The sequence below is a fragment of the Streptomyces sp. NPDC059957 genome, assembly GCF_042730015.1.
GTDB lineage: Bacteria > Actinomycetota > Actinomycetes > Streptomycetales > Streptomycetaceae > Streptomyces.
This window is the reverse complement of record NZ_JBHWMB010000052.1, coordinates 1-55986: the sequence shown is the minus strand read 5'-3', so window position 1 is coordinate 55986 and position 55986 is coordinate 1. Positions and strand designations below refer to the sequence as shown.

Sequence of the window (55986 nt, the reverse complement as noted above, 5' to 3'; positions counted from 1 at the left end):
TCGGGTGCTCCCAGGGCACCGTCAAGAGCCAGGCCTCCAAGGCACTGGCGAAACTGCGCGCCTGGCCCGGACTGGGCAGGATCGCGACGAGGGGCGAGGGGGCGGTCCTGTGAAGGGGCGGGACAACGACGGACAGGGCGAAGAGTTCGAGCTGGACCTGCGGGACTGGATGGCCCGGGGCGCCGAGGCCGTGCGGCCCGCCGCCGTGCCGTATCCGGAGATCGTCCGGCAGGGCCGCGCGGAGCGGCGCCACCGCAGGCTCGCGGCGGCGGGGGCGGCCCTGGTCGCGCTGGCCGTCGTCCCGGTGACGGCCCTGGTCCTCGTGGGGAACGGCTCCGGCGGCGGTCCGGCGGTCGTGCCGGTGGCGGGCGGCGGCCCCACGCCAAGCACGGCGCCGCCCACCCCCCAGGTGCCCCCGGGACCGGACGCACCCGAGACGCGCGGGCAGATCGCCGACGGGATCACCTTCCGGGAGGCGGCCGCCGGGCTCGGGCTGTGCCTCGCCTACGACCGGGAGCACGCCGATCCGTCGGGACTCCCGCGGACCGACCTGGGCAAGGCCTCCGACTACCGGATCCTGCTCGCGCACCGGAGCACCGGGAACGACAACTCCCCCGGGGACGGCCGGTACATCGTCGCCGTCAAGGAGGCTCCGCGGCAGATCCGGCTCATCTGCCTCATCAAGGACGGCAGGGCCGAGGGCATCAACATCTCCGGCGGCGGGGGCGCGGACCCCGGGAGCGGATCCGTTCGCCCCGACATCAACGGGGGCAAGCTCTACCTCCAGAAGCTGAGGTCCGAGGGCCCCTGGAAGCTGCCCTACCGCTGGGGCAGCATCGGCACGGTCGACCCCGGTGTCACCCGGGTCACCGTCGGCTACGGCGGCGCCACCTTCGAAGGCGCCGTGGACCACGGCTGGTTCGCCGCCACCGGGATCCTGGAGCGGCCCGTCACCAAGGCCCCGCGGATCAAGGGCTACGACGCCCGGGGCAAGCAGGTCTACGACTCCGACCAGGACAAGACGTACGAGAAGTCCCTCCCCTAGGGCCTGTCATCACATTCCCGTCGGCGCCCGCAGAGGCAGACTGGGGAATTTGACGACAGGCCCTAGCCGGGCAGGGAGCCCGGAAGCGTGGCACCCCGCCGCCGCACAGGGGTCGGCGGCGGGGTCCCGCGGTCGCTCAGCCCGCGTAAAACAGCTCGTCCACGACGCCCCGTGCACGGCGGGTGATGCGGCGGTAGTCCTCCAGCATGTCGCCGACCGTGCCCTCCGCGTAGCCGAGGTAGCGGCCGACCGCCGCCAGTTCGCGGGTTTCCGAGGGGAAGGTGTCGCCCGCGCGGCCGCGGACCAGCATCACGGCGTTGCGGACCCGGGTGGCCAGGACCCAGGCCTCGTCCAGGATCTGCGCCTCCTCGGTCGGGATCAGGCCGGCCGCGTGGGCGGCGGCCAGGGCCTCGCGGGTGCGGGTCGTGCGCAGGCCCGGTTCCGCCCAGGCGTGCCGCATCTGGATCAGCTGGACGGTCCACTCGACGTCGCTGAGGCCGCCGCGGCCGAGTTTGGTGTGCAGGGTCGGGTCGGCGCCCCTGGGCATGCGTTCGGATTCCATCCGGGCCTTCAGCCGCCGGATCTCGCGGACGGCGTCCTCGCCGAGGCCTTCCATCGGGTAGCGCAGCGGGTCGATCAGGTCGATGAATCGCTGACCGAGCTCGAGGTCGCCGGCCACCGGTTCGGCGCGCAGCAGGGCCTGGGACTCCCAGGTCAGGGACCAGCGCCGGTAGTAGGCGGCGTAGGAGGGCAGCGTGCGGACCAGGGGGCCGGAGCGGCCTTCGGGGCGCAGGTCCGCGTCGATGAGCAGCGGCGGGTCGGCGGTGGGGAGCTGGAGGAGCCTGCGCATCTCGGAGACGACGTGCTGGGCGGCCTTGGCGGCTTCCTGTTCGTCGACGCCCTCGCGCGGCTCGTGGACGAACAGGACGTCGGCGTCGGATCCGTAGCCGAGCTCGTGACCACCGAAACGGCCGACGCCGATGATCGCGAAGCGGGTGGGGAGGGTGTCTCCCCAGTGCGCCTGCACGGCGGCGCGCAGGGCTCCGGCGACGGTGGCGGCGGTGAGTTCGGAGACGGCTCGGCCGACCCGGTCGACCAGGGCTCCGTGGTCCTCCTCGGCCGGGCTGTCCTCCGTACCGTAGGAGCCGATGATGTCGGCGGCGGTGGTGCGGAACAGCTCGCGGCGCCGGACTCCGCGGGCGGCGGCCACCCCGGCCTCCGGGTTCTCGGCGCGGCCGACGGCGGCGAGCACCTCCTGTTCCAGGGCCTCGTGGGTACGGGGAACCAGGCCTTCGGGGTCGCCCAGCAGGGCCACCGCCTCGGGGGCGCGCAGGAGGAGGTCGGGGGCGAGGCGTCCGGCGGAGAGCACGCGGGCGAGGTTCTCCGCGGCGGCGCCCTCGTCGCGCAGGAGGCGCAGGTACCAGGGGGTCTTGCCGAGGGCGTCGGAGACCTTGCGGAAGTTGAGGAGGCCCGCGTCCGGGTCGGCGGAGTCCGCGAACCAGCCGAGGAGCACGGGCAGCAGGGTGCGCTGGATGGCGGCGGCGCGGGTGACGCCGGAGGCGAGGGCTTCGAGGTGGCGCAGGGCGGCGGCCGGATCGGCGTACCCGAGGGCTTCGAGGCGCTGGCCGGCGGCGCGCGGGGAGAGCCGGGTCTCGCCGGGGGCGAGCTGGGCCACGGCGTCGAGGAGCGGCCGGTAGAAGATCTTCTCGTGCAGGCGGCGGACCACGGAGGCGTGCCGGCGCCAGGCCTTGTTGAGCTCGGCGACCGGTTCGGTGCGCAGGCCGAGCGAGCGGCCCAGGCGCCGCAGGTCGGCCTCGTCCTCGGGGACGAGGTGGGTGCGGCGCAGGCGGTAGAGCTGGATGCGGTGCTCCATGGCCCGCAGGAAGCGGTACGCGTCGTGCAGCTGGGCGGCGTCGGCGCGCCCGACGTAGCCGCCGGCGGCGAGGGCGGTGAGTGCGTCGAGGGTGGTGCCGGAGTGCAGGGTGGCGTCGGAGCGGCCGTGGACGAGCTGGAGGAGCTGGACGGCGAACTCGACGTCGCGCAGGCCGCCGGGGCCGAGCTTGAGCTCGCGCTCGACCTGGGCGGCGGGGATGTTGTCGACGACGCGGCGGCGCATCTTCTGGACGTCGGGGACGAAGTTCTCGCGTTCGGCGGCCTGCCAGACGAGGGGAGTTATGGCGGCGATGTACTCGGCGCCGAGCGCCTCGTCGCCCGCGACGGCGCGGGCCTTGAGGAGGGCCTGGAACTCCCAGGTCTTGGCCCAGCGCTGGTAGTAGGCGAGGTGGGAGGCGAGGGTGCGGACGAGCGGACCGTTTCTGCCCTCGGGCCGGAGGTTGGCGTCGACGGGCCAGATGGTGCCTTCGACGGTGGTCTCGGAGCAGATCCGCATGAGGTGGGAGGCGAGGCGGGCGGCGGCCTGGACGGCCTTGCCCTCGTCCGCTCCGGGGGCCGCGTCGCCGACGAAGATGACGTCGACGTCGGAGACGTAGTTCAGCTCGTTGCCGCCGCACTTGCCCATGGCGATGACGGCGAGCCGGCAGACGGCCGCGTCCTCGGGGGCGGCGGCGGTCGCGATGCGCAGGGCCGCGCGGAGGGTGGCGGTGGCCAGGTCGGCGAGTTCGGCGGCGGTCTGGGCTACGTCTATGGTCCCGCAGACGTCGCGGGCGGCGATGGAGAGCAGGCAGCGGCGGTAGGCGACGCGCAGGGTGACGGGGTCGTCCGCGCCGGCCAGCCCGTTCTCGAACTCGGGCAGTCCGGGGTGCAGATCGGCGGCCTCGTAGGTGACGAGGGCCTGCCAGTCCCGGGGGTGGCGGGCGAGGTGGTCGCCGAGGGCCTCGGAGGCGCCGAGCACGCCGAGGAGGCGGTCGCGCAGGGGTTTGGCGCTGACGAGGGTGTCGAGGAGGACGGGCAGTTCCTCGGGGGCCTGCGCCTCGGCGATCCGGACCAGCCCGAGGAGGGCGAGGTCGGGGTCGGCGGTGGCCCCGAGGGCGTCGAGGAGCACCGGATCGGTGCGTACGGCGGCCAGCGCGTCGGTGTCGAGCAGCCTGGCGGCGGCCGAGGGGTCGGTGAACCCGCTGCGCAGCAGCCGGCTGAAGGTACTGCTCCTGCGTCCCGGGACTGTCATCCCGCCGCCTCCCGCGTACGTCGGCCTGCCCTTGCCTCTGCCCTGGCCGGGCGGTCGCGGGGGGTGTCGCCTCCGGCGGGTGTCGCCGGTGGCAGCGCCCGCGCTTCCGCCCGGGGAGAGCCTAGCCGGAGCAGGCGTTCTCCTCACCGCGAGCGCGAGGGGGCGGAATGTCCTTTTGTCCTGAGGCCTGTGATGCAGGGGGCGCTCCCCCGCCCGTGACGAAGGACACGTACGAAACGCCGACACGGGCCGCGCGCGGGCGCCCTTTGCCACGAATCGGAAGTCATCGGCGATTCGGGTGAACCAACTTGCCCGGATCGGACTCTCAGTGACTGACCGACAGCTTCACGCGGTTCTTCCTGCCGGAACGACCCCAAGGCGTAGCCGATGCCCGTGTCCCGCCGACGTTTCCTCCTCGCGACCGTGGTCCCGATGCTGACCATCGGGGTCACCGGTGCGCTCGCCGTCGCCTCCGGCCAGCAGACCGCGGCCGAGACCGTCCCGGGAACCGACTCCCCGGCCGCTCTCCCTGTGAGCGCCACCGCCGGTTCGGTCGTCCAGATCGTCGCCCACCCGGACGACGACCTGTTCTTCATGAACCCGGACGTCAGCCGCTCCATCGCGTCCGGCACCCCGCTCACCACCCTGTACCTCACCTCGGGCGAGGCCGACGGCCGCAACCAGGCCGAAGGCCCGGCGACCAAGGACCCCGCGCAGCCCAGCGACCGGAGCCACTACGCGGAAGCCCGCCAGAACGGCATACGCGCCGCCTACGCGCAGATGGCCACCGGCGACCGCACCAGCCCGTGGCGCCGTACGGTCATACCCGCCGCGGGCGGCGGCCACGCCGAGCTCGACGTCCTCGTGGCGAAGCCCCACGTCAACCTGGTCTGGCTGCAGTTGCGCGAGGCCCGTGCCGCCGTCTCCGACAGCCCGCACAGCATGCGCGGCCTGTGGAACGGCCGGATACCGGCGCTCGTCCCGCAGCTCGCCGCCGGCACTCCGGTCACGCAGCAGCCCACCTTCACCAAGGATCAGGTGATAGCGGCGATAGCGGGGGTCCTGGAGCGGTACAAGCCGACGACGATACGGATGCAGGACCCGACGCCGGGCCGGCACGTCGACTCGGGACGGCTCACCGACCATCAGGACCACATGTACGGGGCACGGTTCGCGCAGGCCGGGGCCGCTTCGTACGCCGCGCGGGTCCCGTTCGGGCAGCGGCCGCACTTCACGGTCCAGAGCTACCTGGGCTACCTCAACGGCAAGCTTCCGCACACCCTGGACCCGCAGACGGCCGCGACGAAGATCGGCTACCTGAAGACGTACGGCTGGCACGACAGGCGGAACCACTGCGGCTCGCCCTCCGGCTGCGGCGACCGCAAGGTGGGGGGCTACCCGACCGGCCCCAACTGGGCCCAGTCGCTGCGCTACGCACGCGGCGACCACTCCTCCTGGCTGGTGCAGGGGCCGCCCGGCCGGCTGTACGCCTTCGCCGTCCTCGACGGCCAGATGGCCGTGTGGAACCGCGGGGCCGGCACCGGCACCGGGCCCGGCGCCGCCTGGCAGGGCCCGGTGCTGCTGCCGGGCACCGGCATCGACCCGGGCGCGACGACCACCCGCCTCCCCGACGGGCGCGTCGCCGTCCTCGCCACCCGTACCGTCTTCGGCGACCGGCCGGGGGACTACCGGCGCGAGATCGTGTACGCCGCCCAGTCCGTGCCCGGCGGTCCGTTCGGGGCGTGGGTCCCGCTCGGCACCCCGGAGACCGGGGACGGGCCCGGCACCTCCCTGATCAGCGCGCCCTCGGCCGTCTCCGGCCCGGACGGGCGGCTGACGGTGTACGTCCGCGACTCCCGGCGCACCCTGCTCGCCCGTACCCAGGAGCCCTCGGGCGTCTTCGGCGGCTGGCAGCACCTGGGGGGCGCCGACCTCCAGTCCGACCCGGTGACGGCCACCGACTCCGCCGGGCGCCGTCACGTCTACGCCGCCACCACCCAGTCGGTGGTGGTCTGGATCCAGCCCGCCCCGGGCGCCCCGCTGGCCGGCCCCTTTCCGACCGGGCTGCCGGCCACCACCGTCCCCCTCACCGCCGCCCCGGAGGCGGCGGGCGTCCGCCTCTACTTCCGGCGCCCCGATTCGGGGGTCGTACGCACCGCCGTGGTCACGGCCGGGGCCGGGGCGGCGAAGCCGGCGGTCTCCAGCGTCACGGAGGCCGGCGGCCGGTCGGGCTACGGCGCGGTGGGCGTGGCGGGCCGCCTCATAGCGGGCCGCGCCGGCTCGGGCACGATCGGCACCACGGGCCTCGGCGGCCCGCCGGCGTGGACGGAGTCCCAGATGCTCTACGCGGGCGCCCCGGCGGGCATCGAGGAACCGGGCGGCGCCTTGACGACGGCGGTCCTGGGCCTGGACGCCCAACTCCACGTGGCCACCTCCCTCCCGACCCCCACCCGCACCGTCTGGCACCGCGCGGTGCCGCAGGCGTAGCCGCTCCCCTGCCTGGAACCGGGCGGACGCCCCGGTGCGAGGATGGGCCTGCGACTGCTCGCACACGACCACGTGCGGGTACGAGTACGAGTACGGATACGGATACGGGTACGTCAAGGAGAGAGCGCCCATGTCGGCAGACCAGCAGGACGCCTGCGAACGGGACCAGGGTTCCCGCGGCGGGCACCAGCCGGCCCGGCCGCACACGTCGCCGCTCCGCCGGCCGGCGGCGGCCCCGCTCGCCTCGCTCGCGGTGCTGGGTGCGGGAGCCGCGTACCTCTGGGGCACCGATCCGCACGAGCCCGGCCACTGGCTCCCCCGCTGCCCCTTCAACTGGCTGACGGGGCTGCTCTGCCCGGCCTGCGGTGCGACCCGGATGTGTTACGACATCCTGCACGGCGACTTCGCCGCGGCCTTCCACGACAACGCGGTGCTGTTCCTACTGGGGCTGCCGCTCGCCCTCTTCCTCTACGCCCGCTGGGTCACCGAAGGCCTCCGCGGACGGAAGTACCACCCGGTGATCGGGATCCGGGGACAGGCTGCGATCGTGGGGGTCGCCCTGACCTGGGCAGTTGTTCGAAATGCGGTCACGTGATCACGGGTTGATCACGTTGTGGGCCGCAGGGCAACCATGCACAGCCGTCGCAGGTCAGAACTTCCGCCACGACCCGCGGTCCTGGCACACGTCCCCGCTGAACAGCAGTTTCACTAGGAGCTTTTGCATGTCCCAGAACATCGCCCCGAACGGCCAGCCGTACTCCGACAAGTCCAAGCTGGTGGCCGGTCTGCTGCAGATCTTCCTCGGCGGCCTCGGCATCGGCCGCTTCTACACCGGCCACACCGGCATGGCCATCGCCCAGCTGCTCACCTGCGGCGGCCTCGGCATCTGGGCCCTGATCGACGGCATCCTGTTCCTCGTCAAGGACGACCGCACCGACAAGGCGGGCCGCGTGCTGCGCGCCTGACGTGCCCGGTAACGCCGTACGGCCGGCCCCCTCATGGCTGAGGGGGCCGGCCGTACCCGTATGCGCGCTGCCGACCCGGCCCTACAGGACCGGCATCATCTTGCGGAGCTCGAAGGCCGTGACCTCGCTGCGGTACTCCTCCCACTCCTGCTTCTTGTTGCGCAGGAAGAAGTCGAAGACGTGCTCGCCGAGGGTCTCGGCGACCAGTTCGCTGCGCTCCATGAGGGCGATGGCCTCGCCGAGGTTCTGCGGGAGGGGTTCGATGCCCATCGCGCGGCGTTCCGCGTCGGAGAGGGCCCAGACGTCGTCGTCGGCGCCGGCCGGGAGTTCGTAGCCCTCCTCGATGCCCTTGAGGCCCGCCGCCAGGAGGACGGCGTACGTCAGGTAGGGGTTGGCGCCCGAGTCGATCGAGCGGACCTCCACGCGGGAGGAGCCCGTCTTGCCCGGCTTGTACATCGGGACGCGGATCAGGGCCGAACGGTTGTTGTGGCCCCAGCAGATGTACGAGGGGGCCTCGCCGCCCGAGCCGGCGGTGCGCGAGGAGCCGCCCCAGATGCGCTTGTAGGAGTTGACCCACTGGTTGGTCACGGCGGCCGTTTCCGCCGCGTGCTTGAGCAGGCCCGCGATGAAGGAGCGGCCGACCTTGGAGAGCTGGTACTCGGCGCCCGACTCGTAGAAGGCGTTGCGGTCGCCCTCGAAGAGGGAGAGGTGGGTGTGCATGCCCGAACCGGGGTACTCCGAGAACGGCTTCGGCATGAAGGTGGCCTGAACGCCCTGTTCCAGGGCGACCTGCTTCATGACCAGGCGGAAGGTCATGATGTTGTCGGCCGTCGAGAGGGCGTCGGCGTAGCGCAGGTCGATCTCCTGCTGGCCGGGGGCGCCCTCGTGGTGGCTGAACTCGACCGAGATGCCCATGGATTCGAGCATCGTGATCGCCTGGCGGCGGAAGTCCATGCCGACGTTCTGCGGGGTGTGGTCGAAATAGCCCGAGTTGTCGGCCGGGGTGGGCCGGGTGCCGTCCAGCGGCTTGTCCTTCAGCAGGAAGAACTCGATCTCCGGGTGGGTGTAGAAGGTGAAGCCCAGGTCGGAGGTCTTGTTCAGGATGCGCTTGAGGACGTACCGGGGGTCCGCGTAGGAGGGCGAGCCGTCCGGCATCAGGATGTCGCAGAACATCCGCGCCGTTCCGGGGGCCTCCGCGCGCCACGGCAGTATCTGGAAGGTGCTCGGGTCCGGCTTGGCGATCATGTCGGACTCGTAGACCCGCGCGAACCCCTCGATCGCCGAGCCGTCGAATCCGATGCCCTCGTCAAAGGCCTGTTCCAGCTCCGCCGGCGCGACCGCTACGGACTTCAGGAAGCCCAGTACGTCGGTGAACCACAGGCGCACGAAGCGGATGTCGCGCTCCTCGAGCGTCCGGAGGACGAATTCCTGCTGCTTGTCCATGGCTTCATCCTCGCAGTTCAGGCGGCCTGTGCACCACTGCCGCGAGGGCACGGGCACAGTCGGGCCGGCCCAGTATCGCCAGCGGTGGTTTCCGCCAGATTACGCACCCCGGAAAGCCGGTGGCACCCCCGCACTGACCTTGGGCCGGTCATGAGCATTACCATCGGCGCCCATGGGGGGCCATGCGCGGGACGAGCAGGGACGTCGGAGACGTCCGCTGCTCAGGCATGCCGTCCTCCTGATGGCCTTCGGGGTGCTGGCCGGCGCGGCGTTCCTGTGCCGGACGGCCGGAGTGGGCGCCGGGGCCGGGCAACCGGCCGCCGCGGGGACGGTCGCACGGGCCGGACACCCCGCCCACGCCCCGGGCGCGCCGCACGTCGCCTGCGCGGCGCCGTACGACAGGCCCGGCTGCTCCCCGCTCTCGCACGTTCTCCCCGGCCTGCTGCCCCCGGCGCCGCCCGCAGCCCTGGTGGCCGGCGGGACGCCCGTGCCCGCGGCCGTCCACCCCGCGCCCGCGGCGTGGATCCGGCCCCCCTCGGCGGTCGCGCGCGGCCCCGACCTGTACGCCCTCCAAGTGCTGCGGACCTGACGGGTCCCGGTTCGGCGGCGCTCAGGTAGCGCGTTCTCCACTCCACCCCCCTCAGCAAAAAGGATTCAGGGCCATGGCCAGCAGGAACTCCGAAACCAACAGCTCCCGCCAGGCGCGGATAGCCGCGATGCGCCGCGCCGACCAGTCGCGCGACCGGCGCAACAAGGCCATCGCGATCACCGCGTCGGCCGCGATCGTCACCGCGCTCATCGGCTTCGGCGCGTGGGTGATGATCGACCAGCAGAACGACAAGGAAGCCAAGGAGGCCGCCCGCAAGGCTCCGGTCGCCGGCGAGCAGACCTGGGACGCCAAGAAGCTCGGCAACAAGCACGTCGACACCCCGGTGAAGTACGAAATGACGCCGCCGGTCGGCGGGGACCACAACCCTCGCTGGATGAACTGCGACGGCGACGTCTACAAGAACCCGATTCCCGAGATCAACGCCGTCCACTCGTTGGAGCACGGCGCCGTGTGGGTGACGTACAACGAGAAGGCCGCCCCGGCCGAGGTGGAGAAGCTCGCCGCCAAGGTGGCCAAGACCCCGTTCACGCTGATGAGCCCCGTCAAGGAGCAGTCCGGCGCGATCATGCTCAGCGCGTGGGGCAAGCAGCTGACCGTGGACAAGGCGGACGACGCCCGGGTCGCGCAGTTCTTCACCAAGTACATTCACGGCCCGCAGACCCCTGAGCCGGCGGCCCCCTGCACGAACGGGCTGGCCGACAAGTGACCCGTACGACCGGTCGCGGCTCCGTGACCCGAACGTACTGGGCCGCGGGCACGGCCGCCGGCCTGGCACTGCTCTTCGCGGTGGGGGCTACGGTCGCCACCGCGGGGGGAGCCGATTCCGCTCCTGCGGCCTCCCGTACGCCCGGGCTCTACTCCGCCGACGCGGGCTTCGCCCGGGACATGTCGGTGCACCACCAGCAGGCGGTGGAGATGTCCTTCATCGTGCGCGACCGCACGCAGGACGAGCCGGTGCGCACCCTCGCCTACGACATCGCCAACACCCAGGCCAACCAGCGCGGCATGATGCTGGGCTGGCTGGACATGTGGGGCCTGCCGAAGGTGGTGGCGGACGAGCCGCCGATGTCCTGGATGGGGGCCGACGGCGCCGCGCACGGCATGGAGGGCCATGCCATGGGCGGGGTCGTCACCAAGCCCGGCGCGCTGATGCCCGGCATGGCCACCAAGGAGGATCTGGCGCAGCTCGGCTCCGCCGAGGGCCGGGACGCCGAGATCCTCTACCTGCGGCTGATGACCGACCACCACAAGGGCGGCGTCGCGATGGCTCAGGGGTGCGCCACTCAGTGCGAGAACCCGGCCGAGCGGGCGCTTGCCCAGGGCATGGTGAACGCCCAGCAGTCGGAACTCCAGCTGATGGCCGACATGCTCAAGCAGCGCGGCTCGGAGCCCCCGACCACGGGGTGAATGTGGCCGCCGGCGAGGCTGGAAAATCCAGCCCCGCCGGCGTTTGAGGCGCGGCGTCCGGGGCGGAGCCCCAGGGGGTCCGGGCGCAGCCGGGGGCCCCTTCCCGCCCCGTCGGGCGTGTGGGGCGCGGGGTCTGGGGCGGAGCCCCAGGGTGGTCCGGGCACAGCCGGGCACCCCTCCCAGCCCCGCCGGCGTTTGAGGCGCGGCGTCCGGGGCGGAGCCCCAGGGAGTCCGGGCGCAGACCCCTCCAGCCCGTCCGGCGTTTGAGGACCGGGGTCCGGGCAGCGCCCGGGGAACGGTGGAAGGGCGGGTCGGGGACAGCCCCGCAGGGCCCCCGCACCGCATGGCCGCACCCGCGCGGGGTCACCCGAACGGCCCCCTCCGGCCCCTGCCGGCTCGCGGGGGCCGAACGGGCGAATGAGGATGAGGACGCCGAGGCGGGCGCACCCGCGCCCGGCCGCTACGGCGTGCTCAGGAGGTTTACGCGATGACCACCGCCGGAGAGATCATGCACCCCGGGGCCCAGTGGATCCCCGCCACCGAGACCCTGGACCGGGCCGCTCAGCTGATGAGCCGCCTCAATGTGGGTGCGCTGCCCATCAGCGATTCCAACGAACGCCTCTGCGGCATCCTGACCGACCGCGACATCGTCATCGGCTGTGTGGCCAAGGGGCACGACCCGTCGAAGATCACGGCCGGCGACATGGCCCAGGGCACCCCGCGCTGGATCGACGCGGGCGCCGACGTCTCCGAGGTGCTGGAGGAGATGCAGAGCCACCAGATCCGCCGGCTCCCCGTCATCGACAACAAGCGGCTGGTCGGGATGATCAGCGAGGCCGACCTGGCCAAGCACCTGTCGGACCAGCAGATAGCCGGCTGGGCCGAGAAGGTCTACGCCCGGAGCTAGACCCCCGCGTACAGGACCGCCCGCGCCACTTGGTGCGGGCGGTCCAGCATGACCAGGTGTCCGGACGGCTCCGCGACCTCGAAGCGGGCTCCCAGCGCGTCGGCCAGCGCCGCCTGGCGGCCCAGCCAGCCCAGGTCCGGGCGGCGCGCGCCGGGGTCGTGGCCGGCCAGCACGATGGCGGGCACGGTCAGCGGGAACTCCGCGCGCAGCGCCAGTAGCTCGGCCGCCGTGTCGAGGTAGCGGGAGTTCTCCAGCAGGGCTCCGCGCCAGACCCTGCCGGTCCGGTAGCAGCGGCGTACGAGGTCCCGCGCGGCCGGGTCCGCGCCACCCGCCCGGGATGCCCGTACGGCGGTCCGCCGGGCCCACGGCCCCAGTGCGGCCGGCAGCCCGGCGGCGGTCACGGCCCGGCCCAGCACCCGGGCGGCGCCGGTGCGCAGCCCGGCGGGCAGGGCCGTACGGGGCCGCTCCTCCACGCTGCTGTCGACCAGTACCAGGGCCGCGGTGCGCCCGGGGTACAGCCGGGCGAAGGCCTCGGCGTGGAACCCGGCGAGGGAGTGCCCGGCCACGGTGACGCGCTCGGTGCCCAGACCCAGCGCGTCCAGCAGCCCGGCGATCCGGTGCGCCTCCCCGGCCGCGGACGGCGGACGCACGGCGGGGGCGCTCAGCCCGTGCCCGGGCCGGTCGAAGCGGACGACGGTACGGCCGGCGGCGACGAGCAGCTCCGCCACGGGATCCCAGTCGAACCAGGCCATGGCGAGCCCGGCGCTGAGGACGACCGGGGGGCCGGAGCCCTCCACGAGGACGTGCAGCGGCACCCCGTCCACGACGGGGCGTGCAGGGCCGGTCAGGCCGGCTGGGCTTGCAGGGCCGGCCGGGAGGCGCACGAACCTTCCGGGAGCCGCCCCGGCCCCGGGTGCGCTCACGTACGGCGTTCGCGGTGGACGGAGTACGCGAGCAGGCCCAGCCAGACCGCCACGAACAGCACCTGGAGCCGCTGGCCGGCGCCGAGCGCCCAGGTGCCGCGCCCGGCGGTGAACAGGGCGATGGAGACCAGGGTCCAGGCGGTGGCGAGCAGTTCGAGCACGACGAGCACGGGCCCGAACCGCGCGAGCGGGGCGAGGCGGCCGTAGCGGCGGGCGGCGAGCGTGAGGGCCACGATCCCGACGATCGCTCCCGTCATGGCCAGACTGCTGCTGACGGCGTGCGCCTGATGGGTGGCCGGGACGAGCCCGGCGGTCTCCCGCGCCGCGCATTCGGGGTCCACGGTCGGCGTGCAGCTCAGCGGCAGCCAGGCGTCCGCCGCGGTGGCGGCGCCGAAGAGGGTGATCCCGGACCAGCCGGCGACGGACCAGAGGCGGCGGGGTTCGACGCGGGTGGCGAGGCGGAGCAGGGCGAGGAGGCCGCCGAACAGGACGAGGACGCCGGCGGTGAAGTCGGTGGCCCGGAACAGGCCGCCGAGCGGCTGGTCCTGGGCCGCGAGCTCGCTGACGTACGTCTCGATGGGGTTGAGGCCCGTGGAGAGGACGACTTCGAGGACCCACGCGGTGTAGGCGGCGGCGCCGAGCCCGATGAGGAGGGCCACGCAACGGGCACCGGCCCCGGCCGTGGCCGCGGGACCCGTCGCGGTCGAGGGGCTGTTCACGGACTTCCAGGATCTCCGGGACTCGACGGGCCTCAAGCGCTTGAGGGGGTCCCCGGGATCCCGGGGACCCCGGGGATTCGGCGACGGCGGAGGCGGCGGGAACGGCGTGCCTTGTGTGGACATAATGTGACTAATCCTAAACGCGGCCGGGCCCGGTCCTCCGATCGGATACCCACCCCGGGTAGGGTTCGCCCATGACCCGCCCAGCCTCGCGCACGCAGCGACCAGCAGTCCGGTGGCCCCGGCTGCTGCTGTTCGCCGTGCTGCTGCTCGGCATCGCGGGCATGCACACGCTGGGCCATCCGACTCCGGCCCACGCCATGGAGGACGTGTCTTCGGCCCGTTTCGTTCCCCAGGGCGGCCATGGGCCGTCCGGGGCGGCGCACGGCGGCCGACCGGCCGGGGCGCCGGATCCGGCGGCTCCGGCGGCCCCGTCGGACATGGCGGACTCGTCGGACATGGCGGCCGCTGCCGCCACCGCCGCCGTCTCCACCACCGCCGTCTCCACCGCCACCATCGGGGCCCCGCGCCCACAGCACACCGGCATGGACCCCATGTCCGTGTGTCTCGCCGTGCTCGGCGCCCTCACCCTGCTCGTCCTCGGAGCCGGACTGGCCGGCCCGCGCCGTACCGCGCCGCTCGGGGGCGCAGCACGCGCGCCGGGCCGGTCCGGCGGTCCGGACCCTCCGCCACCCCGCGAACTCCTCACCCTGCTGACGGTGCTGCGCGTATAGGCCGGGCTCCGTCGTCGCCCCCGCATGCCTGCGGGGCGGCGGCAGACGGTGCCCACCTGCCTGCCTCACACCATCACGAGGTGTTCCACCATGCGCTCTTCCGTTCCCTCGCCCTCCCCGTCCGACTCCCCCTCCCCGTCCTCCTTCCCCTCCGCGCCCTCCCGCCGCGCCGTCCTCGGGGCCGGCGCGGCCCTCGCCGGCTCCGGGCTGCTCGCCGCCTGCTCGGGATCCGGCATGGCCGGCATGGACCACGGCGCCGGCTCCACGGGCAAGGGGTCCGCCTCCCCCGCCCCCGGCGGCTACGTCGACCCGGCCGGCGCCGAGGTACGGGCCGCCGAAGCCGCCCGCAAGGCCACCGGTCCGCGCACCGAGGTCCGGCTGACGGCGACCGCCACCCCGCTCGACCTCGGCGCCGGCCGCTCCGTCCGCTCGTGGGCGTACGGGGACCGGCTCCCGGGCCAGGAGGTACGGGCCACCGCGGGCGGCACCCTCGCCCTGACCCTGGCCAACAACCTCCCCGAGGCCACCTCCCTGCACTGGCACGGCCTGGCGCTGCGCAACGACATGGACGGGGTACCGGGGCTGACCCAGCGGGACATCGCCCCGGGCGGGTCGTTCGCGTACGAGTTCGCCGTCCCGCACCCCGGGACGTACTGGTTCCACCCGCACTCCGGGGTCCAGCAGGACCGCGGCCTGTACGCGCCGCTGATCGTCGAGGACCCCAAGGAGCCCCTCTCCTACGACAAGGAGTGGGTGGTCGTACTCGACGACTGGCTCGACGGCGTGGACGGCTCCACCCCCGAAGCCGTGCTCGCCGAACTCCGCAAGGGCATGGACATGAGCTCGAGCGGCGGCGGCCATTCGGGCCACGGGTCCGGATCCGGGTCCGGGTCCGGCGCCATGAGCACTCCCGCGCCCGCCGCGAGCGGCGGCCCGTCCCGGGTCCTCATGGGCGGAGTCAGCGAGGTCCTCGGCAAGGACCCGGGCGATGTCGCGTACCCGCACTACCTGGTCAACGGCCGCACCCCGGAGGACCCTTCGGTCTTCACCGCCCGCCCCGGCGACCGCATCCGGCTCCGGATCATCAACGCGGGCGGGGACACCGCCTTCCGGATCGCCCTGGGCGGCCACGAGTTCACGGTCACCCACACCGACGGCTTCCCCGTCGGGCACACGGCCGCCCGCTCACTGCTGCTGGGCATGGGCGAGCGCTACGACGTCCTGGTGACGGCGGGCGACGGGGTGTTCCCGCTGACCGCGCTCGCCGAGGGCAAGGGGGACTCCGCGTCGGCGCTCGCGGTGCTGCGCACGGGTGCGGGGGCGGCGCCGACCGCCGCGACCCGGCCCGCCGAGCTGTCCGGGCGACCGCTGACGGCGGACGTCCTGAAGGCCGCGGAGCCGGTGGCGCTGGCCGCGCGCGAACCGGACCGCACCGTGCGGATCAAGCTGACCGGCGGGATGGCCAAGTACGACTGGGCCTTCGACGGCAAGCCGTACGCGCCGGACCAGCGGCACCCGGTGAAGGCCGGGGAACGGGTCCGGCTGGAGTTCGACAACTCCACGACGATGTGGCACCCGCTCCATCTGCACGGGCACACCTTCGCCCTCGGCGGCCGGCCGGGCGGGGCCCGCAAGGACACGGCGGTGGTCCTTCCGAACGGGAGGCTGACGGTGGACTTCGACGCCGACAATCCCGGTCTGTGGATGGTGCATTGCCACAACGTCTTCCACTCGGAGGCCGGGATGATGACCGTCCTCGGCTACCTGCGCTAGCCGGCCCCCGCCCCGGACCGGGCCCGCGGCGCGCCCCCCTCCGCGCGCCGCAGGTCCGGCCGCGGGCGGTCGCGGGGGCCCGTAGGGCGGTCACAGGGGGCCGAAATGCCCGACGGCGAAGCCGAACTCCATGACAGGCTGGTGATCGTCACGCGCCGATTGCGACCTGAAGGACTCCCCGCCGGTATGAGCACCCCGCCGAACCCGCCCAGCACCCCGTCCGGCCCGCCGACGGAGCCCGCGGGGACCCCCATATCCGAGGCGACTCCCATACCGGCGCCCGCGCAGCCCCTGTCCCTCGAGAAGCTCCCGGCCCTCGCACCGCCCCAGCCCCTGACCCCGCCCCCGGCCCTGACCGAGCCCCCGGCCCAGCCTGCGGACGCGGCTCAGGCGCAGCCCACGGACGCCGTTCCGGCCCAGCCCGCGGACGCGGTTGCGGCACAGCCCGCGGACGCGGTCCCGGCGCAGCCCTCGGACGCCGCCCCCGCCCAGCCCGCGGACGCGGTTGCGGCGCAGCCCTCGGACTCGGCGCCGATGGGCGCCCCCGCCGTCCCCGGTTCCTTCGCTCCGGTCAACCCCGCCCCGGTGGCCGCCGCCGCTCCCCCGGCGCCCGCGTGGGGAGCCCCGTACGGCGCCCCCGGCGCCCCCGCACCCGGCAATCCCTGGGCCACGCCCTCCGGCGGATACGCCGGCGGCTACCCCGGTTACCCCGGCGGCCCGCAGGGGCCCGGCTTCCCGCCGCCCCCGGCCGCCACGAACGGCCTGGCCGTGGCCGCGCTGCTCCTCGGCCTGTTCGGCATCTTCGTCGGCCTCGTCCCGTTCTTCTTCTGGGCCGGCGCCCTCCTCGCCCTCACCGGCGTCGGCATCGGCATCGCGGCCGTAGTCAGGGCCCGCCGCGGCGCCCCCCGCGCCACGCTGGCCGCGGTCGGCACCGCCCTCAGCCTCCTCGGTCTCGGCGCTTCCGCCGGCGGCTGGTTCATCACCACGAGCGTCATCGACAAGATCGACCGGAACCTCGCCGACAGCCGCGACTACGAGTACAACTACGACGACTACGACCTGCCCACCCCCGACGCCCCGGCGAGCCCGACGCCCAAGGCCTCGCCCTCTCCCTCGCCCTCCGACATCCCGGGCGTGACCTCGGCCCTGGCCTGGGGCGTGCCCTACACCTACGAGGACGGCGTCGAGGTCACCGTGCAGCGCGCGGTCGCGTACAAGCCGTCCTCGACGGCCTACCCGCCCAAGGCCCGCAACGGCAACGCGGTCAAGGTGACGGTGAAGATCGTCAACAACTCGGGGGCCGCGCTCGACGTCAACCTGGCCCTGCCGAACGCCCGCGACGATCAGGGCACCGAGGCCGAGATGGCCTTCGACGCCTCCGTGCCGAAGATGTTCAAGGGCTCGGTCATGGCCGGCGAGTCGATGACCGGCACCTTCGCCTTCGTCGTGCCCAAGGGCACCAAGAGCCTGCACTTCGAGATCGCGCCCGGCGTCGATTACGACGATGCGATCTGGAGCGGCCCGATCGGCTGATCCGGCGACGGGGCCGGCGGCCGGCACGGCCGCCACGACCCCTGCGGACACGGCGACTCGGGCAACTCCCAGGACATCGCGTCAGAAAGACGATTAGACTGGGCCGCGTGCCTCAACTACGCCTCGCTCTGAATCAGATCGACTCGCAGGTCGGCAACATCGCCGCCAACGCCGACTCGGTCGTCCACTGGACCCGGCACTCCGCCGAACAGGGCGCCCACCTGGTGGCGTTTCCGGAAATGGTGCTGACCGGGTACCCCGTCGAGGACCTCGCCCTGCGCGGCTCCTTCGTCGAAGCATCCCGCCGGGCGCTGTCGGCCCTTGCCCGACGCCTGGCGGACGAGGGCTTCGGGGACCTCCCGGTCGTCGTCGGCTACCTCGACCGCACGGAGAAGGCCGCGCCCCGGCTCGGCCGCCCGGCGGGCTCCCCGGAGAACGCGGCCGCCGTGCTGTACGGCGGGCAGGTCGTCCTGCGCTTCGGCAAGCACCACCTCCCCAACTACGGGGTCTTCGACGAGTTCCGGTACTTCGTGCCGGGCGACACGCAGCCGGTGATCCGGGTGCGGGGCGTGGACGTGGCCCTGGCCATCTGCGAGGACCTCTGGCAGGAGGGCGGGCGCGTCCCCGCCACCCGCTCCGCCGGGGCCGGGCTGCTGATCTCGATCAACGCCTCCCCGTACGAGCGCAACAAGGACGACCTCCGTCTCGAGCTGGTGCGCAAGCGCGCCCAGGAGGCGGGCTGCACCCTCGCCTACCTGGCGATGATCGGCGGCCAGGACGAGCTCGTGTTCGACGGGGACTCGATCGTCGTCGACTCCGCCGGCGAGGTCATCGCGCGCGCCCCGCAGTTCTCCGAGGGCTGCGTCCTGGTCGACCTGGACCTGCCGGCCGCCTCGGCCACGCCCGTGGAGGGCACCGTGGACGACGGCCTGCGCATCGACCGGGTGATCCTCACCGAGGAGCCGGTGGAGCCGTACGAGCCGGTCGTGACGGGCGGTTACGCCGACCGCCTGGAGGACGACGAGGAGGTCTACGACGCGCTGGTCGTGGGTCTGCGCGCATATGTACGCAAGAACGGGTTCCGGTCGGTCCTGATCGGCCTCTCCGGCGGCATCGACTCCGCGCTCGTCGCCGCGATCGCCTGCGACGCGATCGGCGCGCAGAACGTGTACGGCGTCTCGATGCCCTCCAAGTACTCCTCGGAGCACTCCCGGGGCGACGCGGCCGAGCTGGCGGCACGGACCGGCCTGAACTTCCGGACCGTGTCGATCGAGCCCATGTTCGACGCGTACATGGGTGCGCTGGGCCTGACCGGGCTCGCCGAGGAGAACCTCCAGTCCCGGCTGCGCGGCACCCTGCTGATGGCGCTCTCCAACCAGGAGGGCCACATCGTGCTGGCCCCGGGCAACAAGTCGGAGCTGGCCGTCGGCTACTCCACCCTGTACGGGGACTCCGTGGGCGCATACGGCCCGATCAAGGACGTCTACAAGTCGGACGTCTTCCGCCTCGCCGAGTACCGCAACCGGGCGGCGGCCGAGCGCGGCGAGACCCCGCCGATCCCGGAGAACTCCATCGTGAAGCCGCCGAGCGCCGAGCTGCGCCCGGGGCAGGTGGACACGGACTCGCTGCCGGACTACCCCGTGCTGGACGGGATCCTCTCGCTGTACGTGGACCGCGACCAGGGCCTGGAGGCGATCGTCGCGGCGGGCTACGAGCCCGAGCTGGTCGCGAAGACCCTGCGGATGGTGGACACCGCCGAGTACAAGCGCCGGCAGTACCCGCCGGGCACCAAGATCTCCGCGAAGGGCTTCGGCAAGGACCGCCGGCTGCCCATCACGAACGGCTGGCGCGAGCAGGCGTAGGAGCGGCTCCTGCCTACACGGCTCCGGCCTGCGCGGCTCCGGCCTACGGCTTCACGGTGACGCGGGCGGCGATCGGCAGGTGGTCGCTGCCCGTGCGGGGCAGGGTCCAGGAGGCCTCGGGGGTGACCCCGCGGACCAGGATCTGGTCGATGCGGGCCATCGGGAACTGCGCGGGCCAGCTGAAGCCGAAGCCGTCCCCGGACGCGCCCTGGGTGGAACGCAGCTGCGAGGTGACCTCGGACAGGGCCCGGTCGTTGACGGTTCCGTTGAGGTCGCCGAGCAGGATGACCCGCTGCAGCGGTTCGGCGGCGAGCGCGGCGCCGAGGGCGTCGGCGCTGTTGTCGCGCTGGTTGGCGGTGAACCCGGCGTTGAGCTTGACGCGGACCGAGGGGAGGTGGGCCACGAAGGCGGCCACCTCTCCGTGGGGGGTCTTGACGGTGGCGCGCATGGCCCGGGTCCAGCCCATCTTGATGTCGACGGGCCTGCTGGAGACCAGCGGGTACTTGCTCCAGAGGCCGACGGTGCCCTCGACGGAGTGGTACTTGTACGTACCCGCGAGTGCCTTCTCGTAGGCGGGGACGACGCTGCCCTTGAGTTCGGTCAGGGCCAGGACATCGGCCCCGGCACCCGCGACCGAGGCGGCGGTGCCGGCCGGGTCGGCGTTGTCGGCGTCGACGTTGTGGGTGGCGACCGTGAGGTTGCCGCCGGCGTGCGCCTTGTCGGTGACCAGCCCGCCGAAGAGGTTCACCCAGACCGCGGCGGTCAGCAGTATCGCGATCAGCGCGGTCGCGGACTTGCGCCAGAGCGCGGCGGCGAACAGCACCGGGACGGCCAGGCCCAGCCAGGGCAGGAAGGTCTCGGTGAGGCTGCCGAGGTTGCCGACGTCGTTGGGCAGCTCCGCGTGGAAGACCATGACGAGCGAGATCAGCACCGCGAGCGCGGCGAGCACGATCCCGCGGCGCCAGATGCCCGGATCCCGCCGCAGCTCGGCCAGCCGGCGCCGGAGACCCGTTCGGGAGGGCTCGGGCTCCGAACCGTCGCTCCCCGTCTCCGTCATGTACGCCTGTGCCATGCCACTGCCCTCACTGCCGTGCTCGCGCTCCGTCCCCGCCTCTTGACCCTAGGCGATGCGCAGAGCGTTCCGCGCCGATTGTCTCGGCCGTACGTCCGGGAGGACGAACGGTCGAGCGGCCGGGGTTCCGCTTGTCACCAAACGCGCACATTGCCCCCGTGGCGCGGCCGCCGTGACGAACCGGACCTCGTGCCACTTCCCGCCACGGCCCGGAGAGTGCCACCATGGAGGTGAGTCCGGGGACGCCGTAAGGGCGCCTCGAGATGAACAAGGAGCAGTTGCAATGACGCATGCCGTTTCGCCTGCCCGCGAAGCCGCCTCCCCCACCCTGTACGGAGGCTCGGGCACCCGGCGCATCACCGTCCGCGACCTCACCCTCGCCAAGGAACGCGGCGAGAAGTGGCCCATGCTCACCGCCTACGACGCCATGACGGCGTCCGTGTTCGACGAGGCCGGCATCCCGGTCATGCTCGTCGGCGACTCGATGGGCAACTGTCACCTCGGCTACGAGACCACCGTCCCGGTGACGATGGACGAGATGACCCTGCTGTCGGCGGCCGTCGTACGCGGCACCAGCCGGGCCCTGATCATCGGCGACCTGCCCTTCGGTTCCTACCAGGAGGGCCCCGTACAGGCGCTGCGCAGCGCCACCCGGCTCGTCAAGGAGGCCGGGGTCGGCGCGGTGAAGCTGGAGGGCGGCGAGCGCTCGCTGGCCCAGACCGAGCTGATCGTGCAGTCGGGCATCCCGGTCATGTCCCACCTGGGCCTGACCCCGCAGTCCGTGAACGCCATGGGCTACCGGGTGCAGGGCCGCGGCGACGAGGCCGCGCACCAGCTGCTGCGCGACGCGAAGGCCGCGCAGGACGCGGGCGCCTTCGCGGTGGTGCTGGAGCTGGTCCCGGCCGAGCTGGCCGCCGAGGTCACCCGGTCCCTGCACATTCCGACGGTCGGCATCGGCGCGGGCTCGCAGTGCGACGCGCAGGTGCTGGTGTGGACGGACATGATGGGGCTGACCGGCGGGAAGATGCCGAAGTTCGTCAAGCAGTACGCGAACCTGCGCGCGACCATGGGCGACGCGGCGAAGGCCTTCGCCGAGGACGTGGTCGGCGGAACGTTCCCGCAGGAAGAGCACGCCTTCCACTAGGCGGGTGGCCGGACAGCCGGCCGACGGCCTGCCTGCGGATCCGCCGACGACGCCCTGTCGGTGCCCCGCGGGCGGGCTGTCGGCAGCTTGTCGGCAGCTTGTCGGTGCTTTGTCAGTGGCGTCTGTTCCCATGGTGGACATGACGCGAAACGACAAGAATCCCCTGAACGGCTCGCACGCCGTAGAGGTCCGGGGGCTGGTCAAGCACTACGGCGAGACCAAAGCCCTCGACGGTGTGGACCTCGATGTCCGCGAGGGAACCGTCCTCGGGGTCCTCGGCCCCAACGGCGCGGGCAAGACCACCCTGGTCCGCATCCTCTCCACCCTGATCACCCCCGACGCCGGCACCGCCCGGGTCGCGGGCTTCGACGTGGTCCGCCAGCCGCGGCAGCTGCGCCGGACCATAGGCCTGACCGGCCAGTACGCCTCGGTCGACGAGAAGCTCTCCGGCTGGGAGAACCTCTACATGATCGGCCGGCTGCTGGACCTGTCCCGCAAGGACTCCCGGAGCCGCGCCGACGAGCTGCTGGAGCGGTTCTCCCTCACGGACGCCGCCAAGAAGGCCGTGATGACGTACTCCGGCGGCATGCGGCGCCGGCTCGACCTGGCCGCTTCCATGATCGGCAGCCCGGCCGTGCTGTACCTGGACGAGCCGACCACCGGCCTGGACCCCCGCACCCGCAACGAGGTCTGGGACGAGGTGCAGCGCATGGTCGCCGAGGGGGCCACCGTCCTGCTCACCACCCAGTACATGGAGGAGGCCGAGCAGCTCGCCAACGAGCTGACGGTCATCGACAAGGGCCGGGTCATCGCCAACGGCAAGGTCGACGAGCTGAAGGCGCGCGTCGGCGGCCGGACCCTGCGGATCCGCCCCACCGACCCGGCCGACCTGCCGGGCATGGCCCGCTCCCTGGCGGAGGCCGGCCTGGACGGGGTGGCCGGTTCCCAGGCCGTCCCGGACGAGGGCGCCCTCCTGGTGCCGATCCTCGCCGACGAGCAGCTGACCGCCGTGGTGGGCCTGCTGGCGGCCCGCGGGTACGGGATCTCCGACATCAGCACCTACCTGCCCAGCCTGGACGAGGTGTTCCTGTCCATCACCGGACAGAAGCCCACCGCCCCGGACTCCGTCCCCAACCAGCAGACCGAGGAGGTCGCGGCATGAGCACCGTAACCACGACGAAGCCCAGCCCCACCGCGGCCGCCCCGGCCGGCGGGCCCGTCCTCGCGGACGAGGGCCGGATCGGCCTGCGGGGCAACCTGCGCCACATCGGCGCGCTGGCCCGGCGCAACGTCCTGCAGATCAAGCAGGACCCGGAGTCGATGTTCGACGTCCTGTTCATGCCGATCATCTTCACGCTGCTGTTCGTCTTCGTCTTCGGCGGCGCGATCTCCGGCAAGGGCAACCAGGGCGAGTACGTCAACTACGTGGTCCCGGGCCTGATGGCGATGATGGGCATGAACATCGCCATGGGAGTGGGCACCGGGGTCAACGACGACTTCAAGAAGGGCGTGATGGACCGCTTCCGGTCCATGCCGATCGCCCGTTCCTCGGTGCTCATCGCCAAGATCGTGGTCGAGCTCGGCCGGATGATGGTGGCCATCACGATCCTGCTCGGCATGGGCTTCCTGCTCGGCCTGTCGATCAAGTCCTCGGTGATCGACCTGTTCCTCGCCATCGGGCTGTCGGCGGTCTTCGGCGCCTCACTGATGTGGATCTTCATCCTGCTGGGTCTCAGCATGAAGACCCCCCAGGCCGTCCAGGGCGTGGCCATGCTGGTCCTGATGCCGCTGCAGTTCGGCAGCTCGATCTTCGCCCCGCCGACGACGATGCCCGGCTGGCTGCAGAGCTTCACCGACGTCAACCCGCTGTCCAACCTGGCCGACGCGGCCCGCTCCCTGATCAACGGGACCCCGCTCGGCAACTCCGTGTGGATCACGCTGGCCTGGTCGGTCGGCATCACGCTGGTGACCATGCCGCTCGCCGTGCGGAAGTTCCGCCAGAAGACCTGATCCGCGGACCGGTCCGTTCCGGATCGCGTCCCGGGCGGACCCGTACGGGTCGGATCAGATGAGGGCGGTGGCCTCCTCCAGGGTGAGGCCGCCGCCTTCGGCGTACGCCGCCTCGTACGCGGCGTCGCCGAGCGCGGCCCGGGCCAGGCGCTCGCCCAGCTCCAGGTCCGCGCGCTCGGTGGTGACCGGGAAATGCCGGGGCGGCAGGTGGGCACGGTAGGCGCCGATCAGCCGCGCGGCCTCGTACGCCCGCTGCGGGCCGCCGAGTCCGGCGTGGGAGAGCGCCGCGGTGAGCAGGTAGACGGCCGGGAGCTGGGGGGCCATCAGCAGGGCGAGCGGGTCCCGGACGGACTCCATGGCCTGCCGGACCAGGACGAGGGCGTCCTCGTACTTGCCCTCCTGGTTGTCGAGCCAGGCCATCGTGCCGAGCACGAACCCGTCGAAGACGGCGTACGCGCCGAAGGAGAACTCCTCGTGCAGGGACTGGAGCTGCGCGCGGGCCTCCTCGATGCGGCCGGTGCGGCCGTACACCCCGGCGAGGAACATCCGGGCTGCGGGCCTGGCCTCGTTGCCGACGTGCTGGATCGTGGGGAGCAGCTCGGTGAGCAGCCGCTCCGCCTCCTCCACGTGGCCGTCCTCGACGAGGGTTCCGGCCATCCGCACCTGCAGGACCGTGACCTGGGCCTTCGCGCCGAGTCGCCGGGCGTGCTCGATGGCGGCGCGGAAGTCCTCGGCGGCCAGACCGTACTCTCCGTGCTTCTCCCGGGCCTCGGCGCGGGCGGAGAGCGCCTCGGCGCAGCCCCAGTCGTCGCCGAGTTCGCGGAACACGGCCAGGCTCTCCTCTGCGTCCCGGGCGGCGTCGCCGGCCCAGTCGGCGCGGTTGGCCAGCACGTTGGCGCGCAGCTGGAGGGCGGAGGCGAGCTCCCAGCGGTAGCCGAGGCCGCGGGCGGTCTCGACGGTCCGCTCGATGGCCTCGCGGAGCAGGACCGGGTCCCCCGCGATCATCACCGCGTAGATCCACAGGACCCCGGGGGCCACGCAGGTCTGCGGCAGGCCCGGGCGGTAGGCGGCGAGCATGCCGTCGACCTGGATGCGGACCTCCGGGCTGGACCAGCTGACGTCGGCCTGGTCCTGGGCGGCCAGGCACATGATCCGGATGCCGCGCCAGGCCTCGGTGAGCAGCTCCCCCTCGTACGGCGGGGGCGTGTCGACGACCCGCCCGTAGACGGGCTCGGCGGGAACGACGGGCTCGGCGAAGGGATCGGGGCCCAGGGCCGCGGCGGCCGCGGACCAGTGGCGGAGCTCGGTGCGCAGGTCGTGCATCTGCCAGTACCAGACCAGGGAGTGCAGCAGGCAGAGCACTTCGCCGACGTCCCGGACGGCCACGGCCCGGCGCATGGCCGTACGGAGGTTCTCGTACTCGGTGACGATCCGGTCGGCGGCCGCGCGCTGGCCGTGACCGCGGAGCAGCGGCTCGGTGGTGCGGGCGAGTTCGCGGTAGTGGGTGAGGTGGCGCCGCTCGGTGGCGGCGCGGTCGTCGCCGGCCTCGGCGAGCCGCTCGGAGGCGTACTCGGCGACGGTCTCCAGGAGGCGGTAGCGCATGCCGCCGACGGAACTGTCGGGGGCGGCGACGACGAGGGACTTGTCGACGAGGGAGCCGAGGAGGTCGGCGGCGTCGAGGCCCTCGGCCGCGTCCGTGCAGACGGCCTCGGCGGCGTCGAGGTCGCAGCCGCCGGCGAAGACGGACAGCCGGCGCAGCACGGCCCGCTCGGGCTCGTCGAGCAGGTCCCAGGACCAGTCGACCACCGCGCGCAGGGTCTGCTGGCGGGGCAGGTGGGTGCGCGAGCCGCCGGTCAGCAGCCTGAACCGGTCGTCCAGCCGCTCGGCGATCTGGCGGGGGGTGAGCAGCCTCAGCCGGGCGGCGGCCAGCTCGATGGCGAGCGGCATCCCGTCGAGGCGGCGGCAGATCTCGACGGCCGCGGCCGGGTCGTCATCGACGCTGAACCCGGCCCGGGCGGCGGCCCCGCGGTCGTCGAGCAGCCGCAGCGCGACGGGGTCGGGCAGCGGCTCCACCGGGCGCAGGGTCTCCCCCGGCACGCCGAGGGGTTCGCGGCTGGTGGCCAGGATCTGCACGCCGGGGCAGCGCGCGAGCACTTCCTCGGCGAGGCGGGCGGCAGCGTCGACGACGTGCTCGCAGTTGTCGAGGATCAGCAGCATCCGGCGCCGCGCGCAATGCTCTGCGAGGCGGTCGAGGGGCCGGTCCCCGCGCTCGGTCAGCACCCGCATCTCCTCGGCGGTACCGCCGCGCAGCTTGGTCTCCCGAGCCCCGAGCGCGACGAGCACGGCCTCGGCGACGTCCTCCGGATCGTCCACGGGAGCCAACTCCACGAACCACACCCCGTCGTCCCAGGCGTCACCACCGGGTCCCCCGGGTGGCGTGCCGGTGCCGCCGAGCCCGGTGGCGCCGGGGGCGGGGCCGGTGCTGCCGAGGGCGGCGGACAGCTGCTCCGGGTTGGCGGGACGCGTGTCCGGCGCGGCGCGGCCGGCCCGGGCGTGGGCCTCGGCGGCCTCCTGCGACAGCCGGGTCTTGCCGGCGCCGCCGGGTCCGAGCAGGGTGACGAGCCGCGACCGGGCAAGGTCTTCCCCGATGACCCGGATGTCCTCCTCCCGCCCGACGAAGGTGGTCAGCCGCATCCGCAGGTTCCCCGCGCCCGGCCCGGGCGGTACGTGACCTTCCCCGGCCCGCGGCTCCCCGCTCCCCGGCCCGACCGGACCGGCGGGGTGCGCCCCGTCCCCGGACGGCGCCGGGGCGGACCGGTCCGGCGCGGCCGGGTCGGTGGACCGCCCGTCATCGCCGAAACCCGGGCCGGGCGCGCCGGACCCGGACGGGGTACCGGAGGAACCCGGCGTGACCCCGGCATGCCCGCCGGGGCCGGACGGGGTACCGGAGGAACCCTGCGCGATCCCAGCGTCCCCGCCCGGGCCGGACGGAGTGCCGGAGGAACCCGGCGTGACCCCGGCATGCCCGCCGGGGCCGGACGGGGTACCGGAGGAACCCGGCGTGACCCCGGCGTCCCCGCCAGGGTCGGTGGGGGTGGTCGCGGGGCCTCGTGAGGGGGCAGCGGGGTGGGTGGGCTTCCCGGTGGGACTGGTCTGGCCCGGGCGGGCGGGGCGGTCGGTCAGGACGGGGCCGGCAGGCTGCGTGGCGCGGGCCGGGTCGCTCGGCGGCGGAGGGGGCTGCGGGGTGAGGTCCGGGTCGCTCGGCGGCGGAGGAAGCGGCGTGGGACCGGGGTGATCGTGTCCGGCCGGGGCCGGGGGTTGCTGTCCGGGGCCGGCCGGCGGGACGGGGCGGCGGGGGGCCGATGTCGGGTCGGTCAGCAGGATCGTGTGGAGGGCGCGCAGGGCGGGACCCGGGGTGGTGCCCAGGCGGGCGGCCAGGTCGCGCCGGACCCCGTCGTAAGCGGCCAGCGCCTCCGCCGGGCGGCCCGCGTCGCGCAGTGCGCGGATGCGCAGGGCCTGCAGGGGCTCGTCCAGCGGCAGCCCCGCGCACAGCGCGGTCAGCTCCGGCAGGACCCGCTCCGCCTCCCCCAGCGCCAGCGCCGCGTGCAGGCGGCCCCGGCGCGCGTCCAGCCGTAGCGCCTCCCAGCGGGCGGCCTCCGGCCCGGTCCCGGTACCCGGCAGGGAGCTGAGCGGTTCGCCGCGCCACAGGGCGAGGGCCTCGTCGTAGAGGGCGGCCGCCTCCGCCGGAGCGGCCTGCGCCGCCGCCCGCGCCGCCGCCCGCGCGAGCCGCTCGAAGCGGTACAGGTCGATGTCGTCCCGGTCGGCGACGAGCCAGTAACCGCCTTCCCCGGACCCCACCGCCTCGCGCCCCAGCGCCCTCCGCAGCCGCCCCACCAGCGCCTGGAGCGCCGCGGGGCCGTCCGCGGGCGGGTCGCCGTCCCACACCTCCTCGATGAGCGAGGCCGCCGGCACCGCCCGCCCCGGCCGCAGCGCGAGCGCCGTCAGGAGCGCGCGCAGCCGCGCTCCGCCGACGGGTACGGTGCTCCCGTCGTCGCGGATGGCCTGAGTGGTGCCGAGCATCGCGTAACGCACCGGCCCATTGTCTCCGGCCCCGGGCCCCCTCGGGCGCCGCCTCCGGGATAGGTTCGCCGTATGGGTCCCCAGGGCAGTCAGAACCGTAGTCATCACCACACGCACGACCGCGGCGACCGGCGGATCAGTCCGGTGTTCCTCGGCATCTTCGCCGTCATGGCGGTGACCGGGTGGGCCGTGTGGACGGGGTACTCGACCAGCACCGGGCTGGCCGTGTTCCTCTTCGTCACGGCGGCCTGGATCGTCTCCCTGTGCCTGCACGAGTACGCGCACGCCCGCACCGCCCTGCACAGCGGCGACCTCAGCGTCGGCGCGAAGGGCTACCTGACGCTGAACCCCCTCAAGTACACGCACGCGCTGCTCAGCATCGTCCTCCCCGTCCTCTTCGTGATCATGGGAGGCCTGGGTCTGCCCGGCGGCGCGGTGTACATCGAGCGCGACCGGATCGAGGGCCGGTGGCGGCACAGCCTCATCTCCGCGGCCGGCCCGCTGACGAACGTGGCCTTCGCGGCCGTCTGCACGGCCCCGTTCTGGCTGAACGCCCTGGACGGCGTGCCGACGGCGTTCCGCTTCGCGCTCGGCTTCCTGGCCCTGCTCCAGGTCTCGGCGGCGATCCTGAACTTCCTGCCGGTCCCGGGCCTGGACGGCTACGGCATCATCGAGCCCTGGCTCTCCCACAAGGTCCGCCGCGAGGTGGCGCCGCTGGCGCCGTTCGGCCTGCTGGCCGTCTTCGCGCTGCTGTGGATCCCGGAGATCAACGCGTACTTCTTCGACGCGGTGTACAGCGTGCTGTCAACGCTGGGCGTCGGCGAGCTGGAGGCGTACTGCGGCCGCGACCTCTACCAGTTCTGGCAGGACGCCAACGGCCTCTGCCAGGCGTCCTGGTGACCTGCCGACCTAGCCCGCGGTGCGGGCCGCTGCCGCGGCCTTCTCGATCTTCGCCTTGCGCACGTAGAACCACGCCATGTTCGACGTGATGCCCGCCATCAGCACCCACACGATCCCGAGCAGGCTGCCCTCAACGAAGGAGACCACGGCGGCGGCAGTGGCGAGGACGCAGAGAACGACGGCGAACACGGCAAGGCGGGGCATGACGGGGGCTCCTCGGGGACACTGAAGCGGTTCAAGCCCCTCCAGTGTCCCCCATGCCCCGGCGTGCTCGAGTCCGGCCGATTTCCGCCATCCCGTGATCTTTTCCTCCTCCCGCCGCTACGGTTCGCCCCAGACGCACTGCGCAGGGGGGTGCGGGAGGATCCGGGCCGGGCGCCGGGGCGGGGCCGGGGAGCGGGCCGCGCGGCACGCTGGAGCGGCTGCGGCCCGAGCCGGGCGATCTGCTGCCCGCGGACGGCTCGGCCGTCGTCGGTTTCCGGCTGTCGCTGCTCAAGGGGATGGGGAGCACGCGGGGGAATACCGAGTCCGGGTTCATCCGCAGCGTGGACGATGCCGTGGAGCGCTTCTACCACGGTGTGGTGGCTCACCTGGGTCCGGCCGAGGGGCGCGGCGGGCGGCGCGGCTGAGGGGGCGGGACGCTCCGCGGGGCCACCCGGTCCGTCGGTCCCGTGCGGGGTCGGTCGGGCGGGCGGCCCCGGTGGACTCCCAGTGGGGTTCCTGTGGGGTCCCCACTGGGAGTCCTGTGCGGGCCCGGTGGGCCGGGCGGGTCAGACGTCCGTGATGCGCAGGCCCGCGTGGGCCTTGTAGCGGCGGTTGGTGGAGATGAGGTTGGCCACCAGGGATTCGACCTGGTGGGCGTTGCGCAGGCGGCCCGCGAAGACGCCCCGCATGCCGGGGATGCGGCCGGCGAGGGCCTGGACGATGTCCGTGTCGGCGCGGACCTCGCCGAGGACCATCACGTCGGTGTCGATCTCGTCGATCGACTCGTCCTGGAGGAGCACCGCCGAGAGGTGGTGGAAGGCGGCGGTGACGCGGGAGTCCGGGAGGAGGGCGGCGGCCTGCTGGGCCGCGCTGCCCTCTTCGACCTGGAGGGCGTACGCGCCCTGCTTGTCGAAGCCGAGCGGGTTGACGCAGTCGACCACGAGCTTGCCGGCGAGGTCCTCGCGCAGCGATTCCAGGGTCTTGGCGTGTCCCTCCCACGGCACCGCGATGATCACGATGTCGCTGCGGCGCGCGCACTCGGCGTTGTCCGCGCCCTCCACACCGAGCCCGAGCTCGTCGGCGGCGGTCTGCGCGCGGTCGGCGGCGCGGGAGCCGATGATCACCTTCTGGCCGGCGCGGGCGAGCCGGTAGGCGAGGCCCCGGCCCTGGTCGCCGGTGCCGCCGAGGACGCCTACGACGAGGCCGGAGACGTCGGGGAGGTCCCAGGGGTCCTTGGCGGGGGCCTTGGCGGGGGCCTTCGCGGGCTGCTGCGTGCTGTCTGTGGAGGTCATGGGGGCGAGGGTAGCCGCGAGATCGTCAGAGTCGAATGCGCGGACCGTGTGAGATGCCCGCGGAGGTGCGAGACGGCTCGGGGGGCGGGGCGGGGGGCGGGGCGGGGCGGGAGATGGGGGGAACCGCTCCCCTTTGTCCCTTCCATGCGGCAGGATGCCGGTGTGGACGCCGTGAGAGTCGCGCTGCTGCGCGAGGTGCTCGCCGGTACGGAGTGGCCCGGCGCCGCGCGCCGGTTCGCCGGGACGCTGCGGCGGTCGGTCGTGCCGGCCGGCGGGAACCTGCTGCTGGTCGGGACCGAGCAGTACGAGCCCTGGCACCTGGCGGCACACCTGGTCGACGAGGCCGCCTGGTCGGGGCTGCCGGAGCTGGCGCCCACGCTCGTACGCCACCAGGTGCTGCCCGGTGACGCCCCGCACCTGTCGGTCGGGCTGAGCCGGCTGGAGGCTGCCCGGCGCGGTCACACGCTGCTGGTGGTGGCTCCGGAGCGGCCCGGGGACGGGCTGCTGGAGCGGGTGCACGACGCCCGGCGCGCGGGGGCGACCGTACTGTCCATGGACGGCGGGGACGCGGATCTCGGGACCCTCGCGCACGAGGTGCTGTCCGTACCGGACGGGGCCGCCGAGCTCGACCTGGACACCGTGCAGCACCTGGTCAGCGCCGCGGCCGGGGAGAACAGCCTGCCGGTGCAGCGCGGGCCGAGACGGTTCCGGGACCGGCTGGCGCGGCTGGCCGACCAGTTGGCCGCGCCGCCGCCCAGCCGCTGGTAGGCCTGGCTACGGGGTACCCGTGCCCGTGCCTTCCTCGGTCTCACGGGTCTTGTCGTTCCATTTGGGGTCGTTCTGCCATTCGAGATTGCGCTCCTGCGCCGTCTCCATGGCGTGGTTCGCCTCTTCGGGTGTCGCGTAGGGGCCGAAACGGTCCTTCGCCGGGCACTCGGGGCCTTCCTCGACCTTCTTGTGGACCAGGCAGTAATACCACTCGCCGGGTTTGCCCACCTGGCGCTTCTTGAACAGGGCCATCGTCAGGCTCCTCTCTCTGTCGCCATGCTGCCCCATACCCGCTCGATACACTCGCTCGTATGTCTGGCCAGTCGCTGCTCGTACCAGGCGAGCTCACTCCCGTCCGTTCCGTTCCCGGAAACATCCGCCGGCCCGAGTACGTGGGCAAGCCCGCGCCCACTCCGTACACCGGACCGGAGGTGCAGACGCCCGAGACCATCGAGGCCATGCGCATCGCCGGCCGGATCGCCGCCCAGGCGATGGAAGAGGCCGCCAAGCTGATCGCACCGGGGGTGACCACCGACGAGCTGGACCGGGTCGCCCACGAGTTCATGTGCGATCACGGCGCCTACCCCTCGACGCTGGGCTACCGCGGTTTCCCCAAGTCCCTGTGCTCCTCGCTCAACGAGGTCATCTGCCACGGGATCCCCGACTCGACCGTCCTGCGGGACGGCGACATCGTCAACCTCGACGTGACCGCCTACATCGGCGGGGTGCACGGCGACAACAACGCCACGTACCTCTGCGGGGACGTGGACGAGGAGTCGCGGCTGCTCGTGGAGCGCACCCGCGAGGCCCTGAACCGGGCCATCAAGGCCGTCAGGCCGGGCCGGCAGATCAACATCATCGGCCGGGTCATCGAGTCGTACGCGAAGCGCTTCGGCTACGGCGTCGTCCGGGACTTCACCGGGCACGGGATCAACTCGTCCTTCCACTCCGGTCTGATCGTCCCGCACTACGACAGCCCGCACGCCACCACCGTCATCGAGCCCGGGATGACCTTCACCATCGAGCCGATGCTGACCCTGGGCACCCACGAGTACGACATGTGGGAGGACGGCTGGACGGTGGTCACGAAGGACCGCAAGCGGACCGCGCAGTTCGAGCACACACTGGTGGTCACGGACACCGGGGCGGAGATCCTGACGCTCCCCTGATCCGAGGAATCCCACCTCGCGGAGGTTTTTACCGACAAGGCGTCGGGAACACATTGACTTAGGTAAGCCTAAGTAGGAGGATCGGGTGTGGCGGCACGGCCGCCACGCCCGGCTCCCCCTTTTCTTCCGATCTCTCGGAGGTCCGCCTTGGACGCCTTCTCCACCGTCATCCGTGTCGCCTCCCACGAACAGCACACCGAGGCGGAGACCTCGACGTTCATGAGCGACCTGCTCGGCGGCCGGCTCGGGGTGGACGCGTACACGCGCTACACCGAGCAGCTGTGGTTCGTGTACAAGGCCCTGGAGGACGCCGCCGAGGCCCTGCGGGACGACGCCGTCGCCGGACCGTTCATACAGCCCGAGCTGATGCGCCTCGCGGAGATCGAGCGGGACCTGGCCCACCTGCGGGGTCCCGAATGGCGCGAGACCCTGGTCGCGCTGCCCGCCACCGAGGCCTACGCGGCCCGCGTGGCCGAGTGCGCGGCCTCCTGGCCGGGCGGGTACGTGGCCCACCACTACACCCGCTACCTGGGCGACCTCTCCGGCGGCCAGATCATCCGCGACAAGGCGGAGCGGACCTGGGGCTTCGAGCGCAAGGGCGACGGCGTCCGCTTCTACGTCTTCGCGGACATCTCCAACCCGGCCGCCTTCAAGCGGACCTACCGCGAGCTGCTGGACACGATCGCCGCGGACGACCTGGAGAAGCAGCGCATCATCGACGAGTGCAAGCGCGCCTTCGACTACAACGGCGCGGTCTTCCGCGAGCTGGGCGAGCAGTTCCCCCTGAGCGCGTGACGCCTGCGGCGGGCTGAACGGGGAAGGGGGGCGGGCCCATTGGGCCCACCCCCCTTCCGGGCTGCGCCCCCGGGCGCGCGGCGGCCTGCGCCGCGGACGGCTGCCCCCCTAGGCTCCCGGGGCTCCGCCCCAGACCCCGCGCCTCACACGCCGGCGAGGCTGGATTCGGCGAAGCGGACGCGGCCGCCGACCTCTACGGTGCCGTCGGGGCCCGGGGCCGTGAGGATCTGGGAGCCGGCGCCCTGGGTGATGTTCAGGGCCCGGTTCAGTTCGGCCGTCAGAACGATCGCCGCCGAGCCCGTGGCCTCGTCCTCCGCGATCACCCCGTCGGGGCGGCGCGGGAAACCGCGGGCCCTGATCCGGCCCGCGGCCTCGTCCTCCCACGCCCAGGCGTACAGCCAGCCCTCACCCGGCGGCGGGCTGGGCAGCGCGTCCACCTCGGCGGCGTCGGCGTACTGCTCGGTGCGCTTGCCCTCGACCCATTCGGGGCGGGCGGTGATCCAGGTGAACTCCCCGTCGTCGCGCGCCCATACGGCTCCCGCCGGGGGCTGGAGCTCCTCGATGTCGAGCAGCCACGCGACTCCGACCAACGGGTGCCCGGCGAAGGACATCCGGGTGCCGGGGGTGCGGATGTCGACGATCCCGCGCTCGGGATCGTCGACGAACACCGTCTCGCTGTAGCCCAGTTCGGCGGCCAGCGCCTGCCGCGACGTGTCGTCGGGGCAGGACCGGCCGTCGCGTACGACGCCCAGCGCGTTGCCGTGGCTGCCGTCACCCGCGCAGAAGACCCTCAGGACGTCGAGATCGTTCACCCGGGCATTGAAGCACGGGTCAGTTCTGGGCCGTGCGGCGCCTGCGCGCGACGAACACCGCGCCCGCGCCCGCGGCGATGATGGCGGCGGAGGAACCGAGCAGCGCGCCGGCCGGGATCTCGGCGCCGGTGGCGGCGAGGCCGCCTCCGACGGTGCCGCCGCCTCCGGTGCCGGTGCCGCCCGTGGTACCCGTGCCGCCGGTGCCGGCCGGGGGCAGGACGGCGTCCTTGTCCACCGAGACGGTCAGGTTGACGTCGTCCGCCCGGGTCCCCACCGGGTACATGGAGCCGGTGGTGTCGTTGGCGAAGGCCGCGGAGCCCTCGGCCGTGAGCGCGGTGCGCACCGCGTTCAGGGCGAGTACGCCGTCCTTGGTCTTGTAGTCGGCCTTCGAGAGGTCGAGCGTGGCGAAGGGGATGTTCGTCTTGACCCCGGAGGCCGTCTTCACGTCCAGGACCAGGGTGCCCTTGTCGCCCTCGGCGTTGATGCGGACGTTGCCGAAGGTCATCTCGATGCCGTGGGCCGCGTACTGGAAGCGCAGGTTGCCCGCGAAGGTGGCGTTGAGCTTGCGCGCCTTGGTGTCGAGGGTGCCCTTGCCGCCGGCGAAGGCGAAGCTGTCGCCGTTCGCGACCGCGCCGTCGGTGGGGGTGACGGTGCCGCCCGCGCTCTGGACGTACTTGCGGAAGGACTCCTTGATGCCCCAGGCCAGCTTGCCGCCGAGGATCTGCTGCGGGCCGCCGGTCGCCGGAGAGCTGGTGGAGGCGGTGGGCTTGGGGGAGGCCGGCTTCGACGGTGCGGGCTTCGACGAGGAAGCGGAGGGGGAGGCGGAGGCGGACGGGGAGGAGGTCGGGGACTTGGTCGGGCTCGCGGAGGGGGACGGGCTCTGGGTGGGCGGCGGCGGGAACTTCAGTACGGCCGTCAGCGGGTCGCCCGCCTTGTCCTTGTAGCTGTCCGAGCCGAGGAGCTTGGCGGCGTCGGCGGTCAGCGTGGTGCCCAGGTTGGCCATCGACTGCCCGCCGAAGGCGACCTTCGCGAAGGCGACGTCCTTCGTGAGCACGCCGTCCCGGGTGACGTCGATGATCAGCAGCTTCCTACCGGTGTCGATGCGCAGGTTCGCGAGCTTCACCTCGAAGCGGTGCGCGGCCGACTTGAAGGTGACGCTGCCCTTGAAGGCGGCGGTCACGAGGTGGCTCGACGGGTCGTACGCGCCGGTGGCCGAGCCGAAGGTGAAGCCCTTGGTGGTCTTCTTCGCGCCGTCCGCGACGGTGATCTGGCCCTGGGCGATGGTCGTGACGTAGGTGCGGTAGCTCTCCAGAACGCCCCAGTCGAGGGTGCCGTCGACGACCGGGATCGTCGCGGGGGCGCCCTGCGCCGCGGAGGCGGCCGGCGCGCTGCCCGCCGCGGTGGCGGGCAGGACGAACGCGGTGGCGGCTATCGCGGCCGAGGTGGCCACGGCGGCGGCGAGGGCGATGGGACGGCGGATCGATGACATGGCGGAGTTCTCCTGAAACGGGGGCCGAGGAGGCGGAAGGGACGGAACGGGGGCATGCCGGAGCAGGGTGCGGCCGAGCCGGGGCCCGGCGGTCCGGGCCCCGGCGGTCCGGGGCCCGTGGTGCGGGGCCCTGCGGGGCCTGGCGTGTGTGGCGCGCTGCGCACGTACGGGGGTGGTGCGGTCGCACAGGCCGTGCGGGCTACAGGGGCGGTGTGGGTCGTGCGGGTGGTGCGGGCCGCACGAGCGGGCCGGTAGTGCGGGTAGTGCGAGCGGGCCGGCCGTCCGGTCGGTGCCGGTAGTGCGGGTAGTACGAGCGGGATGGCCGTCCGGGCGGTGCGAGCGGGCTGGCCGTGCAGGTAGTGCGAGCGGGCTGGCTGTCCGGGCGATACCGGTAGTGCCGGTAGTGCCGGTAGTGCCGGTAGTGCCGGTAGTGCCGGTAGTGCCGGTAGTCCGAGCGATCGGGCCGTCCGGGTGGCGCGGTTTCGGGGTGCGGGGTCGTCAGTCCCGCGGGCCGGCAGCGGGGGGCCCGGAGGAGTCCGGGGAGTCGGAGGGGGTGGCCGAGCCGGCGGCCGGGGGCGACGGGGCCGGGGTCGTGGCGCCCGGGGTGGCGGTGGATTCCTTGCGTCGGTTGCGCAGGACCAGGAAGGCCGCTCCGCCGGCGAGGACGAGGGCGGCCACCGCGAGGGCGGCGTACAGGCCGGTGTTCGAGGACTCGTCCGCCTTCGCGGCGGCGGCCGGGGTCCCGGTCGGGGCCGGCGGGGCCGCGGGGGTGGCCGTCGAGCCGAGGTTCGGGAGGGCCGGGAGCTTCGCGGTGGCGTCGAGGGCGACCGCGAGGGAGACGGGGTCCATCTCGGTGCCGGCCTTGTACATCGAGTTGAAGGCCGCGGCTCCGCCCTCGGTCAGGGTGGCCGGGGCTTCGGTCAGGGTGGCGAGGCCGCCCTCGGTCTTGAGGCCCTTGGCGTCGAACTCCACGAGCGGGACCGCGGTCTTGGTGTCCGCGGCGGTGGTGACGTCGGCGGACAGCACGCCCTTGCCGTTCTCCACCTTGGCCGTGATCTTCGCGAGTTTCAGGTCGAGGTGGGCCCCGGTGAAGTGCACGGACCCGGCGAAGGCGGCGTCAAGGGTGCCCTTCGCGCCGTCGTACGCGCCCTTGCCCTGCGGGAAGCGGAACAGCGCTCCGCCGTCCTGGGCGCCTTCGGCCAGCTCCCACTTGCCCTGGCCGATGGAGCCGGAGACGTACTCGCGGAAGGTGCGCCGCACCCCCCAGTCCACGGCGGCGTCGGTGAACTGCCCGGCGGCCTGCGGGGACTGGGAGCCGGCCGGAGTGCTCGGCGAGGGCGCGGATGAGGACGAGGCGGCCGGAGCTGCGGCCTTGACGTCCACGGAGAGGGAGACCGGGTCGAGCTGCGCGCCGGCCGCGTAGTAGCCGGCGAAGGCCTTGGCGCCCTGCTCGGTGAGGGTGGCCGGGATGTTGGCGAGGGCGACCGGGCTGCCGCCGCCCTTCATGTTCACCCCGCCCAGCCCCAGCTTGGCAAAGGGGACTTGGGAGGCGGTGGTGACCGCTCCGCCCTCCTTGGCCTTGCTCGAGACGTCCACGTAGAGGGTGCCGCCGCCACCGCTGATCTTGACGGTGGGGCGGCTGACGCTCATGTCCAGCTCGTACGTGCCGTCCGCCTTCTGGTGGCCCTGGAAGGAGACGCCGCCGCTGAAGGAAGCCTCCAGGGAGCCGCTGTCCGGGTCGTAGGAGCCGCTGGCGGAGTGGAAGCGGAACAGGCTGCCGCCGGCCGTGGCGGCTCCGTTCTTCAGCTTGAACCCGCCTTTGGCCACCGGGCCGGTGACGTAACTCTGGAAGGAGGATTTGATGCCCCAGTCGAGCCGCCCGCCCTCCACGGTGCGGCCCGCGGCCTGGGCGGCGGTCGCCGGGAGCAGAACGGCTCCCAGAGCCGCCAGGGTCGCCAGCAGGGCGACGGCGGACGCACGGGTGGGTCTTGCGGACATGAATGTCCCCTCCAGGGTCTAGCGAGCGAGGTTAGGCTAACCTAAGCTACGTTCGGCCGGGTGGGAAACCCCCTGGCACCCGGAACCTCGAACCGGGCCCCCACCCCCGGCGAACCGGGTCCACCACCCCAGTCGGACGATCAGGACGGTGCCTTCGTGCCTACGCCCGCCGCCTCAACCCGCGTGTCCCGCTTCGCCGTTGCCCTGACCTCCGTGGTCCTGGCACTCGGCGTGAGCGCCTGCGGAGGTACGGCCACCCCCTCCCCCGCCACCGGAGCGGGCGCCCCGGCCGTCCCGGACCGGGTGGAACCGCTCGCCCCGGCGCCCGTGCCCGTCCTTCCGGCGACCGTGGCCTCGGCGGATGGGGCCGAGGTCACCGTCGCCTCGGCGGACCGGGTGGTGCCGCTGACGGGCGGACTCAACGAGATCGTGTACACCCTCGGGCTCGGCCCCAAGGTCGTCGCCAAGGACATCACCGCCACCTTCGAACAGGCAGCGGAGCTCCCGGTGGTGACGCGGGGCCACGACGTCTCCGCCGAGAGCGTGCTGTCGCTGCGTCCGACCCTGGTACTGGCCGAGACCACCTCCGGCCCCGCCGAGGCGATCCAGCAGATCCGCGACGCGGGCATCCCCCTCCTGGTGGTGGCCCCGGCCAAGTCCCTGGAGGACGTGGCGAAGCGGACCGACACCGTCGCCGCCGCGCTGGGCGTCAAGGAGGCCGGCGCACGGCTGAACCAGCGCACCGCCGACCGGATCGCCGCCGCCCGGGGGGCCCTGCCCGCCTCGGGCAAGAAGCCGCGCGTGGCCTTCCTCTACCTGCGCGGCACGGCCTCCGTGTACCTGATGGGCGGCTCCGACTCCGGCGCCGGTTCCCTGCTGGAGGCGGCCGGCGCGGTGGACACCGGCCCGGAGTCGGGGCTCGGCAAGGACTTCACCCCGATCACCAGCGAGGCCCTGGCGGCCGCCGCGCCCGACGCGATCCTCGTCATGTCCAAGGGCCTGGAGTCCGTCGGCGGCGTGGACGGGCTGGTCAAGATCCCGGGCGTGGCCCAGACCCCGGCCGGAATGGACCGGCGGGTCATCACCGTCGACGACGGGGTCCTGCTCAACTACGGCCCCCGCACCGACCAGGTCCTGACCTCCCTCATCACCCAGCTCTACGGCAAGGCCTCCTGACGTGTCCCTCTCCTACGAAGCCCCCGAGACGCCGCCCGGAGCGGACCCCCTTCCCGCTCCCGGGCGGGCGGCGTCCCGGGCCGTCCCCACCGCCGCCGGCGCACCGCCCCGGCGGCGGTGGGGTTCCGCCTGGCTCACCGGCGCCCTGGCCGCCGTACTCGTGCTGCTCGCGCTGGTCTCCGCCGGAGTGGGTGCCTACGAGATCCCGCTCGGGGAGGTGGTCGGGTCGGTGCAGCACCGCCTCGGGCTGGGGGGCGCCGCCCTCGACCGGGTCGGGGAGAGCGTGCTGTGGAACGTACGGCTGCCGCGCGTGGTGCTCGCCCTGCTCGTCGGGGCGAGCCTCGGCTGCGCCGGAGCGCTGATGCAGGGGGTGTTCGGCAACCCCCTGGCCGAGCCCGGGGTCATCGGGATCTCGGCGGGCGCGGCCGTCGGGGCGGTCGCCGCGATCGGGCTGGGCCTGACCTTCTTCGGCAACTGGACCATCACCGCCTGCGCGTTCGTCGCGGGGCTGATCACCGTAGGCGCCGTCTACCTGCTCTCCCGCAACGGCGGGAAGACCGAGGTCGTCACCCTCATCCTGACCGGCATCGCCGTCAACGCCTTCGCGGGCGCCCTGATCGGCCTGTTCATCTTCTTCGCGGACAGCGGCCAGGTGAACCAGATCACCTTCTGGCAGCTCGGCTCCCTCGCCCAGGCCACCTGGCCCAAGGTGCTCGCCGTCCTGCCCTGCGCGCTGCTCGGCCTGGTCCTCGCCCCCTTCTACTCCCGCAAGCTGGACCTGCTGTCCCTCGGCGAGCGCCCCGCCCGCCACCTCGGCGTCGACGTCGAGCGGCTGCGGCTCGCGCTGATCCTGCTCGTCGCGCTGCTCACCGCGGCGGCCGTCGCCGTGGCCGGGATCATCAGCTTCGTCGGACTGCTCGTGCCGCACCTGCTGCGCATGGCCAACGGTCCGGGCCACCGGTTCCTGGTGCCCGGCAGCGCGCTCGCCGGAGCCGTGGTGCTGGTCGCCGGAGACCTGGCCGCGCGGACCCTCGCCCAGCCCGCCGAGCTGCCGCTCGGTGTCCTGACCGCCCTGCTCGGCAGCCCGTTCTTCTTCTGGCTGCTGCGCCGCACCCGCCGCAAGCAAGGAGGCTGGGCATGAGCGTCCGGCTGCGTTCCGGCCTCGCCGCGCTCCGCCTTCGCGGGAACAAGCGCGCCGTCCCCGCCCGGCCCGCCCCCGGTGCGCCGCTCGCCGAGGTCACGGACCTGCGCGTACGGCTGGGCGGGCGCGAGGTGCTCGCCGGGATCGGGCTGACCGTGCGGGCCGGGGAGGTGCTGGCCCTGGTCGGGCCGAACGGCGCGGGCAAGTCCACCCTGCTGGCGGCCCTGTCCGCGGACCTGCCGGCGGCCTCCGGGGAGGTCCGGATCGACGGGCGCCCGGTGGGCGACTGGCCGGCCCCCGAGCTGGCGCTGCGCCGGGCGGTGCTCCCCCAATCGGCCGCGCTGGCCTTCCCTTTTCCCGTGGAGGACGTCGTACGGATGGGCCGCGCCCCCTGGGCGGGCACCGAGCTGGCCGACTCCGACGAGGAGGCGGTGGCCGCCGCGATGGCCGCCACCGAGGTGACGGGCTTCGCGGCCCGCCCGTTCTCGGCGCTGTCCGGCGGCGAGCGGGCCCGGGTCGCGCTGGCCCGCGTACTGGCCCAGCGGGCCCCGCTGCTGCTGCTCGACGAGCCGACCGCGGCCCTGGACCTGCGCCACCAGGAGCTGGTGCTGCGGATCTGCCGGGAGCGGGCGGCGGCCGGGGACGGGGTCGTGGTGGTCCTGCACGACCTGGGTCTGGCGGCGGCGTACGCGGACCGGGTGGCCGTCCTGCACGACGGCAGGATCGCGGTGGACGGCCCGCCCGCGGAGGTGTTCGAGGACGGGCTGCTGAGCCGGGTCTACCGCCAGCCGGTGGAGGTCCTCCCGCACCCGCGCACCGGGGCACCGTTGGTGGTCCCCGTACGGGACGGCGAGCCGGGCGATCCCGGAGCGGAGCGTGCCGCCGTACGGAACGCCCACCGGGGTTTGACCTCGGCTTGACCCGGTCATGGGGGCGTCGTGGCGGGTCCGTGACGCCTCCGTGTCCGGCGGCCGAAGGTGTGCGCTGAATCACTGGACGTCTGGGTATGGGTGAGGTAAGCCTCGGTTAAGTTAGGTCCGCCTCACCGGCCGCCCCCACCCGATCGGGGCGGCCGTCTGCCGAACGCCAGACTGCCAGGAGCCCCCTATGCGCCCCGCCCGCCTCACCGTCGTTACCGCGGCAGCCGTCGTGGCCGCCCTCACCGCGGTCACCGGCTGCTCCGAGAAGAGCGACGCGTCCGGCGACGGCGTCATCAAGGTGGCCGCCTCCGACTCGGCCTGCGAGGTCTCCGCGACGGAGTTCCCGGCGGGCAAGGTCACCATCGAGGTCGAGAACAAGGGCTCCAAGGTCACCGAGCTCTACGTCCTGTTCCCCGACGACCGCATCGTCACCGAGCGCGAGAACATCGGCCCCGGCACCAAGGCCACCATCACCGCCGAGCTCAAGGCGGGCGACTACGAGATCGCCTGCAAGCCCGGCATGAAGGGCGACGGCATCCGCCAGCAGGTCAAGGCCACCGGCGGCGGCGCCGCCGTGAAGCGCAGCCCCGAGGCCGACGCCGCGGTCGCCGCGTACCGCAAGTACGTGCAGGAGCAGGCCGACGAGACCATCCCCAAGGCGCAGGTCTTCGCGGACGCGGTCAAGGCCGGCGACGTCGAGGCCGCGAAGAAGGCGTACGCCCCCTCGCGCATCGGCTGGGAGCGCACCGAGCCGGTCGCCGAGTCCTTCGGTGACATCGACCCGAAGGTCGACCTCCGCGAGGACGGCCTGGAGGCGGGCCAGGACCCGGAGAAGGACTGGACCGGCTGGCACAAGCTGGAGAAGTCCCTCTTCGAGGGCAACAAGATCGACGACGCGGACAAGAAGCTCGCCGAGACCCTGATGGCCGACCTGGCCGTGTGGCAGAAGAAGGTCGGCCAGGCGGAGATCACCCCCACCTCGATGGCGAACGGCGCCAAGGAGCTCCTCGACGAGGTCGCCACCGGCAAGGTGACGGGTGAGGAAGAGCGCTACAGCCACACCGACCTGGTCGACTTCAAGGCCAACGTCGAGGGCGCGGAGAAGGCGTACGAGCTGCTCAAGCCGGTCACGTCGAAGACCGACCCCGCGCTCACCGCCGAGCTGGACAAGCAGTTCGCGGCGCTGAACAACCTGCTGGAGAAGTACCGCCCGAACAAGGCCGTGTACGAGTTCGTCTCGTACGACAAGGTCGGCGAGGCCGAGCGCAAGGAGCTCTCCGACGGCGTCAACGCGCTGGCCGAGCCGCTCTCGAAGCTGGCCGCCGCGGTCGCGAAGTAACTCCGGAACAGCAGAGCAGGCGGGAGATCCTCACATGAGCGAGTCGGTGTCCGAGCAGGAGTCCGCACCGGACGACGGTGCCCGCGACGGCGCCCCGGAGCAGGCCGCCCCGGGTGCGCCCTCGCGCCGGGCCGTCCTGGGCTGGGGCGGCGCGGGCCTCGCGCTCGGCGCCGCGGCGGCCGGCGGTACGGCCATCGCTCTGAACTCGGGCCCCGACATGGTCTCGGCGGTCGCGGCCGGTGCGGCCGTGCCGTTCCACGGCGAGCACCAGGCCGGTATCGCCAGTGCCGTCCAGGACCGCCTGCACTTCGCGGCCTTCGACGTGAAGACGAAGGACCGCGCCGAGCTGATCCAGCTCCTCAAGGACTGGACCGCCGCGGCCCGCCTGATGACGGCCGGCCAGCCGGTCGGCGAGGGCGGCTTCGGCGGGCACCCCCAGGCCCCGCCGGACGACACGGGCGAGGCGCTGGGCCTGAAGGCCTCCCGCCTCACCCTGACCATCGGTTTCGGGCCGGGCCTGTTCGCCAAGGGCCGCTTCGGTCTGGAGGGCAAGCGCCCCGAGGCTCTGATCGACCTGGAGCTCTTCCCCGGCGACAACCTCGACCCCGCCCGCTCCGGCGGCGACCTGTGCGTCCAGGCCTGCGCCGACGACCCCCAGGTCGCGGTGCACGCCATCCGCCAGCTCGCCCGCATCGGCTTCGGCAAGACGGCGGTGCGCTGGTCGCAGCTGGGCTTCGGCAAGACCTCCTCGACCACGCCCGACGCGCAGACCCCGCGCAACATGATGGGCTTCAAGGACGGCACCCGGAACATCTCGGGCACCGACAAGGCCGCCCTGGACAAGCACGTGTGGGTCGGCGCCGGAGATGGCAGCGACTGGCTGGCCGGCGGCTCGTACCTCGTGGCGCGCCGGATCCGGATGAACATCGAGACGTGGGACCGCACGCCCCTGGGCGAGCAGGAGGACATCTTCGGCCGCGACAAGGGCGAGGGCGCCCCCGTGGGCAAGTCCAAGGAGCGCGACGAGCCGTTCCTGAAGGCGATGAAGCCCGAGGCGCACGTCCGCCTCGCGCACCCGGACAGCAACAACGGCGCGATGATGCTGCGCCGCGGCTACTCCTTCACCGACGGCACGGACGGACTGGGCCGGCTCGACGCTGGCCTGTTCTTCCTCGCTTACCAGCGCGACGTCCGCAAGGGCTTCGTCCCGGTGCAGCGCAGCCTGGCGAAGGCCGATGTCCTCAACGAATACATCCAGCACGTGGGTTCGGCCGTCTTCGCCGTCCCGCCGGGCGTCCGTGACAAGGACGACTGGTGGGGCCGGACGCTGTTCGCGTAGGGGACGGGGAAAACCGAGATGTTCAGCAACTATCTGATCGGACTGCGCGAGGGGCTGGAAGCCAGCCTCGTCGTCTGCATCCTCATCGCGTACCTGGTGAAGACCGGGAACAAGGACAGGCTGGGGCCGCTGTGGCTGGGCGTCGGCCTGGCCGCCGCGGTGTCCCTGGCCTTCGGCGCGGGCCTCGAGTTCGGCACGCAGGAACTGACCTTCAAGGCGCAGGAGGCCATCGGCGGCACCCTGTCGATCGTCGCGGTCGGCCTGGTCACCTGGATGGTCTTCTGGATGAAGCGCACCGCGCGGCACCTGAAGGCCGAGCTCCACGGCAAGCTCGACGCGGCGCTCGCGATGGGCACCGGCGCCCTGGTGGCCACCGCGTTCCTGGCCGTCGGCCGGGAGGGCCTGGAGACCTCGCTGTTCGTGTGGCGTTCGGTGCACGCGGCCGGTGACGGCGCGGGCCCGCTGATCGGCGTGCTGCTCGGCATCGGGTCGTCGATCGTCCTGGGCTGGCTGTTCTACCGCGGCGCGCTGAAGATCAACCTGTCGAAGTTCTTCACGTGGACCGGCGGCATGCTGGTCGTGGTCGCCGCGGGCGTGCTCGCGTACGGGGTCCACGACCTCCAGGAGGCCGACTTCGTGCCGGGACTGAACGACAAGGCCTTCGACATCAGCTCGACGATCCCGCCGGACAGCTGGTACGGGACTCTGCTGAAGGGCACCTTCAACTTCCAGCCGGACCCGACGGTGCTCCAGGTCGTCGTGTGGGCCCTGTACCTGGTTCCGGTGCTCACCCTGTTCCTGGCCCCGCCGCTGGTCAAGCCCGGCAAGCCGGCGTCGTCGCCGAAGTCCGGGGCGAAGAAGTCGGCGCCGAGCGGCTCCTGACTCACCACAGCCTGTCGACCGTCCCCGGGTAGAGGGGGACGCGGATGCCGGTGAAGGCCGCGCGGACCTGGTCCGCGCGGCCTTCGTCGTCCGCGGCGCGGGCGTCCCGGGCGAAGAACGCCCCGAGCACCGTCTTGCCGAGGCCCGGGGCGTCCGTCGCGAGGGGGTCCGCGGGGGTGCCGCCGACCAAGACCGTGCCCGGCAGCACCTCAAAGCCGGCCGCCTCGTAGAACGGGGCCAGCTCCCGGTCGCAGCTGAACAGCGCCAGGTCCACCGCCGGATCGGCGGCGAGCGCCGCGCGGGCCGCCGCCACCAGCCGGGAGCCGTACCCGCGCCCCCGTACGCCGGCCCGGGTGACCACGCCGCTCAGCCCGGCCGCGCGGTAGGTGCGCCCGTCCGCGAGCCGGACCGGCTTGTACAGCAGCGCCAGGCAGGCGGCGACCCGCCCGTCGGCGTCCAGGAGCAGCAGGGCGCGCGGGGCGAGCGCCGGGTCGTGCCCGGGGGACGACCCGGGCCATGCCTGCGCCTCCAGGGCCGCCACCTGCGCGGCGAGCCCGGAGGGCAGGACTTCGTACGTCTCGATCCGCACTACGGGATCAGCGCCCCCGCGCCGCCCACCCGGACCCGGGAGTCGCCGGACCGGAGCTCCACCGTCAGGACGCCGGGGCGTCCCATGTCCTCGCCCTGGTGCAGGGTGAGGACGGCGTCGGCCGGGACCAGGCCGAGCTCGCGGGCGTACGCCCCGAAGGCGGCCGCGGCCGCGCCGGTCGCCGGGTCCTCGACGACGCCGCCGACCGGGAAGGGGTTGCGTACGTGGAACTCCGCCGGGCCCGCCCGGTGCACGAGCTGCGCGGTGACCAGGTCGAGGCGCCGCATCAGCGCCTCCAGCCGGGCGAAGTCGTAGGTCAGGTCCGCGAGCCGGGCCCGGGTGGCGGCGCCGAGCACCAGGTGGCGGGCGCCGGCGTAGGCGATCCGCGGCGGGAACTGCGGATCCAGGTCGGCGGCCGGCCAGTCCAGCGCGGCCAGGGCCTCGGCGAGGTCGGCCGGGTCCAGGTCCTCGATGTGCGGTTCGACGCTGGTCAGGGTGGCGCGCAGCCCGTCGCCCTCCCGGGTCACCGACACCGGCACGGTGCCCGCGCGGGTCGCGAACAGCAGCTCGCCCGGGCCGATCCGCTCGCCCAGCGCGACGGCGGTGGCCACGGTGGCGTGCCCGCAGAACGGGACCTCCACCTTCGGGCTGAAATAGCGAACGGTGAAGGCCCGACCTTCCTCACCGCCCAGGCCCTCGGGCGGGGCGGTGAGGAAAGCCGTCTCGCTGTAGCCCAGTTCGGCGGCGATCTTCAGCATGGCGGCCTCGTCGAGGCCCGCGGCGTCGAGGACGACACCGGCGGGGTTGCCGCCGGACGGGTCGTCGGAGAAGGCGGTGTAGCGCAGTACGTCGGTCATGATCGACTCAACTGCGGACACCGGGCCCGCATTCCCGGATCCGGAGCGTATTCGCAGGTCGGGACGGGCCCCGGGACGGGTGCGAAACGGGTCAGCCGCGCCCGATGTAGGGCATCGCGGTCGCCATCACCGTCGCGAACTGCACGTTGGCCCCCAGCGGGAGCTCCGCCATGTGCAGCACCGTGCGCGCCACGTCGGACGCGTCCATGACGGGCTCCACCGCGAGCTGTCCGTTGGCCTGCATGATCCCGGTCTGCATCCGCTCGGTCATCTCGGTGGCCGCGTTGCCGATGTCGATCTGCCCGCACGCGATCCCGTACGGCCGTCCGTCCAGCGACAGGGACTTCGTCAGGCCGGTCATGGCGTGCTTGGTCGCGGTGTAGGCGATCGAGTTCGGCCGGGGCACGTGCGCGGAGATGGAGCCGTTGTTGATGATGCGGCCGCCCTGCGGGTCCTGGGCCTTCATCACCCGGAAGGCCGCCTGCGCGCAGAGGAAGGAGCCGGTGAGGTTGACGTCGACCACCGAGCGCCAGGCCTCGTAGGAGATGTCCTCCAGCGGGACTCCGGCCGGGCCGAAGGTGCCCGCGTTGTTGAAGAGCAGGTCGACCCGCCCGTAGCGCTCGGACACGGTCTCGAACAGCGAGGTCACGTCGCGCGGATCGCTCACGTCGGCCCGTACGCACAGCACGTCGGCGTCCGGGTGGGCGGCCCTGGCGGCCTCGGCGGCCTCTTCCAGCGGCCCGGTCCTGCGGCCGGCCACGGCCACCGCCCATCCGGCGGCGGCGAGGGTGAGTGCCACTGAGCGGCCGATTCCGGATCCGGCTCCGGTCACTACGGCGATCTGCTTCACGCGTGCGTTCATGGGGCCGCAGGTTACGTCACATGGGCCGCCCGTCCCGGAACGTTCCGATTGCTGAGAGCATGGGGCGGCAGGGGTGCTGAGAAATGACGATAAGACTGGAGTTTCCGCATGTCGGAGAGAGGCCGCGCGACAGCGCCCTCGAAGGACTCGTCGCCCTCGACCCCTTCCCCCACCATCATCACCACCACCACCGCGCCCCTGACAGCCGCACGCCGGACGGGGCTGCTCGTCACCTTCATCCTCGGCGGGCTCACCGCGCTCCCCCCGCTGTCCATGGACATGTACCTGCCGGCGCTGCCGACGGTGGCCAAGGTCCTGAACAGCCCTGCCGCGACCGTCCAGCTCACCCTCACCGCCTGCCTCGCCGGCATGGCCCTGGGCCAGCTGGTGATCGGCCCGATGAGCGACAAGTGGGGCCGGCGGCGCCCCCTGCTCATCGGCATGGTCGTCTACGTCCTCGCCACCGCCATCTGCGCCTTCGCCCCGACCGTCGAGCTGCTGATCGCCTTCCGGCTGCTCCAGGGCCTGGCCGGCGCGGCCGCGATCGTGATCGCGCGGGCCGTCGTACGCGATCTGTACGACGGGGTCGAGATGGCCCGGTTCTTCTCCACCCTGATGCTCATATCCGGCGCGGCACCGATCATCGCCCCGCTCGTCGGCGGCCAGGTGCTGCGCTTCGCCGACTGGCGCGGGGTCTTCGTCGTCCTCACCGTCGTGGGGGCCCTGCTGACCGTCCTGGTCTGGCGGAAGCTCGACGAGACGCTGCCGCCCGAGCGGCGCCAGACCGGCGGCGTCGGCGCCGCGCTGCGGACCATGCGCGGGCTGTTCGCCGACCGGGTCTTCGCCGGCTACACGCTGGCCGGCGGGTTCTCCTTCGCGGCGCTGTTCGCGTACATCTCCGCCTCGCCGTTCGTCGTGCAGGAGATCTACGGTGCTTCGGCCCAGACCTTCAGCCTGCTCTTCGGCGTCAACTCCCTCGGCCTGATCGCGGTGGGCCAGATCAACGGCAAGCTGCTGGTCGGCCGGGTCAGCCTGGACAAGGTGCTGGGATACGGGCTCGCGGTCATCCTGGCGGCCTCGGCCGCCCTGCTCCTGATGACCTCGGGGGTCTTCGGCGAGGTCGGGCTCTTCGCGATCTGCGCCGGGCTGTTCGTCCTGATGTCCGCGATGGGCCTGGTGCTGCCGAACACCAACGCGCAGGCCCTGATGCGCACCCCGCACGCGGCCGGCTCGGCCTCCGCCCTGCTCGGCACCTCCTCCTTCCTGGTCGGAGCCGTGGCCTCCCCCCTGGTCGGCATCGCCGGCGAGGACACGGCGGTACCCATGGCCGTGGTCCAGGCGGCCTGCTCCCTCCTCGCGGTCCTCTGCTTCGTCGTCCTGTGCCGCCCCTGGCGCACCGCCGGCACGAACGCCTGACCGTCCGGGGCCGGGCCCGGCCTTCGACCCCGGCCCGGCCCCGTAAACTTGGCGGGTGAACGACTCCGCCACCACCACCGCCGAAACCCTGCGCAGCGCCCTCGCCGGCCTGCTCGAAGGCCTCCCGCAGAAGCAGGCCACGGCCTCCGTGGAACGGCTGATCGCCAACTACCGCGGCGAGATCCCGACCAACACGCCCGTCCTGCGCAACCGCGCCGACGTGGCCGCGTACGCGGCGTACCGGATGCCCGCCACCTTCGAGGCCGTACGGTCCGCCCTGGACGGGCTCGCCGAGGCGGCCCCGGGCTGGTCCCCGGCCTCCCACGTGGACGTGGGAGGCGGCACCGGCGCGGCGGCCTGGGCGGCGGACGCCACCTGGGGCGGGCCCCGCGAGACGGCGGTACTGGACTGGGCCGACCCGGCGCTGCTCCTCGGCAAGGAGCTGGCCGCGGCCTCCTCCTCCGCCACGCTGCGGGCCGCCGAGTGGCGGCGGACCGTCATCGGGGCCGGGCTGACGATCCCCGGGGCGGACCTGGTGACGGTCTCCTACGTCCTGGGCGAACTGACCCCGGAGGCCCGCCGCGAGGTGGTCGCCGAGGCGGCGCGGGCCGGTCAGGCCGTGGTGCTGGTCGAGCCGGGCACGCCGGAGGGCTACCTGCGCGTCCGCGAGGCCCGCGACCAGCTGATCGAGGCCGGCCTGCGGGTCGCGGCCCCGTGCCCGCACGACGGGACCTGCCCGATCGAGGTCGGCAAGGACTGGTGCCACTTCTCCACCCGGGTCAGCCGGTCCTCCCTGCACCGGCAGATCAAGGGCGGCTCCCTCCCCTACGAGGACGAGAAGTTCAGCTACGTGGCCGCCACCCGCTTCCCGGTGGAGCCGGCCGCCTCCCGGATCACGCGCAGGCCGCAGATCCGCAAGGGGCTGGTCCTGCTGGAGCTGTGCGGACCCGAGGCCGAGGGGCAGACGAAGGTCAACGTAACCAAGCGCCACGGAGACCTGTACAAGGCCGCGCGCGACGCCGACTGGGGCCAGGAGTGGCCGCCTCCGCAGGAGGCCTGAGCCCGTAGGAGGCCTGAGCCCGTAGGGGGCCCGGGCCCCCTACGGGGCACGACCCGCCGCCGGCTAGGGCCTCAGCTCCTGCGTGCAGCACTTCACGCTGCCGCCGCCCTTGAGCAGCTCCCCCAGATCCATCGGGACCGGCTCGAACCCCCGCGCCCGCAAGGGTGCGAAGAGCCCGGTCGCCTCCTGCGGGAGCAGCACGTGCCGGCCGTCCGAGACCGCGTTGAGGCCGAGGGCGGCCGCGTCCTGGGCCTCGGCGAGCAGCGCGTCGGGGAAGAGCCGGCGCAGGACCGCCCGGCTGCCCTCGGAGAAGGCGTCCGGGTAGTACATGACCTCGTCGCCGTCGAGCACGGACAGGGCCGTGTCCAGGTGGTAGTAGCGCGGGTCGACCAGGTCGAGACCGATGACCGGGCGGCCGAAGAACTCCTGGGCCTCGTCGTGCGAGAGCGGACTGGAGCGGAAGCCCCGGCCGGCCAGGATGTAGGTGGCGGTGACGGCGAAGTCGCCCTCGCCCTCGTTGATGTGCGAGGGCTCGTGCACGTCCTGGAAGCCGTTGTTGCGGAACCAGTCGAGGTGGAGCTCCGCCTCGGCGGCCCGCTCGGGGTAGGCGAACCGCGCACCCAGCACCCGGCCGTCGATGACGAGGGCGCCGTTGGCCGCGAAGACCATGTCGGGCAGCATGCGGTCGGGGACGAGGGTCTCGACGGTGTGACCGAGGGCCCGGTAGCGGTCGCGGAGGTCCTCCCACTGGGCCAGGGCCAGGGGCAGGTCCACCGGTTTCGTGGGGTCCATCCACGGGTTGATGGAGTACGTGACCTTGAAGTGCGCGGGTGGGCACATCAGGTACCGCCGGGGTGTGGCGTCTCTGCGCAATGAAGGCTCCTCACGGTGATGAGAAGAGAATCGTCTCTCCTCCGCGAGGACGGCGCAGTGAACTGATTGGGTGGTTTCCTGAACGGCCGAAAGACGAGGGCTTCAGGCCCCCACGGCGAGGCATTGATCAAGCTGTCCGTCCCGCTCGCGCATCAGGCCAACAGCGAGCACGGTCGGTACGTGCCGCCGGCTGGGAAACGGTTGATAAGTTGCCGAATTGACATACTCCCCTCCCCGTAGGGAGGGGGTTCCTACGGCTCGCGCCGTGGGGTTTTCTGCTTCGCCGCCGACTGCCCGCCCGGAGAACTCCGTTGAGGTCTTACACCAGCTCCACAGACAGACACGGCCAGCCCGGCCGCCAGAATGTTCTTCGCCGCGTTCACGTCACGGTCGTGGGTCACACCGCAGCCACACGTCCACTCACGGACGTTCAGCGGCATCTTGCCCGCGATGGTGCCGCAGGCGGAGCACAGCTTGGAGGACGGGAACCATCGGTCAACGGGGACCAGGTTCCTTCCGTACCAGGCAGTTTTGTACTCCAGCATGTGGCGCATCGTGGCCCAGGCCGCATCACTGATGGCGCGGGCCAGGGTGTGGTTCTTGACCATGTTGCGCACGGTCAGGTCCTCGATCACGATCGTTTGGTTCTCACGAACGAGCCGAGTGGTCAACTTGTGCAGGTGGTCACGCCTGCGGTCCGCGATCCGGGCATGGATCTTGGCAACCTTGCACCGGGCCTTGGCCCGGTTGGTACCGGCACCATTGGCCTTACGGGACAGTTCCCGCTGGGCCTTGGCGAGCCGGGCCCGGTCCTTGCGTTCGAACTTCGGATTGGTGACCTTCTCCCCGGTGGAGAGCGTCACGAGGCTGGCGATACCGACGTCGATCCCGACAGCCTTCGTGGTGTCGGGCATGGGCCCGGGCATGTCATCGCACAGCATGGAAACGAACCATCGCCCGGCCGCGTCGTGCGACACCGTCACGGTGCTGGGCGTCGCACCCTCCGGCAGCGGCCTCGACCACACAACCGCCAGCGGGTCCGCCATCTTCGCCAGGGTCAGCGCACCATCCCGGTAGCGGAACGCACTGGACGTGTACTCAGCGGACTTGCGGGACCTCTTCCGCGACTTGAAGCGCGGGTACTTACCCCGCTTGGCGAAGAAATTGGCAAACGCGCCTTGCAGATGCCGAAGGCCCTGCTGGAGCGGAACGGAGGAGACCTCGGAGAGGTAGGACAGCTCCTCAGTCTTCTTCCACGCCGTCAGCATGGCCGAGGTGGCGTTGTAGTTGACCCGCTCCTGCCGCGCCCACGCTTCCGTACGGGCCGCGAGCGCCAGGTTGTAGACCTTCCGCACACAACCGAAGGTGCGCGACAGCTCAGATGCCTGCGCATCGGTCGGATAGAAGCGGTACTTGAACGCCCGCTTCACGTGACATGTGATCAAGATCACAAACTAGCCTGCCTGCGCGTGAACCTCAAATCTGCCGGTCAGGGCACTGAGATCCACCCTGGCTCCGGATCCCAGCCCATTGCCCCGCTCCGCAGGAGTCCGTTTTCTCCCCGCCCTGAAGGGCGGGATTTCCTCGGAGGTATCCGATGAGCTCCAGCCCCCTCCCCGCCTCCGCCCCCCGGTCCCCGGACGCCACGCGCCGCAGCGACCGCTCGCGGCGGGCCATCCTGGACGCGGCGCTCGACCTGGTGGGAGAGGTCGGCTACAACAAGCTGACCATCGAGGCCATCGCCGCCCGCGCCGGAGTCGGCAAGCAGACCATCTACCGCTGGTGGCCGTCGAAGGCAGCGGTCCTGCTCGACGCCTCGGTCGCGCTCGCCGGGGACGCGCAGTCCGAGGGGGCGTGGACCGGCTTCCCCGACACCGGGGACCTGGCCGCCGACCTGAAGTACGTACTGCGGGCGACGGTGGACGAGTTCGCCGACGAGCGGTACGCGGCCCCCGCGCGCGCCCTGACGGCGGCCGGCGCCACCGACCCCGAGCTCGGGGCGCGCTTCACCGAGCAGCTGCTGGAGCCCCAGCTCGCGCTGTACGAGGAGCGTTTGCGGTCGGCTCGAGAGGCCGGACAGCTCCCGCCGGACACCGATCTGCGGCTGACCGTGGAGATGCTGCTCGGACCTCTGACCTACCGCTGGCTGCTGCGCACGGCGCCGCTCACGCACGCGTATGCGGACGCGCTGGTGGACTCGGTCCTGGGCGGAGCCGGCGCGAGGCCCTGACCAGGGGCAGGACCCCGAGAGGTCGGGGCGGGGCCCGGACGGCACCGGGTGGGATAAGTCATGGGGCTCCTGACGACCGAGAACATATGGCCGATTTCTATGGTTATGTGGGACTCCTGGTCGGGGGGTGCGGTCACCCGGCGGCCAGGATGGTGGGAACATGTGAGGGTCTGCCGGGGCAACGGTGTAGGTGAGGGGATAGATGGGGTCTGAGTCGGGCCGCGTCAAACGCGGCGAGCAGAGCAGGATTTCCCAGTGGCTGCGCCGCAAGCCCAAACCCGACGCCGCGGACCCCGCACGAGAACGCGAAGCGCTGCTGCTGGCCGTCGCCGCGGCGGGTCTGCCGATCTCCCCCGCCGCGCACCCCGCCGGCTACCGGTGTTCGTGCGACCGGATCGGCTGTCCGACGCCCGCACGACACCCCGTCTCCTTCGCCTGGCAGACGCAGTCCACGACGGACCGCGCGCAGGTCGAACGCTGGGCGCGCAACCAGCCCGCGGCCAACTTCATCACCGCGACGGGCATGGTCCACGACGTACTGGACGTCCCCCTGGAGGCCGGGCACAGCGCGCTGGAACGCCTGCTGGCCGCCGGCGTCGAGGTCGGCCCGGTCGCGGAATCGGGCGGTACGGGCGACCAGGCCCGGATGCTCTTCTTCACCGCGACCCGGGGCACGCCCGAGGACGAGGACGAGTGGTGGCCCTGCGAACTGGACTGCCACCCCGAGACGATGGACGAGCACCCCGGACTGCGCTGGCACTGCCGGGGCAGCTACGTACTGGTCCCGCCGGCCGCACTCCCGGGCGACCTCGCGGTGACCTGGCTCCGCGGCATGGAGCACCCGCTCGTCGACCCGCTGACCCTGCTGGAAACCCTCACGGACGCGTGCGCCACCTACGCCGGCGCCTCCGACCAGACCCCCGCCACGGTCGCCTGGCCCCTGGGCCGCTGACGCCCTAGGGGGTGTCTTGACGATCAGGCCGGGCTCGCGGCGCCCGGCACCGCGCCTCGCCGCGTTGTCGTCACTCGCCGACGCTCCGCGTCGACTCCCTCCTCCGCCTTGCGATCCACGGCACCAGACCCCGCTCCCTGATCCGGCCTGATCGACAAGACACCCCCTAGCTCCGCACCGAGGGCCGCGGCACGGAACCGGGGCTCGCCGGGTCGGCGCCTTCGCGCGTGCCGGGCCCGCCGCCCCGGCGGAGGCTGAGCCGGGTCCCCAGTGCGGCCGCCGCCAGGATCAGCCCGGCCGCGCCCAGCGTCGTCCCGTCCGGGGAGGTCAGCGACTGACCGCGCAGCGCCTGCCAGGTCAGCAGGGCCAGTACCGCCCCGTACACCGCGCCCGCGACCAGCACCAGGCGCAGCCGTACCCGCTCCTCGCCCAGCACGGCGAACCGTGCGGCGAGGGCGGCCAGAACCAGGACGAACAGCGGCAGCAGCTGGAGCGCGTGCATCCCCACGAAGTGCGGGACGCGCAGGTCGCCGCCGGTGGTGGACCAGCCGGTGAGCGGCATGCCGGGGCCGCCGTCCGGCACTCCCACGGCGTGCCCGCCCACGATCGGGGCCCCGTCGTCGCCGGCCGCGCGCTGCACGGCGGTCGGCTGGGTCATCAGGAAGCCGAGCCCCGCGCCGGCCAGCGCCAGGGCCGCGGCGATCCGGATCGACCAGGTGGTGGCCCGGTCCGCGATCCGGGCCCGGAACAGCAGGACGGCGATCACCAGCGCCCCCAGCCACAGCACCACGATGCTCCCGGCCATGACGTCGTACAGCCGTGCGTCGAAGGGTGTGGCGTAGTTGAAGTGGCTCTGCCGGCCACGGAAGGCCTGTGCGGTGATGAGCACCATCTCCACCCCGCTGGCCACCGCCACCACCGTGCCCGCCCACCACGCGGGCCGGGCGAGCCGGGGCCGGGCCCGTTCGAGCAGGGAGATCATCCAGGCCAGGCTCAAGCCGTAGGCGGCGAGCGAGACGGCGAACTTGAGGGGTTTGGCCCAGATCGGGGCGCCCACCAGGGTCCGGTCGTCGACGAGCAGGCCGATGGCGGAACCGGCCGCCCATAAGACCATCGAGGCGGCGAGCACCATCAACGGACGGTGCCAGGCACGCAATGGACGGTGCCAGGCATGCGGGAACACAAGCGACATCCCTCTACCCCCAGATCGAAACAGATAATGGCACTCTCCACTATCCGGTAGTGCCACTATCTATGATGGGTACGGCACACACAAGGGGCCGAGGGACGGACGGAAGCGAAGATGCGCATCGGAGAGCTGAGCGCGCGGACCGGGGTACCGGTACCGACGATCAAGTACTACCTACGGGAGGGCCTGCTCCCGGCCGGCCTGCTCAGCAGCCCCAACCAGGCGCGCTACGACGAGACGCACGAGCGCAGGCTGCGCCTGATCCGCGGCCTCCTGGAGGTGGGGAAGCTCCCCGTGGCGGCCATCGGCGAAGTGATCCGCGCCATCGACGACAAGGACCGGTCGGTCCACGAAATGCTCGGCTCGGTGGCCGACGCGCTGGTGCCCGAGCACGGCGGGACACCTGACGCCGAGACCGAGCTCGCACGGGCGAAGGTGGCCGCGATCATCGAGCGGCGAGGCTGGCGCGTGGACGCGGACACCCCCGCGGGCGAGGCACTGGCCGCCGCGCTGGCCGCGCTGGAGCGGGCCGGTCACGGAGCCTTCACGGAGGTGCTCGACGCGTACGCGGAGGCGGCCGAGCTGGCCGCCTCCGCGGACCTGGCGTACACGGCCCGCGCGGTGGCACGGGAGGACCTGGTCGAAGCGGTCGCGGTCGGCACGGTCCTGGGCGACGCGATGTTCGCGTCCCTCCGCAGACTGGCCCAGGTGGACGCCTCGTCCCGCACCTACGGAACGGACTGACCGCCCGGGTCGGGGACGGGGGCGGGGTGGGGTGTCGGCCTGGACGTAGAGCGTGATTTGTGGCGCAAAAGAAGCCTATGCTGCCAAAGCCGAGCACAGGGCGCCTAAATCATGCAGTCCAGGCCGACACCCCACCCCGCCCCCGGCACCGGCCCACCGCAGCCCCAGTTAGTGGATCTGGGTGACGACCACGTCGAGGGACCACGCCTTGCCCGGCTTGGCCGGCGCCTCGGCCTCCACCGCGAACCCCAGGTCCCGCAGGGCCGTCACCAGCTCCGCCGGCGAAGCCGGGACCGCACCCGCCGACAGCAGGTCGCGGACCAGCCGCCCCTTGGTGGCCTTGTTGAAGTGGCTCACCACCGACCGCTTCTCCACCCCGTCCACCAGCTGGGAGTGGAGCACGCGGACCGTGGCCGTACGCCCCGCCACCTCCCCCTTGGGCTTCCACGCGGAGGCGTACGCCGAGGACCGCAGGTCCAGGACCAGGCCCTCCCCCGCCGCCTCCGGCATCACCGAAGCCATCGGTTCGCGCCAGAACGCGCCCAGCGCCCCCAGCCCCGGCAGCTTCACGCCCATCGAGCAGCGATAAGAGGGAATGCGGTCGGCGACCCCGACCGCCCCCCACAGGCCGGAGAAGACCAGCAGGGACTCCGCGGCCAGCGACGCCGCCCCGGGCGTGAGGGTCGACAGGCCCAGCGCGTCGTAGAGGACGCCCGTGTAGATCTCGCCGGCCGGGCGGGCGACCGCCGTCTTCAGCTCCGCGTTCTTGGCGACCTCACCGCGCAGGCCCTCGCTCAGACCGAGCACCTCGCGGGCCTTCAGCTCGTCGCCGACGCACAGCTCGACCAGTTCCTCCAGCACCGCGGCCCGGGCCGCGGCCAGCCCCGGCAGCGAGAGCGTCTCCGGCTTCAGCGGTGCGCCGGAGCCGCCGGCGGCCTTTCCTTCGGACGGCGGCAGCAGCACGAGCACGATGGTTCTCCTTCGACGGGCACGGCACAGCAACGGGGGTGCGGCCCCCGACCAGGGTAGACGGCTCGCCGTGCCGCCCGAGCCCACCAGTCCTAGGGCGTGTCCGCAAAGTCCCGCCTGCCTCGCGACGCCCGGCACGTGCTCTCGGCGCACCGGGCGAAATCCCGAGTACGTCCAGTACAC

The 55986-nt window shown here is 72.9% G+C and carries 49 protein-coding genes and 2 pseudogenes (1 of these 51 only partly in view); 32 read left to right on the top strand and 19 right to left on the bottom strand.

Features of this window, described 5'->3' with window-relative positions:
- Both ACFWBW_RS29190 and ACFWBW_RS29185 read left to right on the top strand, forming a co-directional pair.
- Positions 1 to 113, top strand: partial view of a SigE family RNA polymerase sigma factor gene (locus ACFWBW_RS29190; RefSeq protein ID WP_385378482.1) — the end only. The gene continues 412 nt to the left of window position 1, outside the view; only the last 113 of its 525 coding nucleotides appear in the window; the start codon falls outside the window, past its left edge; its stop codon occupies positions 111 to 113.
- The gene (locus ACFWBW_RS29185; protein WP_385378479.1) at positions 110 to 1045 is read left to right on the top strand and encodes a hypothetical protein; all 936 of its coding nucleotides are present in this window, start codon (positions 110 to 112) and stop codon (positions 1043 to 1045) included. Before ACFWBW_RS29190 ends, ACFWBW_RS29185 begins: the two co-directional genes overlap by 4 nt.
- Positions 1046 to 1181: 136 nt before the next feature.
- Here the strand turns inward: ACFWBW_RS29185 and ACFWBW_RS29180 are convergent, their stop codons facing one another.
- On the bottom strand, positions 1182 to 4169 hold the full coding sequence (locus tag ACFWBW_RS29180; RefSeq protein ID WP_385378476.1) for a bifunctional [glutamine synthetase] adenylyltransferase/[glutamine synthetase]-adenylyl-L-tyrosine phosphorylase: 2988 nt from the start codon (positions 4167 to 4169) through the stop codon (positions 1182 to 1184).
- 387 nt (positions 4170 to 4556) lie between these two features.
- On the opposite strand from ACFWBW_RS29180, the gene ACFWBW_RS29175 reads away from it, so the two are divergent.
- The 3 genes from ACFWBW_RS29175 (at position 4557) to ACFWBW_RS29165 (ending at position 7621) form a co-directional block, all read left to right on the top strand.
- Positions 4557 to 6656 (top strand): PIG-L family deacetylase, encoded by a 2100-nt coding sequence (locus ACFWBW_RS29175; protein WP_385378473.1) that lies wholly within the window; start codon positions 4557 to 4559, stop codon positions 6654 to 6656.
- Between the two features lie 130 nt (positions 6657 to 6786).
- The gene (locus ACFWBW_RS29170) at positions 6787 to 7251 is read left to right on the top strand and encodes a DUF2752 domain-containing protein (RefSeq protein ID WP_385378470.1); all 465 of its coding nucleotides are present in this window, start codon (positions 6787 to 6789) and stop codon (positions 7249 to 7251) included.
- 127 nt (positions 7252 to 7378) lie between these two features.
- Entirely contained in the window at positions 7379 to 7621 is a 243-nt protein-coding gene (locus ACFWBW_RS29165; protein WP_385378468.1) for a TM2 domain-containing protein, read from the top strand.
- Between the two features lie 81 nt (positions 7622 to 7702).
- Here the strand turns inward: ACFWBW_RS29165 and glnA are convergent, their stop codons facing one another.
- Positions 7703 to 9064: a type I glutamate--ammonia ligase gene (gene glnA, locus ACFWBW_RS29160; protein ID WP_243329674.1), complete on the bottom strand. Its 1362-nt coding sequence runs from the start codon at positions 9062 to 9064 to the stop codon at positions 7703 to 7705.
- A gap of 172 nt (positions 9065 to 9236) precedes the next feature.
- On the opposite strand from glnA, the gene ACFWBW_RS29155 reads away from it, so the two are divergent.
- From ACFWBW_RS29155 to ACFWBW_RS29140, 4 genes are all read left to right on the top strand, one after another.
- Positions 9237 to 9653 carry a hypothetical protein gene (locus ACFWBW_RS29155; protein WP_385378464.1) on the top strand — a complete coding sequence of 139 codons (417 nt, stop codon included), beginning with the start codon at positions 9237 to 9239 and terminating at the stop codon, positions 9651 to 9653.
- A 73-nt stretch (positions 9654 to 9726) separates the two neighbouring features.
- Positions 9727 to 10380 (top strand): DUF3105 domain-containing protein, encoded by a 654-nt coding sequence (locus ACFWBW_RS29150; RefSeq protein ID WP_385378461.1) that lies wholly within the window; start codon positions 9727 to 9729, stop codon positions 10378 to 10380.
- Positions 10381 to 10403: 23 nt separating this feature from the next.
- Entirely contained in the window at positions 10404 to 11081 is a 678-nt protein-coding gene (locus tag ACFWBW_RS29145) for a DUF305 domain-containing protein (RefSeq protein ID WP_385378458.1), read from the top strand.
- Positions 11082 to 11568: 487 nt separating this feature from the next.
- Positions 11569 to 11988 carry a CBS domain-containing protein gene (locus tag ACFWBW_RS29140; RefSeq protein WP_385378455.1) on the top strand — a complete coding sequence of 140 codons (420 nt, stop codon included), beginning with the start codon at positions 11569 to 11571 and terminating at the stop codon, positions 11986 to 11988.
- On the opposite strand, the gene ACFWBW_RS29135 is transcribed toward ACFWBW_RS29140, so the two are convergent.
- Positions 11985 to 12812 carry an alpha/beta fold hydrolase gene (locus tag ACFWBW_RS29135; RefSeq protein ID WP_385378452.1) on the bottom strand — a complete coding sequence of 276 codons (828 nt, stop codon included), beginning with the start codon at positions 12810 to 12812 and terminating at the stop codon, positions 11985 to 11987. The genes ACFWBW_RS29140 and ACFWBW_RS29135 overlap by 4 nt on opposite strands.
- A gap of 95 nt (positions 12813 to 12907) precedes the next feature.
- The gene (locus tag ACFWBW_RS29130; RefSeq protein WP_385378449.1) at positions 12908 to 13630 is read right to left on the bottom strand and encodes a DUF998 domain-containing protein; all 723 of its coding nucleotides are present in this window, start codon (positions 13628 to 13630) and stop codon (positions 12908 to 12910) included.
- 194 nt (positions 13631 to 13824) lie between these two features.
- Here ACFWBW_RS29130 and ACFWBW_RS29125 point away from each other — a divergent pair, with 194 nt between their 5' ends.
- The 4 genes from ACFWBW_RS29125 to ACFWBW_RS29110 all read left to right on the top strand — a co-directional run bounded on the left by ACFWBW_RS29125 (position 13825) and on the right by ACFWBW_RS29110 (position 19532).
- Positions 13825 to 14364 carry a hypothetical protein gene (locus ACFWBW_RS29125; RefSeq protein WP_385378446.1) on the top strand — a complete coding sequence of 180 codons (540 nt, stop codon included), beginning with the start codon at positions 13825 to 13827 and terminating at the stop codon, positions 14362 to 14364.
- Positions 14365 to 14454: 90 nt separating this feature from the next.
- Positions 14455 to 16137 carry a multicopper oxidase family protein gene (locus ACFWBW_RS29120; RefSeq protein WP_385378443.1) on the top strand — a complete coding sequence of 561 codons (1683 nt, stop codon included), beginning with the start codon at positions 14455 to 14457 and terminating at the stop codon, positions 16135 to 16137.
- Positions 16138 to 16323: 186 nt separating this feature from the next.
- Positions 16324 to 17670, top strand: a complete 1347-nt coding sequence (locus tag ACFWBW_RS29115) for a DUF4352 domain-containing protein (RefSeq protein ID WP_385378441.1) — start codon at positions 16324 to 16326, stop codon at positions 17668 to 17670.
- A gap of 107 nt (positions 17671 to 17777) precedes the next feature.
- Positions 17778 to 19532 (top strand): NAD+ synthase, encoded by a 1755-nt coding sequence (locus ACFWBW_RS29110; RefSeq protein ID WP_385378438.1) that lies wholly within the window; start codon positions 17778 to 17780, stop codon positions 19530 to 19532.
- A 43-nt stretch (positions 19533 to 19575) separates the two neighbouring features.
- Here ACFWBW_RS29110 and ACFWBW_RS29105 read toward each other — a convergent pair whose 3' ends face one another.
- A complete protein-coding gene (locus ACFWBW_RS29105) occupies positions 19576 to 20604 on the bottom strand; it encodes an endonuclease/exonuclease/phosphatase family protein (protein ID WP_385378435.1) in 1029 nt (342 codons plus the stop codon).
- A gap of 283 nt (positions 20605 to 20887) precedes the next feature.
- Between ACFWBW_RS29105 and panB the strand changes: the two genes are divergently transcribed.
- From panB to ACFWBW_RS29090, 3 genes are all read left to right on the top strand, one after another.
- Positions 20888 to 21748, top strand: a complete 861-nt coding sequence (panB, locus tag ACFWBW_RS29100; RefSeq protein ID WP_385378432.1) for a 3-methyl-2-oxobutanoate hydroxymethyltransferase — start codon at positions 20888 to 20890, stop codon at positions 21746 to 21748.
- Between the two features lie 130 nt (positions 21749 to 21878).
- Positions 21879 to 22910: an ATP-binding cassette domain-containing protein gene (locus tag ACFWBW_RS29095; RefSeq protein WP_385378429.1), complete on the top strand. Its 1032-nt coding sequence runs from the start codon at positions 21879 to 21881 to the stop codon at positions 22908 to 22910.
- Positions 22907 to 23758 carry an ABC transporter permease gene (locus tag ACFWBW_RS29090; RefSeq protein WP_385378426.1) on the top strand — a complete coding sequence of 284 codons (852 nt, stop codon included), beginning with the start codon at positions 22907 to 22909 and terminating at the stop codon, positions 23756 to 23758. Before ACFWBW_RS29095 ends, ACFWBW_RS29090 begins: the two co-directional genes overlap by 4 nt.
- 54 nt (positions 23759 to 23812) lie before the next feature.
- Here the strand turns inward: ACFWBW_RS29090 and ACFWBW_RS29085 are convergent, their stop codons facing one another.
- Positions 23813 to 27850: a BTAD domain-containing putative transcriptional regulator gene (locus ACFWBW_RS29085; RefSeq protein ID WP_385378423.1), complete on the bottom strand. Its 4038-nt coding sequence runs from the start codon at positions 27848 to 27850 to the stop codon at positions 23813 to 23815.
- A 60-nt stretch (positions 27851 to 27910) separates the two neighbouring features.
- On the opposite strand from ACFWBW_RS29085, the gene ACFWBW_RS29080 reads away from it, so the two are divergent.
- Positions 27911 to 28738 carry a site-2 protease family protein gene (locus tag ACFWBW_RS29080; protein WP_385378420.1) on the top strand — a complete coding sequence of 276 codons (828 nt, stop codon included), beginning with the start codon at positions 27911 to 27913 and terminating at the stop codon, positions 28736 to 28738.
- A 9-nt stretch (positions 28739 to 28747) separates the two neighbouring features.
- Here ACFWBW_RS29080 and ACFWBW_RS29075 read toward each other — a convergent pair whose 3' ends face one another.
- The gene (locus ACFWBW_RS29075) at positions 28748 to 28942 is read right to left on the bottom strand and encodes a hypothetical protein (protein WP_385378417.1); all 195 of its coding nucleotides are present in this window, start codon (positions 28940 to 28942) and stop codon (positions 28748 to 28750) included.
- A 188-nt stretch (positions 28943 to 29130) separates the two neighbouring features.
- Here ACFWBW_RS29075 and ACFWBW_RS29070 point away from each other — a divergent pair.
- Positions 29131 to 29367: pseudogene (locus ACFWBW_RS29070) on the top strand (hypothetical protein); the annotation flags it as partial.
- A gap of 141 nt (positions 29368 to 29508) precedes the next feature.
- Here the strand turns inward: ACFWBW_RS29070 and npdG are convergent.
- The gene (gene npdG / locus ACFWBW_RS29065) at positions 29509 to 30234 is read right to left on the bottom strand and encodes an NADPH-dependent F420 reductase (protein WP_385378414.1); all 726 of its coding nucleotides are present in this window, start codon (positions 30232 to 30234) and stop codon (positions 29509 to 29511) included.
- Between the two features lie 162 nt (positions 30235 to 30396).
- On the opposite strand from npdG, the gene ACFWBW_RS29060 reads away from it, so the two are divergent.
- Positions 30397 to 31002, top strand: coding sequence for a hypothetical protein (locus tag ACFWBW_RS29060; protein WP_385378411.1), 606 nt, complete (start codon positions 30397 to 30399; stop codon positions 31000 to 31002).
- A gap of 6 nt (positions 31003 to 31008) precedes the next feature.
- Here the strand turns inward: ACFWBW_RS29060 and ACFWBW_RS29055 are convergent, their stop codons facing one another.
- Positions 31009 to 31254, bottom strand: coding sequence for a hypothetical protein (locus tag ACFWBW_RS29055; RefSeq protein ID WP_385378408.1), 246 nt, complete (start codon positions 31252 to 31254; stop codon positions 31009 to 31011).
- Positions 31255 to 31313: 59 nt separating this feature from the next.
- Here ACFWBW_RS29055 and map point away from each other — a divergent pair, with 59 nt between their 5' ends.
- Positions 31314 to 32171 (top strand): type I methionyl aminopeptidase, encoded by an 858-nt coding sequence (gene map / locus ACFWBW_RS29050; RefSeq protein ID WP_250743671.1) that lies wholly within the window; start codon positions 31314 to 31316, stop codon positions 32169 to 32171.
- A 147-nt stretch (positions 32172 to 32318) separates the two neighbouring features.
- Entirely contained in the window at positions 32319 to 32966 is a 648-nt protein-coding gene (locus ACFWBW_RS29045) for a heme oxygenase (biliverdin-producing) (RefSeq protein ID WP_385378405.1), read from the top strand.
- 143 nt (positions 32967 to 33109) lie between these two features.
- Here the strand turns inward: ACFWBW_RS29045 and ACFWBW_RS29040 are convergent, their stop codons facing one another.
- From ACFWBW_RS29040 to ACFWBW_RS29030, 3 genes are all read right to left on the bottom strand, one after another.
- Positions 33110 to 33778, bottom strand: coding sequence for a PhzF family phenazine biosynthesis protein (locus ACFWBW_RS29040; protein WP_385378402.1), 669 nt, complete (start codon positions 33776 to 33778; stop codon positions 33110 to 33112).
- A gap of 19 nt (positions 33779 to 33797) precedes the next feature.
- Positions 33798 to 35267, bottom strand: coding sequence for an HtaA domain-containing protein (locus ACFWBW_RS29035; RefSeq protein ID WP_385378399.1), 1470 nt, complete (start codon positions 35265 to 35267; stop codon positions 33798 to 33800).
- Positions 35268 to 35765: 498 nt separating this feature from the next.
- The gene (locus ACFWBW_RS29030; RefSeq protein ID WP_385378395.1) at positions 35766 to 37265 is read right to left on the bottom strand and encodes an HtaA domain-containing protein; all 1500 of its coding nucleotides are present in this window, start codon (positions 37263 to 37265) and stop codon (positions 35766 to 35768) included.
- Positions 37266 to 37421: 156 nt separating this feature from the next.
- Here ACFWBW_RS29030 and ACFWBW_RS29025 point away from each other — a divergent pair, with 156 nt between their 5' ends.
- The 6 genes from ACFWBW_RS29025 to efeU all read left to right on the top strand — a co-directional run bounded on the left by ACFWBW_RS29025 (position 37422) and on the right by efeU (position 44062).
- Positions 37422 to 38441: a hemin ABC transporter substrate-binding protein gene (locus ACFWBW_RS29025; protein ID WP_385378392.1), complete on the top strand. Its 1020-nt coding sequence runs from the start codon at positions 37422 to 37424 to the stop codon at positions 38439 to 38441.
- Between the two features lies 1 nt (position 38442).
- Complete coding sequence (locus ACFWBW_RS29020) at positions 38443 to 39582, top strand: FecCD family ABC transporter permease (protein WP_385378389.1); 1140 nt, start codon at positions 38443 to 38445, stop codon at positions 39580 to 39582.
- A complete protein-coding gene (locus ACFWBW_RS29015; protein WP_385378386.1) occupies positions 39579 to 40502 on the top strand; it encodes a heme ABC transporter ATP-binding protein in 924 nt (307 codons plus the stop codon). Before ACFWBW_RS29020 ends, ACFWBW_RS29015 begins: the two co-directional genes overlap by 4 nt.
- A 187-nt stretch (positions 40503 to 40689) precedes the next feature.
- The gene (gene efeO, locus ACFWBW_RS29010; RefSeq protein WP_385378383.1) at positions 40690 to 41841 is read left to right on the top strand and encodes an iron uptake system protein EfeO; all 1152 of its coding nucleotides are present in this window, start codon (positions 40690 to 40692) and stop codon (positions 41839 to 41841) included.
- A gap of 34 nt (positions 41842 to 41875) precedes the next feature.
- Positions 41876 to 43180, top strand: a complete 1305-nt coding sequence (gene efeB / locus ACFWBW_RS29005; protein WP_385378381.1) for an iron uptake transporter deferrochelatase/peroxidase subunit — start codon at positions 41876 to 41878, stop codon at positions 43178 to 43180.
- An 18-nt stretch (positions 43181 to 43198) separates the two neighbouring features.
- Positions 43199 to 44062, top strand: a complete 864-nt coding sequence (gene efeU / locus ACFWBW_RS29000; RefSeq protein WP_385378378.1) for an iron uptake transporter permease EfeU — start codon at positions 43199 to 43201, stop codon at positions 44060 to 44062.
- A gap of 1 nt (position 44063) precedes the next feature.
- Here efeU and ACFWBW_RS28995 read toward each other — a convergent pair whose 3' ends face one another.
- From ACFWBW_RS28995 to ACFWBW_RS28985, 3 genes are all read right to left on the bottom strand, one after another.
- Positions 44064 to 44651, bottom strand: coding sequence for a GNAT family N-acetyltransferase (locus tag ACFWBW_RS28995; RefSeq protein WP_385378375.1), 588 nt, complete (start codon positions 44649 to 44651; stop codon positions 44064 to 44066).
- Positions 44651 to 45508, bottom strand: a complete 858-nt coding sequence (locus ACFWBW_RS28990) for a PhzF family phenazine biosynthesis protein (protein ID WP_385378372.1) — start codon at positions 45506 to 45508, stop codon at positions 44651 to 44653. Before ACFWBW_RS28990 ends, ACFWBW_RS28995 begins: the two co-directional genes overlap by 1 nt.
- Positions 45509 to 45599: 91 nt before the next feature.
- Entirely contained in the window at positions 45600 to 46370 is a 771-nt protein-coding gene (locus ACFWBW_RS28985) for an SDR family oxidoreductase (protein ID WP_385378369.1), read from the bottom strand.
- A gap of 108 nt (positions 46371 to 46478) precedes the next feature.
- Here ACFWBW_RS28985 and ACFWBW_RS28980 point away from each other — a divergent pair, with 108 nt between their 5' ends.
- Positions 46479 to 47786: a Bcr/CflA family multidrug efflux MFS transporter gene (locus tag ACFWBW_RS28980; RefSeq protein ID WP_385378366.1), complete on the top strand. Its 1308-nt coding sequence runs from the start codon at positions 46479 to 46481 to the stop codon at positions 47784 to 47786.
- A 55-nt stretch (positions 47787 to 47841) separates the two neighbouring features.
- Positions 47842 to 48846, top strand: coding sequence for a small ribosomal subunit Rsm22 family protein (locus ACFWBW_RS28975; protein WP_385378363.1), 1005 nt, complete (start codon positions 47842 to 47844; stop codon positions 48844 to 48846).
- 63 nt (positions 48847 to 48909) lie between these two features.
- Here ACFWBW_RS28975 and ddaH read toward each other — a convergent pair.
- Both ddaH and ACFWBW_RS28965 read right to left on the bottom strand, forming a co-directional pair.
- A pseudogene (ddaH, locus tag ACFWBW_RS28970) lies at positions 48910 to 49728 on the bottom strand (dimethylargininase); the annotation flags it as partial.
- A gap of 242 nt (positions 49729 to 49970) precedes the next feature.
- A complete protein-coding gene (locus ACFWBW_RS28965; RefSeq protein WP_385378360.1) occupies positions 49971 to 51149 on the bottom strand; it encodes an RNA-guided endonuclease InsQ/TnpB family protein in 1179 nt (392 codons plus the stop codon).
- A gap of 167 nt (positions 51150 to 51316) precedes the next feature.
- Between ACFWBW_RS28965 and ACFWBW_RS28960 the strand changes: the two genes are divergently transcribed.
- Together ACFWBW_RS28960 and ACFWBW_RS28955 are read left to right on the top strand one after the other, a co-directional pair.
- On the top strand, positions 51317 to 51949 hold the full coding sequence (locus ACFWBW_RS28960) for a TetR/AcrR family transcriptional regulator (protein WP_385378357.1): 633 nt from the start codon (positions 51317 to 51319) through the stop codon (positions 51947 to 51949).
- A gap of 202 nt (positions 51950 to 52151) precedes the next feature.
- The gene (locus ACFWBW_RS28955) at positions 52152 to 52901 is read left to right on the top strand and encodes a bifunctional DNA primase/polymerase (protein ID WP_385378354.1); all 750 of its coding nucleotides are present in this window, start codon (positions 52152 to 52154) and stop codon (positions 52899 to 52901) included.
- A 166-nt stretch (positions 52902 to 53067) separates the two neighbouring features.
- Here ACFWBW_RS28955 and ACFWBW_RS28950 read toward each other — a convergent pair whose 3' ends face one another.
- Entirely contained in the window at positions 53068 to 54033 is a 966-nt protein-coding gene (locus ACFWBW_RS28950; RefSeq protein ID WP_385378353.1) for a hypothetical protein, read from the bottom strand.
- A gap of 171 nt (positions 54034 to 54204) precedes the next feature.
- Between ACFWBW_RS28950 and ACFWBW_RS28945 the strand changes: the two genes are divergently transcribed.
- The gene (locus tag ACFWBW_RS28945) at positions 54205 to 54834 is read left to right on the top strand and encodes a MerR family transcriptional regulator (RefSeq protein WP_385378350.1); all 630 of its coding nucleotides are present in this window, start codon (positions 54205 to 54207) and stop codon (positions 54832 to 54834) included.
- A gap of 168 nt (positions 54835 to 55002) precedes the next feature.
- Here the strand turns inward: ACFWBW_RS28945 and yaaA are convergent, their stop codons facing one another.
- Positions 55003 to 55803: a peroxide stress protein YaaA gene (yaaA, locus tag ACFWBW_RS28940; protein ID WP_385378346.1), complete on the bottom strand. Its 801-nt coding sequence runs from the start codon at positions 55801 to 55803 to the stop codon at positions 55003 to 55005.
- Positions 55804 to 55986 lie beyond the last annotated feature (183 nt).

Bases quoted from the DNA above. Each gene is read 5' to 3' on its own strand.
- ACFWBW_RS29180 (WP_385378476.1), bottom strand. From the start codon at position 4,169: ATGACAGTCCCGGGACGCAGGAGCAGTACCTTCAGCCGGCTGCTGCGC.
- ACFWBW_RS29175 (WP_385378473.1), top strand. From the start codon at position 4,557: ATGCCCGTGTCCCGCCGACGTTTCCTCCTCGCGACCGTGGTCCCGATG.
- ACFWBW_RS29170 (WP_385378470.1), top strand. From the start codon at position 6,787: ATGTCGGCAGACCAGCAGGACGCCTGCGAACGGGACCAGGGTTCCCGC.
- ACFWBW_RS29165 (WP_385378468.1), top strand. From the start codon at position 7,379: ATGTCCCAGAACATCGCCCCGAACGGCCAGCCGTACTCCGACAAGTCC.
- glnA (WP_243329674.1), bottom strand. From the start codon at position 9,064: ATGGACAAGCAGCAGGAATTCGTCCTCCGGACGCTCGAGGAGCGCGAC.
- ACFWBW_RS29155 (WP_385378464.1), top strand. From the start codon at position 9,237: ATGGGGGGCCATGCGCGGGACGAGCAGGGACGTCGGAGACGTCCGCTG.
- ACFWBW_RS29150 (WP_385378461.1), top strand. From the start codon at position 9,727: ATGGCCAGCAGGAACTCCGAAACCAACAGCTCCCGCCAGGCGCGGATA.
- ACFWBW_RS29140 (WP_385378455.1), top strand. From the start codon at position 11,569: ATGACCACCGCCGGAGAGATCATGCACCCCGGGGCCCAGTGGATCCCC.
- ACFWBW_RS29125 (WP_385378446.1), top strand. From the start codon at position 13,825: ATGACCCGCCCAGCCTCGCGCACGCAGCGACCAGCAGTCCGGTGGCCC.
- ACFWBW_RS29120 (WP_385378443.1), top strand. From the start codon at position 14,455: ATGCGCTCTTCCGTTCCCTCGCCCTCCCCGTCCGACTCCCCCTCCCCG.
- ACFWBW_RS29115 (WP_385378441.1), top strand. From the start codon at position 16,324: ATGAGCACCCCGCCGAACCCGCCCAGCACCCCGTCCGGCCCGCCGACG.
- ACFWBW_RS29105 (WP_385378435.1), bottom strand. From the start codon at position 20,604: ATGGCACAGGCGTACATGACGGAGACGGGGAGCGACGGTTCGGAGCCC.
- panB (WP_385378432.1), top strand. From the start codon at position 20,888: ATGACGCATGCCGTTTCGCCTGCCCGCGAAGCCGCCTCCCCCACCCTG.
- ACFWBW_RS29095 (WP_385378429.1), top strand. From the start codon at position 21,879: ATGGTGGACATGACGCGAAACGACAAGAATCCCCTGAACGGCTCGCAC.
- ACFWBW_RS29090 (WP_385378426.1), top strand. From the start codon at position 22,907: ATGAGCACCGTAACCACGACGAAGCCCAGCCCCACCGCGGCCGCCCCG.
- ACFWBW_RS29080 (WP_385378420.1), top strand. From the start codon at position 27,911: ATGGGTCCCCAGGGCAGTCAGAACCGTAGTCATCACCACACGCACGAC.
- ACFWBW_RS29075 (WP_385378417.1), bottom strand. From the start codon at position 28,942: ATGCCCCGCCTTGCCGTGTTCGCCGTCGTTCTCTGCGTCCTCGCCACT.
- npdG (WP_385378414.1), bottom strand. From the start codon at position 30,234: ATGACCTCCACAGACAGCACGCAGCAGCCCGCGAAGGCCCCCGCCAAG.
- ACFWBW_RS29055 (WP_385378408.1), bottom strand. From the start codon at position 31,254: ATGGCCCTGTTCAAGAAGCGCCAGGTGGGCAAACCCGGCGAGTGGTAT.
- map (WP_250743671.1), top strand. From the start codon at position 31,314: ATGTCTGGCCAGTCGCTGCTCGTACCAGGCGAGCTCACTCCCGTCCGT.
- ACFWBW_RS29035 (WP_385378399.1), bottom strand. From the start codon at position 35,267: ATGTCATCGATCCGCCGTCCCATCGCCCTCGCCGCCGCCGTGGCCACC.
- ACFWBW_RS29030 (WP_385378395.1), bottom strand. From the start codon at position 37,265: ATGTCCGCAAGACCCACCCGTGCGTCCGCCGTCGCCCTGCTGGCGACC.
- ACFWBW_RS29015 (WP_385378386.1), top strand. From the start codon at position 39,579: ATGAGCGTCCGGCTGCGTTCCGGCCTCGCCGCGCTCCGCCTTCGCGGG.
- efeO (WP_385378383.1), top strand. From the start codon at position 40,690: ATGCGCCCCGCCCGCCTCACCGTCGTTACCGCGGCAGCCGTCGTGGCC.
- efeB (WP_385378381.1), top strand. From the start codon at position 41,876: ATGAGCGAGTCGGTGTCCGAGCAGGAGTCCGCACCGGACGACGGTGCC.
- efeU (WP_385378378.1), top strand. From the start codon at position 43,199: ATGTTCAGCAACTATCTGATCGGACTGCGCGAGGGGCTGGAAGCCAGC.
- ACFWBW_RS28990 (WP_385378372.1), bottom strand. From the start codon at position 45,508: ATGACCGACGTACTGCGCTACACCGCCTTCTCCGACGACCCGTCCGGC.
- ACFWBW_RS28985 (WP_385378369.1), bottom strand. From the start codon at position 46,370: ATGAACGCACGCGTGAAGCAGATCGCCGTAGTGACCGGAGCCGGATCC.
- ACFWBW_RS28980 (WP_385378366.1), top strand. From the start codon at position 46,479: ATGTCGGAGAGAGGCCGCGCGACAGCGCCCTCGAAGGACTCGTCGCCC.
- ACFWBW_RS28960 (WP_385378357.1), top strand. From the start codon at position 51,317: ATGAGCTCCAGCCCCCTCCCCGCCTCCGCCCCCCGGTCCCCGGACGCC.
- ACFWBW_RS28955 (WP_385378354.1), top strand. From the start codon at position 52,152: ATGGGGTCTGAGTCGGGCCGCGTCAAACGCGGCGAGCAGAGCAGGATT.
- ACFWBW_RS28950 (WP_385378353.1), bottom strand. From the start codon at position 54,033: ATGGTGCTCGCCGCCTCGATGGTCTTATGGGCGGCCGGTTCCGCCATC.
- ACFWBW_RS28945 (WP_385378350.1), top strand. From the start codon at position 54,205: ATGCGCATCGGAGAGCTGAGCGCGCGGACCGGGGTACCGGTACCGACG.